The sequence below is a fragment of the uncultured Agrobacterium sp. genome (assembly GCF_913777885.1).
Taxonomy (GTDB): domain Bacteria; phylum Pseudomonadota; class Alphaproteobacteria; order Rhizobiales; family Rhizobiaceae; genus Agrobacterium.
Window position 1 is genome coordinate 286,602 of sequence record NZ_CAJYTV010000017.1, and the last position, 57,671, is coordinate 344,272.

General features: G+C 59.2%; 45 protein-coding genes (2 of these 45 cut by a window edge). 18 read left to right on the plus strand and 27 right to left on the minus strand.

Annotation, left to right across the window (positions count from 1 at the left end; all coding sequences use genetic code 11):
- On the minus strand, positions 1-544 hold the beginning of the coding sequence (locus QZ869_RS16505; protein WP_296105974.1) for a TraB/GumN family protein. Its footprint begins 554 nt before the window's first position; the window shows 544 of its 1,098 coding nt (coding positions 1-544); the start codon lies at positions 542-544; the stop codon falls past the left edge of the window.
- Between the two features lie 91 nt (positions 545-635).
- The gene (locus QZ869_RS16510; protein ID WP_296105975.1) at positions 636-1,571 is read right to left on the minus strand and encodes a tyrosine recombinase XerC; all 936 of its coding nucleotides are present in this window, start codon (positions 1,569-1,571) and stop codon (positions 636-638) included.
- 179 nt (positions 1,572-1,750) lie between these two features.
- On the opposite strand from QZ869_RS16510, the gene QZ869_RS16515 reads away from it, so the two are divergent.
- From QZ869_RS16515 to QZ869_RS16545, 7 genes are all read left to right on the plus strand, one after another.
- The gene (locus tag QZ869_RS16515; protein ID WP_296105978.1) at positions 1,751-3,994 is read left to right on the plus strand and encodes a primosomal protein N'; all 2,244 of its coding nucleotides are present in this window, start codon (positions 1,751-1,753) and stop codon (positions 3,992-3,994) included.
- Positions 3,995-4,076: 82 nt separating this feature from the next.
- Positions 4,077-4,463, plus strand: coding sequence for a DUF4345 domain-containing protein (locus QZ869_RS16520; protein ID WP_296037749.1), 387 nt, complete (start codon positions 4,077-4,079; stop codon positions 4,461-4,463).
- 261 nt (positions 4,464-4,724) lie between these two features.
- Positions 4,725-5,291, plus strand: coding sequence for a F0F1 ATP synthase subunit delta (locus QZ869_RS16525; protein WP_296098834.1), 567 nt, complete (start codon positions 4,725-4,727; stop codon positions 5,289-5,291).
- A complete protein-coding gene (gene atpA, locus QZ869_RS16530; protein WP_296020386.1) occupies positions 5,291-6,820 on the plus strand; it encodes a F0F1 ATP synthase subunit alpha in 1,530 nt (509 codons plus the stop codon). Before QZ869_RS16525 ends, atpA begins: the two co-directional genes overlap by 1 nt.
- A 27-nt stretch (positions 6,821-6,847) precedes the next feature.
- Entirely contained in the window at positions 6,848-7,726 is an 879-nt protein-coding gene (locus QZ869_RS16535) for a F0F1 ATP synthase subunit gamma (protein WP_296020384.1), read from the plus strand.
- Positions 7,727-7,749: 23 nt separating this feature from the next.
- Positions 7,750-9,207, plus strand: a complete 1,458-nt coding sequence (gene atpD / locus QZ869_RS16540) for a F0F1 ATP synthase subunit beta (RefSeq protein ID WP_296020383.1) — start codon at positions 7,750-7,752, stop codon at positions 9,205-9,207.
- Positions 9,208-9,297: 90 nt separating this feature from the next.
- Positions 9,298-9,708, plus strand: coding sequence for a F0F1 ATP synthase subunit epsilon (locus QZ869_RS16545; protein WP_296020380.1), 411 nt, complete (start codon positions 9,298-9,300; stop codon positions 9,706-9,708).
- Positions 9,709-10,447: 739 nt separating this feature from the next.
- Here the strand turns inward: QZ869_RS16545 and QZ869_RS16550 are convergent.
- From QZ869_RS16550 to QZ869_RS16575, 6 genes are all read right to left on the minus strand, one after another.
- Positions 10,448-12,208: a PAS domain-containing methyl-accepting chemotaxis protein gene (locus QZ869_RS16550; protein WP_296105980.1), complete on the minus strand. Its 1,761-nt coding sequence runs from the start codon at positions 12,206-12,208 to the stop codon at positions 10,448-10,450.
- 378 nt (positions 12,209-12,586) lie between these two features.
- Entirely contained in the window at positions 12,587-13,063 is a 477-nt protein-coding gene (locus QZ869_RS16555) for a chemotaxis protein CheW (protein ID WP_296020376.1), read from the minus strand.
- Entirely contained in the window at positions 13,063-14,847 is a 1,785-nt protein-coding gene (locus QZ869_RS16560; protein ID WP_296105982.1) for a PAS domain-containing methyl-accepting chemotaxis protein, read from the minus strand. Before QZ869_RS16560 ends, QZ869_RS16555 begins: the two co-directional genes overlap by 1 nt.
- 205 nt (positions 14,848-15,052) lie before the next feature.
- Positions 15,053-19,213 (minus strand): translocation/assembly module TamB domain-containing protein, encoded by a 4,161-nt coding sequence (locus QZ869_RS16565; protein ID WP_296105985.1) that lies wholly within the window; start codon positions 19,211-19,213, stop codon positions 15,053-15,055.
- 86 nt (positions 19,214-19,299) lie between these two features.
- Positions 19,300-21,228 carry an autotransporter assembly complex family protein gene (locus QZ869_RS16570; protein WP_296105986.1) on the minus strand — a complete coding sequence of 643 codons (1,929 nt, stop codon included), beginning with the start codon at positions 21,226-21,228 and terminating at the stop codon, positions 19,300-19,302.
- Between the two features lie 171 nt (positions 21,229-21,399).
- Positions 21,400-21,651, minus strand: a complete 252-nt coding sequence (locus QZ869_RS16575) for a glycine zipper domain-containing protein (RefSeq protein ID WP_296020367.1) — start codon at positions 21,649-21,651, stop codon at positions 21,400-21,402.
- Positions 21,652-22,019: 368 nt separating this feature from the next.
- On the opposite strand from QZ869_RS16575, the gene hemA reads away from it, so the two are divergent.
- Complete coding sequence (hemA, locus tag QZ869_RS16580) at positions 22,020-23,237, plus strand: 5-aminolevulinate synthase (protein ID WP_296105988.1); 1,218 nt, start codon at positions 22,020-22,022, stop codon at positions 23,235-23,237.
- 59 nt (positions 23,238-23,296) lie between these two features.
- Here hemA and QZ869_RS16585 read toward each other — a convergent pair whose 3' ends face one another.
- From QZ869_RS16585 to dxr, 3 genes are all read right to left on the minus strand, one after another.
- Positions 23,297-23,977 carry a metal-binding protein ZinT gene (locus QZ869_RS16585; RefSeq protein WP_296105990.1) on the minus strand — a complete coding sequence of 227 codons (681 nt, stop codon included), beginning with the start codon at positions 23,975-23,977 and terminating at the stop codon, positions 23,297-23,299.
- A gap of 328 nt (positions 23,978-24,305) precedes the next feature.
- Positions 24,306-25,694, minus strand: coding sequence for a methyl-accepting chemotaxis protein (locus QZ869_RS16590; protein WP_296105992.1), 1,389 nt, complete (start codon positions 25,692-25,694; stop codon positions 24,306-24,308).
- Between the two features lie 159 nt (positions 25,695-25,853).
- A complete protein-coding gene (gene dxr, locus QZ869_RS16595) occupies positions 25,854-27,053 on the minus strand; it encodes a 1-deoxy-D-xylulose-5-phosphate reductoisomerase (protein ID WP_296105994.1) in 1,200 nt (399 codons plus the stop codon).
- Between the two features lie 225 nt (positions 27,054-27,278).
- Here dxr and QZ869_RS16600 point away from each other — a divergent pair, with 225 nt between their 5' ends.
- Both QZ869_RS16600 and QZ869_RS16605 read left to right on the plus strand, forming a co-directional pair.
- On the plus strand, positions 27,279-27,977 hold the full coding sequence (locus QZ869_RS16600) for a phosphatase PAP2 family protein (protein ID WP_296098809.1): 699 nt from the start codon (positions 27,279-27,281) through the stop codon (positions 27,975-27,977).
- A gap of 17 nt (positions 27,978-27,994) precedes the next feature.
- A complete protein-coding gene (locus QZ869_RS16605) occupies positions 27,995-29,227 on the plus strand; it encodes an FAD-dependent oxidoreductase (protein WP_296105996.1) in 1,233 nt (410 codons plus the stop codon).
- An 11-nt stretch (positions 29,228-29,238) separates the two neighbouring features.
- Here QZ869_RS16605 and QZ869_RS16610 read toward each other — a convergent pair whose 3' ends face one another.
- The 7 genes from QZ869_RS16610 to QZ869_RS16640 form a co-directional block, all read right to left on the minus strand.
- Entirely contained in the window at positions 29,239-30,417 is a 1,179-nt protein-coding gene (locus tag QZ869_RS16610) for a glycosyltransferase (protein ID WP_296105998.1), read from the minus strand.
- The gene (locus tag QZ869_RS16615; protein ID WP_296106000.1) at positions 30,414-31,661 is read right to left on the minus strand and encodes a glycosyltransferase; all 1,248 of its coding nucleotides are present in this window, start codon (positions 31,659-31,661) and stop codon (positions 30,414-30,416) included. The genes QZ869_RS16610 and QZ869_RS16615 overlap by 4 nt, the downstream gene beginning before the upstream one ends.
- A gap of 80 nt (positions 31,662-31,741) precedes the next feature.
- Positions 31,742-32,947 (minus strand): glycosyltransferase family protein, encoded by a 1,206-nt coding sequence (locus QZ869_RS16620; protein WP_296037718.1) that lies wholly within the window; start codon positions 32,945-32,947, stop codon positions 31,742-31,744.
- A gap of 124 nt (positions 32,948-33,071) precedes the next feature.
- The gene (locus QZ869_RS16625; protein WP_296020345.1) at positions 33,072-34,247 is read right to left on the minus strand and encodes an ABC transporter permease; all 1,176 of its coding nucleotides are present in this window, start codon (positions 34,245-34,247) and stop codon (positions 33,072-33,074) included.
- Positions 34,244-35,242 (minus strand): ABC transporter permease, encoded by a 999-nt coding sequence (locus QZ869_RS16630; protein ID WP_296020343.1) that lies wholly within the window; start codon positions 35,240-35,242, stop codon positions 34,244-34,246. Before QZ869_RS16630 ends, QZ869_RS16625 begins: the two co-directional genes overlap by 4 nt.
- Before the next feature lies 1 nt (position 35,243).
- Positions 35,244-37,148 carry an ABC transporter substrate-binding protein gene (locus QZ869_RS16635; protein ID WP_296106003.1) on the minus strand — a complete coding sequence of 635 codons (1,905 nt, stop codon included), beginning with the start codon at positions 37,146-37,148 and terminating at the stop codon, positions 35,244-35,246.
- Entirely contained in the window at positions 37,145-39,037 is a 1,893-nt protein-coding gene (locus QZ869_RS16640; RefSeq protein WP_296106004.1) for an ABC transporter ATP-binding protein, read from the minus strand. The genes QZ869_RS16635 and QZ869_RS16640 overlap by 4 nt, the downstream gene beginning before the upstream one ends.
- A 195-nt stretch (positions 39,038-39,232) precedes the next feature.
- Here QZ869_RS16640 and QZ869_RS16645 point away from each other — a divergent pair, with 195 nt between their 5' ends.
- The gene (locus QZ869_RS16645) at positions 39,233-40,195 is read left to right on the plus strand and encodes a glycosyltransferase family 32 protein (RefSeq protein ID WP_296106007.1); all 963 of its coding nucleotides are present in this window, start codon (positions 39,233-39,235) and stop codon (positions 40,193-40,195) included.
- Here QZ869_RS16645 and QZ869_RS16650 read toward each other — a convergent pair.
- The 3 genes from QZ869_RS16650 to QZ869_RS16660 form a co-directional block, all read right to left on the minus strand.
- Positions 40,187-40,417 (minus strand): hypothetical protein, encoded by a 231-nt coding sequence (locus tag QZ869_RS16650; protein ID WP_296106076.1) that lies wholly within the window; start codon positions 40,415-40,417, stop codon positions 40,187-40,189. The two genes, QZ869_RS16645 and QZ869_RS16650, sit on opposite strands and share 9 nt — an antisense overlap.
- Positions 40,418-40,565: 148 nt before the next feature.
- Positions 40,566-41,315: a polysaccharide deacetylase family protein gene (locus tag QZ869_RS16655; protein ID WP_296106009.1), complete on the minus strand. Its 750-nt coding sequence runs from the start codon at positions 41,313-41,315 to the stop codon at positions 40,566-40,568.
- A complete protein-coding gene (locus QZ869_RS16660) occupies positions 41,312-42,409 on the minus strand; it encodes a glycosyltransferase family 4 protein (RefSeq protein ID WP_296106073.1) in 1,098 nt (365 codons plus the stop codon). The genes QZ869_RS16655 and QZ869_RS16660 overlap by 4 nt, the downstream gene beginning before the upstream one ends.
- Positions 42,410-42,537: 128 nt before the next feature.
- Here QZ869_RS16660 and QZ869_RS16665 point away from each other — a divergent pair, with 128 nt between their 5' ends.
- Both QZ869_RS16665 and QZ869_RS16670 read left to right on the plus strand, forming a co-directional pair.
- Complete coding sequence (locus QZ869_RS16665) at positions 42,538-43,878, plus strand: nucleotide sugar dehydrogenase (protein ID WP_296098786.1); 1,341 nt, start codon at positions 42,538-42,540, stop codon at positions 43,876-43,878.
- A gap of 17 nt (positions 43,879-43,895) precedes the next feature.
- On the plus strand, positions 43,896-44,378 hold the full coding sequence (locus QZ869_RS16670; protein WP_113176091.1) for a class I SAM-dependent methyltransferase: 483 nt from the start codon (positions 43,896-43,898) through the stop codon (positions 44,376-44,378).
- 9 nt (positions 44,379-44,387) lie between these two features.
- Here the strand turns inward: QZ869_RS16670 and QZ869_RS16675 are convergent, their stop codons facing one another.
- The gene (locus tag QZ869_RS16675) at positions 44,388-45,713 is read right to left on the minus strand and encodes a PLP-dependent aminotransferase family protein (RefSeq protein WP_296106011.1); all 1,326 of its coding nucleotides are present in this window, start codon (positions 45,711-45,713) and stop codon (positions 44,388-44,390) included.
- A 101-nt stretch (positions 45,714-45,814) separates the two neighbouring features.
- Here QZ869_RS16675 and QZ869_RS16680 point away from each other — a divergent pair, with 101 nt between their 5' ends.
- The 5 genes from QZ869_RS16680 to QZ869_RS16700 all read left to right on the plus strand — a co-directional run bounded on the left by QZ869_RS16680 (position 45,815) and on the right by QZ869_RS16700 (position 50,675).
- Positions 45,815-46,777: an ABC transporter substrate-binding protein gene (locus QZ869_RS16680; RefSeq protein WP_296037691.1), complete on the plus strand. Its 963-nt coding sequence runs from the start codon at positions 45,815-45,817 to the stop codon at positions 46,775-46,777.
- Positions 46,778-46,834: 57 nt separating this feature from the next.
- Complete coding sequence (locus QZ869_RS16685; RefSeq protein WP_296076414.1) at positions 46,835-47,725, plus strand: ABC transporter substrate-binding protein; 891 nt, start codon at positions 46,835-46,837, stop codon at positions 47,723-47,725.
- Positions 47,722-48,645 (plus strand): amino acid ABC transporter permease, encoded by a 924-nt coding sequence (locus QZ869_RS16690; protein WP_296020315.1) that lies wholly within the window; start codon positions 47,722-47,724, stop codon positions 48,643-48,645. The genes QZ869_RS16685 and QZ869_RS16690 overlap by 4 nt, the downstream gene beginning before the upstream one ends.
- Complete coding sequence (locus QZ869_RS16695; protein ID WP_296020310.1) at positions 48,642-49,421, plus strand: amino acid ABC transporter ATP-binding protein; 780 nt, start codon at positions 48,642-48,644, stop codon at positions 49,419-49,421. The genes QZ869_RS16690 and QZ869_RS16695 overlap by 4 nt, the downstream gene beginning before the upstream one ends.
- 72 nt (positions 49,422-49,493) lie before the next feature.
- Positions 49,494-50,675 carry a M20 aminoacylase family protein gene (locus tag QZ869_RS16700; RefSeq protein WP_296106013.1) on the plus strand — a complete coding sequence of 394 codons (1,182 nt, stop codon included), beginning with the start codon at positions 49,494-49,496 and terminating at the stop codon, positions 50,673-50,675.
- 132 nt (positions 50,676-50,807) lie between these two features.
- On the opposite strand, the gene QZ869_RS16705 is transcribed toward QZ869_RS16700, so the two are convergent.
- The 5 genes from QZ869_RS16705 to QZ869_RS16725 form a co-directional block, all read right to left on the minus strand.
- Positions 50,808-52,520, minus strand: coding sequence for an adenylate/guanylate cyclase domain-containing protein (locus QZ869_RS16705; protein ID WP_296106074.1), 1,713 nt, complete (start codon positions 52,518-52,520; stop codon positions 50,808-50,810).
- Between the two features lie 127 nt (positions 52,521-52,647).
- A complete protein-coding gene (locus QZ869_RS16710; protein WP_296079667.1) occupies positions 52,648-53,508 on the minus strand; it encodes an MBL fold metallo-hydrolase in 861 nt (286 codons plus the stop codon).
- A 168-nt stretch (positions 53,509-53,676) separates the two neighbouring features.
- Positions 53,677-54,132, minus strand: a complete 456-nt coding sequence (locus QZ869_RS16715; protein WP_112954666.1) for a cyclic nucleotide-binding domain-containing protein — start codon at positions 54,130-54,132, stop codon at positions 53,677-53,679.
- A 56-nt stretch (positions 54,133-54,188) separates the two neighbouring features.
- Entirely contained in the window at positions 54,189-56,906 is a 2,718-nt protein-coding gene (locus QZ869_RS16720; RefSeq protein ID WP_296106014.1) for an ABC transporter transmembrane domain-containing protein, read from the minus strand.
- Positions 56,907-57,082: 176 nt separating this feature from the next.
- Positions 57,083-57,671, minus strand: the 3' portion of a protein-coding gene (locus QZ869_RS16725) for a glycoside hydrolase family 2 protein (protein WP_296106016.1). The gene runs 1,877 nt beyond the window's last position; the window shows 589 of its 2,466 coding nt (coding positions 1,878-2,466); the start codon falls outside the window, past its right edge; its stop codon occupies positions 57,083-57,085.

Sequence of the window (57,671 nt, forward strand, 5' to 3'; positions counted from 1 at the left end):
CCTTTAGACCGCGTTCAAGCTTTGCCACATCCTCCTTGGGCAACATATCGGTGATCGACTTGCCATCGAGAAACATTGTGAGTTCAGGCTTGGCAAGCAGTGAGCCGGTAGCCTTCTTTTCGTCTGTGATCTCATCGGATTCGACGATGACTGTCTGGGCATTCGAGAAGGCTTCCTTCGCGCCCTTGGGCATCGCAACTACGCGCGAATCCGCAAGATGCATGGTGCCGAGAAGCCAGGAAGGTTGCTTGCCTTCCTTCTCAATCTTCCAGAGAGTGCCTCTGCCGTTCGGCGTCTTTTCCGCCTCGGCAACGATCGCGGCATAGGCAGCCGGATCGGTCTTTTGCATGTCGACAAGAATATCCTTGCCGCCACAGGTCACGTCGCCATTTTCGGCGGCGCCCGCTTCCGATATGGTAAAGAGCGTCATGAGCAGAATGGAAAGCGCAGCCACGTGCAGGGCGGCAAGTAGCCACAGAAGTGCGTTGCCGAACCGGCCCATCAAGAGTGCTGTCAGGCCTTGCGGCCGCAAGAGAACGGTCATCGAATCACCTCCGTCTGCGTGTTATGGCTTATAGGGGAGGGGATTTGCACGGACGGTTAATGCTCATGGTTTCCAATGTGTTAACAAGGTCTCAAGCCCTTGGGTGGGCCTTGTCGTAAATGTCCAGCAGGCGTGCCGTATCGACACCGGTATAGATCTGCGTCGTCGACAGGCTGGCGTGGCCGAGGAGTTCCTGAATGGTGCGGAGATCGCCGCCGCCTGCCAGAAGATGGGTGGCGAAGGAATGGCGCAGCGCATGCGGCGTGGCGTTATCCGGCAGGTTGAAGGCGCTGCGCATCTTTTGCATTTCGCGCTGGATGATGGCTGGCTGGAGCTTGCCGCCGCGTGCGCCGAGAAAGATCGGCTCTTCGTTTGAGAGCGCATAGGGGCAGAGCTTGCGATAGGCCTCCACCGCTTCCAGCACCACGGGCAGCAGCGGCACGAGCCGCATCTTCTTGCCCTTGCCGATGACGCGAAGACTCCTGGCGCCTGCCGGAAAGTCGGAGGGCCTGAGATCGAGTGCTTCGGAGATACGAAGACCGCAGCCATAAAGCAGTGCCAGCACTGCCGCGTTGCGCGCGGCAATCCACGGCTCCTCTGCCAGTTGCCCCTCTTGGGTGGTAATCCTCAGCGCCTGACCATCTGTCAGCGGTTTGGGCAGCGACTTTGGCTGTTTGGGCGCGCGCATGGCGGTGGCACCTGCGGCATTGACCAGCCCGGTCTTCTCCAGAAAGCGCAAGAGGGAGCGTAGACCCGCCAGATTGCGCCCGAGCGAACGTGCGCCTGTGCCCTCTTTGCGCCGCCCAGCCAGAAACGCGCGCAGATCGGTGGCGCGGAGATTTTTGATATCCTTGATGCGGGCGGGATGGCCGTTATAGCCGGTCATGAAGATCAGGAACTGGCGCGTGTCGCGCTCATAGGCATCGAGCGTGTGGCGCGACAAACGGCGCTCGTCTTCCAGACCGGCCAGCCATTTCCGGCGCTTTTCCAGAAGCTCCGGATCGGCAAAAGTGAGAATTTCGTCCACGTCGTGCATCCCGTTTCGATTGGGTATCCATCATAGGCTTATGCGGTCAGTATTTGGTTAAAGGCTCGATAACGGCGTGAGACCTTTGCCCAGTTGCGTGTTCGAAAACCGTTCCGATTTTCCTGCCGATGCTATAGAGGTTCCCTTTTCGTTTCCTAAAGGACAATGTCGCCGCAACCATGGCAGACGATTCGACCGATCTTTTTGGCGCTTTATTTGGCCCTGCATCCGGCGGCATGAAACCGGGTGACGCTTCGCCAACCGTTGCCGTTCCCGTTCTGGTGCCTATGCCGGCGCCGGGGCCCTATAGCTATGGCGTGCCGGAGGATATGGTGGTGGAGCCCGGCTCCATCGTGCAGGTGCCGCTCGGTCCGCGACAGGTCATCGGCGTGGTGTGGGACAAAAGCGACGGGCCGCCCGTCGACCCGAAGAAGCTTCGCCCGATCACGAAAACCTTCGACTGCCCGCCGCTTCGCGAAGAGATGCGCCGCTTCATCGATTGGGTGGCATCCTATACGCTCTCGCCGCCGGGGCTGGTGGCGAAGATGGCATTGCGTGCGCCCGCCGCCTTCGATCCGGAGCCGATGGTCGAAGGATTGCGGCTGACCGAAGCCCGGCCTGAACGGCTCACCCCCGCCCGCGAGCGGGTAATCGAACTTGCCGGTGAAGGTCACGGCTGGACGCGCAGCGGGCTTGCCCATGTCGCGGGTGTCTCCACCAGTGTCGTCGAGGGGCTCGCCAAGCAGGGCGTGTTCGAAACCATCTTTCTGTCGGCACCTCCCGTGGTGGCAGAGCCCGATCCGGAATATGCGCCCTCGCGACTGGAAGGTCCGCAGAAGCAGGCCGCATCCGAAATTCTGGAGGACGTGCGCAAAGGCGGCTTTGCCGTGTCGCTGATCGATGGCGTGACGGGCTCCGGCAAGACGGAAGTCTATTTCGAGGCGGTTGCCGAGACCCTGCGCCAAGGCAAGCAGGTGCTGATCCTGTTGCCAGAAATCGCGCTGACCGCCGCCTTCCTCGATCGCTTCGAGGATCGCTTCGGCTCGCGTCCGGCAGAATGGCATTCCGATATTTCGCCGCGCATGCGCGAGAGAGTTTGGCGCCAGGCGGTGACGGGCGAGGTCCGGGTCGTGGCGGGAGCGCGTTCTGCACTCTTCCTGCCCTTCGACAATCTCGGCCTCATCATCGTCGATGAAGAGCACGACCCAGCCTACAAGCAGGAAGACCGCGTCTTCTATAATGCGCGTGACATGGCGGTGGTGCGCGCGCGCATCGGTGATTTCCCGATCGTGCTGGTGTCCGCCACGCCTTCGGTGGAAAGCCAGGTGAACGGCAATTCCGGTCGCTACAACACCATTCATCTGCACACGCGCTTCGGCGATGCGGCCATGCCCGATCTGCATCTGGTCGATATGCGCCGTCACCCGCCCGAACGTGGGGGCTTTCTCTCGCCCGTCCTGTTGCGCGGTATTGCCAAGACCATCGCGAAGGGAGAGCAGGCGCTGCTCTTCCTCAACCGTCGTGGTTATGCGCCGCTGACGCTCTGCCGTGTGTGCGGTCATCGCTTCCAGTGCCCGCAATGTTCAAGCTGGCTGGTGGAGCACCGGTTCCGCAGTCAGCTGCAATGCCATCAATGTGGACACAGCGAGCCGACGCCGGATCATTGCCCGGAATGCGGCACCTTCGACCATCTGGCCGCCTGCGGTCCAGGGGTGGAGCGTATTGCTGAAGAGGTCGAGAAGCATTTTCCAGAAGCCCGCACGATCGTACTGTCCTCCGACCTGATGGGCGTGAAGCGCCTGCGGCTGGAACTCGAAGCGATTGTCAAGGGCGAGGCGGATATCGTCATCGGCACTCAGCTCGTCGCCAAAGGGCATAACTTCCCGCTGATGACGCTGGTCGGCATTGTCGACGCCGATCTAGGGCTTGCCAATGGTGATCCGCGCGCAGCCGAGCGCACCTTCCAGCTCTTGTCGCAGGTGACGGGCCGTGCCGGTCGAACCGGGCGCAAGAGCCATGGTCTATTGCAGACCTACCAGCCGCAACATCCGGTGATGCAGGCGATCGTGTCGGGTGATGCGGAAGCATTCTATGAGCGCGAAATCATCGAGCGCGAAAAGGCGCTCTTGCCGCCCTTTGGGCGTCTGGCCTCCATCATCGTGTCCGCCGATAGCCGGGCGGAAGCGGAAACCCATGCGCGAGCGCTTCGCGCCTCGGCTCCGCAAGCGCCGGGCATCATGCTGCTCGGTCCGGCGGAAGCGCCACTCGCCTTGATCCGTGGACGCCATCGCTTCCGGCTTCTGGTCCATGGCAAGCGCAATTCCGACATGCAGTCCTTCCTGCGGGCGATGATCACCAATGGCCCGAAGGAGCGCGGCTCCATCCACGTGCAGACCGATATCGATCCGCAAAGCTTCCTGTAAGGGCTGTGGCACGACCATCTTTCGGCCTCGCTCCCGCCGTGGCATAAGGCGGCCCGAGGGATTCGCAATTTGGGGATGATCAATGGAGTTTTACTTTCCGACAGAGCTGGGTGAACAGCTCGCTTTCGGGGCAGCGGTGTTGTCGTCGCTGATAGGCCTGCTGGTGATGTTTGCGCCGATGATCACCTTCCGTCTTTTCGGGCTTCAGGTGACGGGCGAACGCCGCGATGGTCTGGTGTTGATCCGCTCCTCGCTTGCCGGACTTTATCTCGGCCTGGGTGTGTCCGCGCTTCTGCTCGCCCAGCCCATGGTCTATCTGGCATTTGGCGCGGCTTTCGCACTTGCGGTCTTCGGCGCGCTGCTTTCCATCCTGTCGGATGGAGGCGCAACGCTTCGCAATTTATTACTTATGGTTGTGCATGTTGTTCTTGCTGCTTTCCCGCTGATGTATGTTTTCGGCCTCGTTTAACATCGGCTTCAAAGCATTTCCTCCCGCTGGTAGCGTCACAAGCGCGTCATTGGGAAAATTAAACCGCATTACCCCTTGTTCAAAAGAAGGTTTCCGCTATTACGCGTGTTGCGAGTCCCGGCGTCCTATGCTAGACGGACCGCGAAATCGAGATAAGGCAGGGGGGAATTCCAGCCTTTTTCGGGGAAATTGAAACGAATTCAAGAATTTGACGAAGCCGATCTCTCGGCTGCGTTTTCTTGGATGAATAGCAGGGAAAAATTGCCCGTGGCAGATACCTCCCATGGAACATCCGGTGTAGCGGAAAGGTATGCGTCTTCGCTTTTCGAGCTTGCCTTGGAAGCGGGTGTTGTTGAGGCAGTCAGCGCCGATCTCGACAGGTTCCAAGCCTTGCTCGATGAAAGCGACGACTTGAAGCGTCTGGTTGCGAGCCCGGTCTTCTCTTCGGAAGATCAGTCGAAGGCTATTTCGGCCATCGCTGAAAAAGCTGGCATTTCCGGTCTTGCTGCCAATTTCCTCAAGGTCGTGGCCAATAACCGCCGCCTGTTCGCCGTTCCCGGCATGATTGCCTCCTACCGCACTATTGCTGCTGCTCACCGCGGCGAAATTGTTGCCGAAGTTACTTCGGCGCATGCGCTCGACGAAGCGCAGGAAACTGAACTGAAAGCGGCGCTGAAGAGTGTGACCGGCAAGGACGTGGCGATCGCTCTTACGGTCGATCCTTCCATCCTCGGCGGTCTCATCGTCAAGGTCGGTTCACGCCAGATCGATACGTCTCTTCGCACCAAACTTTCCACCCTTAAGCTTGCACTGAAAGAGGTTGGCTGATGGATATCCGCGCCGCGGAAATTTCCGCAATTCTGAAAGATCAAATCAAAAATTTCGGCAACGAGGCGGAAGTCTCCGAAGTCGGCCAGGTTCTGTCCGTTGGTGACGGTATTGCTCGCGTTTACGGCCTCGACAATGTTCAGGCTGGTGAAATGGTCGAGTTCCCCGGCGGCATTCGCGGCATGGCGCTGAACCTTGAAGCCGACAATGTCGGTGTGGTTATTTTCGGTTCCGACCGTGACATCAAGGAAGGCGACACCGTCAAGCGCACAGGCGCAATCGTTGACGTTCCTGTCGGTCCTGAGCTGCTCGGCCGCGTCGTCGACGCTCTCGGCAACCCGATCGACGGCAAGGGCCCGATCAACGCGACGGAACGCCGCCGCGTCGACGTCAAGGCTCCTGGCATCATTCCGCGCAAGTCGGTTCATGAGCCGATGTCGACCGGCCTCAAGGCTATCGACGCTCTGATCCCGGTTGGCCGTGGCCAGCGCGAGCTCGTCATCGGCGACCGCCAGACCGGCAAGACCGCCATCATTCTCGACACGTTCCTGAACCAGAAGCCGATCCACGACAACGGTCCGGACAACGACAAGCTGTACTGCGTCTACGTCGCCGTCGGCCAGAAGCGTTCGACTGTTGCCCAGTTCGTCAAGGTTCTGGAAGAGCGTGGCGCTCTGCAGTATTCCATCGTCATCGCGGCAACCGCTTCGGACGCTGCTCCGATGCAGTTCCTGGCACCGTTTGCCGGCTGCGCCATGGGCGAATACTTCCGTGACAACGGCAAGCATGCCCTGATCGGCTATGACGACCTGTCCAAGCAGGCTGTTGCCTACCGTCAGATGTCGCTTCTTCTGCGTCGTCCTCCGGGCCGCGAAGCTTACCCTGGCGACGTTTTCTATCTGCACTCGCGTCTCCTCGAGCGCGCTGCAAAGATGAGCGACGAAATGGGTGCTGGCTCGCTGACGGCTCTGCCGGTCATCGAAACCCAGGGTAACGACGTTTCCGCCTTTATTCCGACCAACGTGATCTCGATCACCGACGGCCAGATCTTCCTCGAAACCGACCTGTTCTACCAGGGTATCCGTCCGGCTGTTAACGTCGGTCTGTCCGTTTCGCGCGTTGGTTCTGCCGCTCAGATCAAGGCCATGAAGCAGGTTGCCGGCTCGATCAAGGGTGAACTCGCCCAGTATCGCGAAATGGCAGCATTCGCCCAGTTCGGTTCGGACCTCGATGCCTCCACGCAGCGCCTGCTGAACCGTGGTGCGCGTCTGACCGAACTTCTGAAGCAGCCGCAGTTCTCTCCGCTCAAGACGGAAGAGCAGGTTGCGGTGATCTTCGCTGGCGTCAATGGCTACCTCGACAAGGTCGCGGTAAACCAGGTCGGCAAGTTCGAACAGGGTCTGCTGTCCTACCTTCGTTCCGAAGGCAAGGCGATCCTCGACACCATCCGCACGGAAAAGGCTATCAGCGACGATACCAAGGGCAAGCTCAAGGCTGCTCTCGATAACTTCGCCAAGTCTTTCTCCTGATTAGGCTCTGACTGGGACGGATAACGGATGCCTTCACTAAAGGATCTGAAAAACCGCATTGCCTCCGTAAAGGCGACGCAGAAGATAACCAAGGCGATGAAAATGGTCGCCGCGGCGAAGCTTCGGCGCGCCCAGGAAGCTGCGGAGGCCGCCCGCCCATATTCGCAGCGCATGAGCGCCGTGCTGGCCAACATCGCTCAGGCGGTGGAAGCCGATGTCGCTCCGGCGCTGATGACCGGAACCGGCAAGGACGACGTGCATCTGCTCGTCGTCTGCACGGCGGAGCGCGGTCTGTGCGGCGGTTTCAACTCACAGATTTCCCGTTTTGCCCGCGATCATGCCCGCAAGCTGATGGCGCAGGGTAAGACGGTCAAGATCATCACCGTCGGCAAGAAGGGCTACGACAGCCTGCGTCGCGAATTCTCATCCAACATCATCGAGCGCATCGAACTGCGTGACGTGAAGCGGGTGGGCTTTGCCAATGCCGATATGATCGCCAAGAACATCATTGCCCGTTTCAATGCCGGCGAGTTCGATGTCTGCACGCTGATCTACTCGGAATTCAAGTCCGTGATCAGCCAGATCCCGACCGGCCTTCAGTTGATCCCGGCTGCTGTTCCAGCCACCGAGCAGGCAGCGACCAACAATACGGCGATCTACGAATACGAGCCGGATGCGGCCTCCATTCTGGAAGACCTCATTCCGCGCAACATTTCCGTCCAGGTTTTCCGCGCACTGCTGGAAAACGTGGCTGGCGAAATGGGCGCCAAGATGAGCGCGATGGACAACGCAACCCGCAATGCCGGTGAAATGATCCACAAGTTGACGCTGTCCTACAACCGTCAGCGTCAGGCTCAGATCACCAAGGAACTCATCGAAATCATTTCGGGCGCGGAAGCGCTCTGAGGTAAGGAAAGAGGGTAAGGATAATGGCTCAGGCAGCTACCCCCATTAAGACCGCAGCGACCGAGGGCGCTACCGGCAAGGTTACGCAGGTTATCGGCGCTGTTGTGGACGTTGCGTTCGAAGGCGAACTGCCGGCGATCCTGAACGCGCTCGAAACCGACAACAACGGCAACCGCCTCGTTCTCGAAGTTGCGCAGCACCTCGGCGAAAACGTCGTTCGTACCATCGCGATGGACTCCACCGAAGGCCTCGTTCGCGGCCAGCCGGTCGCCAACACCGGCGCGCCGATCTCGGTTCCGGTCGGTCCTGAAACGCTCGGCCGTATCATGAACGTCATCGGCGAGCCGGTTGACGAAGCTGGCCCGCTGAACACTGCGTCCAAGCGCGCCATCCACCAGGAAGCTCCGTCCTACGTCGACCAGTCGACGGAAGCGCAGATCCTCGTCACCGGCATCAAGGTCGTCGACCTGCTCGCACCTTACGCAAAGGGCGGCAAGATCGGCCTGTTCGGCGGCGCGGGCGTTGGCAAGACGGTTCTGATCATGGAACTCATCAACAACGTCGCCAAGGCGCATGGCGGTTACTCCGTCTTCGCAGGTGTGGGTGAGCGCACCCGTGAAGGTAACGACCTTTACCACGAAATGATCGAGTCCGGCGTTAACAAGCACGGCGGCGGCGAAGGCTCCAAGGCTGCTCTCGTTTATGGCCAGATGAACGAGCCGCCAGGCGCCCGTGCCCGCGTTGCTCTGACCGGTCTGACGATCGCTGAAAACTTCCGCGACGAAGGCCAGGACGTTCTGTTCTTCGTGGACAACATCTTCCGCTTCACGCAGGCTGGCTCGGAAGTGTCCGCTCTGCTCGGCCGTATCCCGTCTGCCGTTGGCTATCAGCCGACACTGGCAACGGACATGGGCCAGATGCAGGAACGCATCACGACGACGACCAAGGGTTCGATCACCTCGGTTCAGGCCATTTACGTTCCTGCCGACGACTTGACCGACCCGGCACCTGCGACCTCGTTCGCCCACTTGGACGCAACGACCGTTCTGTCGCGTTCGATCGCCGAAAAGGGTATCTACCCGGCTGTTGACCCGCTCGACTCCACCTCGCGCATGCTCGACCCGCTGATCGTCGGCGAAGAGCACTATGAAGTGGCTCGTAAGGTTCAGTCGACTCTGCAGCGCTACAAGGCTCTACAGGACATCATCGCCATCCTCGGCATGGACGAACTGTCGGAAGAAGACAAGCTGTCGGTTGCCCGCGCCCGCAAGATCGAGCGCTTCCTGTCCCAGCCGTTCTTCGTCGCCGAAGTCTTCACCGGTTCTCCGGGCAAGCTCGTGGCTCTCGAAGACACGATCAAGGGCTTCAAGGGTCTCGTCAACGGCGAGTACGACCACCTGCCGGAAGCGGCTTTCTACATGGTCGGCTCCATGGACGAAGCCATCGAGAAGGCAAAGAAGCTGGCTGGCGAAGCCGCTTGATGTGATTGAACTGGTGCGCGGTTTTTTTGAGCCGCGCGCCGTTGCCCCCCGCGACATCGTCTGTCGCGCAATCAGAAGAAGTGAATAGCCATGGCCGACACTTTCAAATTCGAACTTGTTTCTCCCGAGCGTCTGCTGGTGTCCGAGACGGTCAGCGAAGTCGTTATTCCGGCAACGGAAGGTGAAATGACGGTTCTGGTCAATCACGCGCCGGTCATGACGACGATCAAGCCTGGAATCGTCCGGGTAAAGACGGCATCTGGCGAAACGCACAAGTATGTGGTTTTCGGCGGTTTTGCCGATATCCTGCCGACTGGTTGCACATTGCTCGCCGAATCTGCCGTTTCGGCTGACGACATGACACCGGACGATCTGCAGAAGCGTATCGCTGCTGCCCGTTCGGAGATCGAGGAAGGCAACCACCACCACGATCATCTGACGAAGCTTGAAAAGTACCTTTACGAGTTGACGGACCTGCACGAGGTTCTCGTCGCCGCTTGAAAGGACCGGGCGGGTTAAGTTGAGCAACCGTCCACATATAAGCTCAGACGAAAGCGGCTTTTATGGCCGCTTTTTGTTTTTCTAGCCTCGGCAGGAGGCGCAGAGGATAGCTGGCCGCTCACCATCAAAAACGGCACTCTCCTGCGATGGCAACATCACACGGCGTCTGTGGCCGACGTCCGATGTGTGAGGCTAACGAAGGGCAACAGGCTACGCCCTCGGAACTCAATCCATTTCGGAGCTACCGCTGCAGAGCCATTCTGGCGTCCAGCCAGCGGCGTCACAGAGCGCCTTGCCGCAGACGCGGATTTTGAGGATGCATGGGAAGGCGCGCCTGAAAGGCCCACGTCGAACTGGGTGCAGAGCGTCTGCCTCTCCCCTCGAAAAACAGCGCTCTCCTGCGACGGCATCATCACACGGCGTCTCTGGCCGACGCCTGATGTGTGAGGCCAACGAAGGGCAACATGCTATGCCTTCAGAACTCTGTCCATTTCGGAGCTACCGCAGCAGAGACTTTACGTGGCCAGGCAAGGGCCCCACAGAGTGCGTTGCCGCAGGCGCGGATTGCGACGATGAAGGGAAGGGTGCGTCAGCGAGGCCCACGTCGAACTGGGTGAGTAGCTGGCGCAGTGCGTCTGCTTCTCGCCCATATAAACGCTAATCTGCGATGGCGTCATCACACGGCGTCTCTGGCCGAGGCCTGATTTGTGAGGCCAACGGAGGGCAACATGCTATGCCCTCAGAACTCAGTCCATTTCGGTGCTACCGCTGCAGAGCCATTCCGTCGGCCAGCCAGCGCCGTCACAGAGTGCCTTGCTGCAGACGCTGATTGCGCGGATGCAGGGGGAGGCGCGCCTGCCAGCCCCACGTCGAACTGGGTGAGTAGCTGGTGCAGAGCGTCTGCTTCGCGCGCCAGACCGTGGCTCGCCGCATTCGTCTCCTCGACCATCGCGGCATTTTTTTGCGTGGCCTGGTCCATGAGGTTGACGGCGTGGTTGATTTCGCTGAGCCCATTCGCCTGCTCGCGGGCCGCCTCGACGATGGCCGCAACATTGGTGTCAATCCTGTCCACCTGAGTGGCAATATGTTGGAGGGCTTGCCCCGCCTCGCCAACGAGGTCGACGCCGTGCGCCACATGCTGGCCCGAGGTGTTGATCAGTTGCCGGATCTCCTTGGCTGCACTGGCGGAGCGCTGCGCCAGATCGCGCACCTCCTGTGCCACGACGGCAAAGCCTTTGCCGGATTCACCCGCCCGCGCCGCCTCGACCCCTGCATTCAGGGCCAGGAGATTGGTCTGAAAGGCGATCGTATCGATGACGCCGATGATATTGGTGATTTCGCCGGCGGATTGTGAAATGGCATCCATAGCGGCAATCGCCTTGTCCACAATCGTACCGGAGCGTTCGGCCTGGGCTTTGGTCTCGCTGACGAGCCGTCCTGCCTCATCGGCCCGCCTGCTGGCATCGGCGCCCGTGGTGGTAATCTGCTCGATGGCCGCAGCACTTTCTTCCAGCGAGGCTGCCTGCTGCTCCGTGCGCCTTGCCAGATCATCTGCCGCCGAACGAATTTCGGATGAGCCGGATGCAATGGTCTCGGCATTCTGGGCAACGGTGAGCATCGTCAGACGCAGCTTTTCGATTACCTCGTTGAAGTCGCTCCTGAGCTTTTCCATGCTCGGGACGAAGGGCGTATCGAGGCTTTGCCGCAGATTGCCTTCGGCCAGCGCGCGCAGGGCCTGCCCGAGCGTCGTGATCGCGCTCATGCGCGGGGTGACGTCGGTGGCGAATTTGACGACTTTAACCACCGCTCCCGTGTCATCCAGGATAGGGTTATAGGCAGCCTGTATCCATACTTCCTTGCCGTGTTTGCCGTAGCGCACGAACTCGTCGGAGATGAACTCTCCGGATGCCAGGCGCCGCCAGAAGTTGCTATAGGCATCAGAGGCGACATAGGCTGGATCGCAAAACATCCGGTGATGACGGCCTTCGATTTCTTCCAGAGCGTAGCCCAGCCCGTCGCAGAAATTGCGGTTTGCAGTGAGGATATGGCCGGTCGGCGTGAACTCTATGACCGCCTGGGAGCGTGAGATTGCCTCCAGCTTGCTGTTGTCCTCATTTGCCTTGAGCTTCCTTGCGGTAATGTCGGTTGCTATCTTCACGACCTTATAAGGCTTGCTGCCGCGAAAGACCGGATTGTAGGACGCCTCTATCCAGATCTCGCGGCCATCCTTGCGTAGCCGCTTGAATTCTCCGGTTCGGGCTTTACCCGTCTTGAGGTCTTCCCAGAAGTCGCGGTAGGCTTGAGAGGCACAATGATCGGCATCACAGAATATCCGGTGATGCTGCCCGACGATTTCGGCAAGCTCGTAACCGAGTTCCGAACAGAAATTGGTGTTGGCGTGAAGGACCGTACCGCTTAGATCGAACTCGATGACGGCATGTGATGCGGCAATCGCCCTCACGATATTACTGTTATCTGCACCTTGCCCCAGCAAAAACATCTTGACCCCCAGGACAGCCGAAATCGTGGTGGCAGTTTGGAGGAAAGACGAAAGGTTTCCGAAACTGCTACTTGCGCACTGGCTGATTGATTTCTGCGCTCGCACAGGTTTCATTAGAGCAAATCAATATTAAAAGTTTCTTTCTTAGAATTGATGAAATAATACGATCTCTTTGATACCTGACTAAAGCATCTCTTGTAGAAGTGTACAGCGGTGTTGCCAGAGCGACATGCGGCAGAAGAAGAGCCCAAAGGGCCCAAAGCGAATCTCAGAAATCGCTACCTGCTTTCCACTTACGCGTGGATGGATGCGACGTAAAAAAGCCGCGCGGAGGGCGTCCGCGCGGCTTTTTCGATGACTTCGTATGTCGGGCGCGTATCAGGCGGCCAGTTCTTCCATCTCGCTTCCCTTGAACATCTTGGCGAGGTTCAGGAAGCAGATCATGCCATGTTCGTTGGCGATGATGCCTTCGGAGAAGGACTTGTCGAAGGAGGCGGATACTTCCGGCACGGGCTGAACCTGGTTTGCCGGGATCGTCAGAATATCGGAGACGCGATCGACCAGCATGCCGATGACCATGTTGTGGACTTCAGCCACCACGATGGCGCTGCGCTCATTGGCCACGGTGCTCTTCATGCCAAGCTTGTAAGCCAGGTCGATGATCGGAATAACCGAGCCGCGAAGGTTCATGACGCCGATGACATCCGGCGGCGCGTGCGGGATGGGCGTGGATGGCGCCCAGCCGCGAATTTCGCGGATCGTCGTGGTCTTGACGCAGAATTCCTGATCGTGGAGGCGAAAAGCGATGATTTCCAGTGTCTCACCGCCAAAATTTGTCGAATTGATCGTTGCCATCAGAATTCTTCCCAATCCTTTTGTGTCGGAGCCAAAGCGAGAGAGCCGGACGTCGCATAGAGAGCGGGCTTCGGCTTTCTTTCAGGGGCGCGTGTGACCGGCACCTTCCGTTCAGGCTGCAGTGATTGATTCGTAACAGAAGATTGTTTCCCAAATCTAAATTGCGTGAGCAATTCCTGCAGAAGATAAGCCTCATGCGCCAGCCCGTGGCTGGACGCTGTCGTTTGTTCCACCATTGCGGCGTTCTGCTGGGTGTTGGTATCCATGGCTGCGATGGCGTGGTTGATTTCCTTGATGCCATTGGCCTGATCGTGGGCGGTTTCGACAATGGCTGCGACGTTGGTGTTGATCTCTCCGACCTGGGTGACGATCTTGCCGAGTGCCTTGCCGGTTTCACCCACGAGGTCGACGCCTTCCTCGACTTGGCGCGCGGACGTGTCGATCAGCGTCTTGATCTCCTTTGCGGCCTGTGCGGAGCGTTGCGCCAGTGCGCGCACCTCTTGCGCCACAACGGCAAAGCCTTTGCCTGCTTCACCCGCGCGGGCGGCTTCCACGCCGGCGTTCAGCGCCAGGAGGTTCGTCTGGAAGGCAATCTCATCGATAACGCTGATGATGCTGCCGATTTCATTGGACGATTGCGAGATGCGCCCCATGGCGTCGATGGCCTTGCTGACGATCAGGCCAGACTGTTCCGCATCGTTTTTCGTATTGGTGACCAGACGGCTGGATTGTTCGGCACGCTCCGCGTTCTGCGCCACCGTTCGGGTGATCTCCTGTAAGGCGGCGGAGGTTTCTTCCACAGCTGCCGCCTGCTGCTCGGTACGCCGGGCAAGGTTGTCGGTGGCTTCGCTGATTTCGCGCGCACCCTCGGTAATGCTCTTGGTGCTTTCCGCTACGTTGCGCATGGCGTGCTGGAGTTTATGCAGCGAGGCATTGAGATCGTGCCGTACCTTTTCGAGGGCGGGGGTAAAGGAGACGGAGATCGTACCGGTCAGGTCGCCATTCGAAAGAGCCGTCAGGCTGGAGGCAAGATCGTCCACGGCGGTGACGCGATCGGTCACGTCGGTTGCGAACTTGATAATCTTGAAGACCTTGCCGTTTTCGTCGAAAATCGGATTGTAGGACGCCTGGATCCAGATCGGTTTGCCGCTCTTGGCAATGCGCTTGTACTCTGCTGACATATACTCGCCGGAGCCCAGTCTTCTCCAGAATTCGCTATAGGACGGATCGTTGCGGATGCTGTCTTCGCAGAAAATGCGGTGATGCTTGCCGCGGATTTCCTCAAGGCTATAGCCGACAGCGTTCAGAAAATTCTGGTTTGCTGTAACGATCTCACCGGTCGGGGTGAATTCGATGATGGCCTGCGCGCGGGAAATAGCGTCCAGCTTACCAGCATCTTCAGCCGCCTTGCGCTTCGCATCGGTGATGACGGTGGCGAGCTTGACGACGCTCGTGACCCTGTTGCCCTCCATGACGGGGTTGTAAGAGGCCTCGATCCAGACCTCATTTCCGCCTTTGGCGATCCGCTTGTATTGCTGCTTGTCGAAGCGACCGGCTCTAAGATTCGCCCAGAACTGCTGGTAGGCATCGCTATCGGCATAGGAGGGTTCGCAGAAAATGCGGTGGTGCTTGCCGATCAGCTGATCGGCGGTATAGCCCATCGCTTTGCAAAAATTTTCGTTGGCTGAGAGTATATGTCCGGAAGTGTCGAATTCGATAACGGCCAGCGAGCGGCCTAACGCTGCAAGGACCGCTTTTGCATGGGTCCCGGGAAGAGAGAGCATTCAGTGAACTCCGTCACGGCTCAACCCCTTGGTCGGACCGGTATTGTGGTGCGTGAAGACAAGATCCTAAAGCACAACAGCCGCGGAAGGTTCAAGGCAACAACAATTGTTTAGCTCATCAAATTTAACAATCTCTGAACTCGAAAAAGTTTAACGATTTCCTTAACGACGCGACCTGAATTCTTGTGGTTCACGCATAAGTTGATCAGTACTCCTTTTCATAGAAGATGCCGGCTGCACCTTCGCCGCTGGCTCCCGCTTCGCCGCGCAGCTTGACGCCGCGTCCGACGTCGAGATTGATGACTGCTTTTGCGCCGGAATCGCCGCTCTGCTCGAGCTGGAGATAGGTACGCTCATTGATATATTTGCCTGCCGATACCCGCGCCCGTCCTTCGGAATCGGTGGATATATCGAGATCGTCGATGCCGAGGTTGCTTCGCAGGCTATCGAACAGGGAGGTTGAGCGCCCGCCCGCCAGCTGACTTGCCGCTTCCGCCAGTCTGGCAATCTGCAGAGGTGACAGTTTGGACATGGACTGGCCGAAGATCAGCTGTGCCATCACCTCATCCTGGGGCAGCGCCGGGGACGATGTGAAGGCGAAAGATGGATCGTTGGCGTTGCCGCTGACGGTCACCGTCACGGTGTTGGAGCCGACGCTCGAATCGGCAGAGAGGTTGAGAACTGGGATCAGCCCGCCGCCGAAGGTGATTTCGCCATTGGTGAAATCCAGACGCCGCGTCAGGATTTCGAGACGGCCACGACGCATGGTGAACCCGCCGGAGATCTGAGGGCTAGCGGCCGTGCCGCGTATCGTCAGGTTGCCGGTCAGTTCCGCATCGATGCCGCGTCCGCGCACGAAGATGCCGCTTGGTGCGTTGATCTGGAGATCGAGACCAATTGTTGATGAACTACCGCTGCCACCTTCGTCAGCGCGGATCTCCGCCTCCTGGCGTCTCACCGCCCGTGGCGCGTTCTTGTGCTTGATATCGATTTCCGTCAGCGATGCGGGCAGGCGTTCCGGAATAGTGATCGCGCTTTTATCCAGTGTCAGCGTACCGGCGAGAAGCGGCGACGACAGGACCGGACCCTTCAGCGTCAGCGTGCCGCTTGCCTGCGTGGTGAACAGTGTTCCGTCCGCGTAGGTTGCGCGGTTCAGCGTGATGCTGAGATCTGCCGGAAACCCTGATGCGGGGTTGATGCCGACAGTGCCGGACCCGGAAATGGTTCCACCGCCCGACAGGTTTCCCGTCAGCCTCGATATGGTCGCGACATCGCGGTTGAAGGTAATCGTTGCGGCAAGATTGTTGAGGGTAAGGTTGCGTCGCACATCGGTAACGCGCGTACCCTGGGTGCTGATCGTCCCCGTCACGGAAGGCGCGGCGACGCTGCCTTCGATGCGGATATCAACTGCCGCCGAACCATCGACGACCAGGCCCTGTTCGGATGTTTGGGCCGCAAGCGCGGCAAAGGGCAATTGCCCCTTGAAGCTCATGGCAAGCGGGCGGTTGCCGGAAAGGCCAAGCGTACCGCCGCCGGAAACCGTCAGCCCACCGCCGCCTGTCAGGCTGGTATCGAGTTGGAGCGACTGGTTGGCAAAGCGGCCATTGGCCTTGATCCCCAGTGTGCCGAGCCCTGCGGCGCGCGTCTGGGCAATTGCTGCATCGGCCCAGGTCAGGTTGTAATCGATGGCGGGATCTGCGGCCGAACCCTTGGCAACAACCGTGCCGGAAATAGTGCCTGCCGCATCGAGCCCGGGTGAAAAAGCATTGGCGAGACTGGCCGGAAGGGCGCGTATGGCGGCATTGACGTCGAGCGTCGATCCGGCGCTACCGTTGACTTCGACCCGACCGTTGCCGGTCTGGATGGTCAACCCGGATATGCGCGCATTGCCATTCTCCACCGTGATGACGCTCGGAGCGGCAAGGCGAACGGGGATGCCGCGCGGCGTGGCGGAAAAGCTTTCCAAAGCGACGCGCATGGGCGAAGCGCCGGTGTCTGCCCGGCCTTTCAGCACCAGCGGGGCATTGTCATAGCGGCCATTGAGATCGAATGTCGTGGCATTTGCTGCGTGATCGATATCGAGTTCGAGACCTGAGAGTGCTGCTGCACCGGCATTGATGCTCTGCGCCTTCACCGTGCCGTTGATGGCCAGAGCCAGGAGATCGTCCACCTTGAGGTCGGCAACCAATCCGGAAATTGCTGTCGTGTCCTTGCGGATCGTTGTGCCATTGGCGCGAATGGTGGCGGCAATCTTGCCATCGGCGTTACTGATGGCGATATCGCCCTTCAGATCGCCGCGCGCCTGCTGGGCGGCAAGCGCTGCCAGAAGCGAGATATCGGGAAAATCGAAAGACAGAGCGCCGGACGGCAGGAATTGCGGCGTCAGTTGCAGCTTGCCCGTCATGACGTTGGGGCCGACCTTGACGTTCAGCTCTGGAATGGCGGTGCCTTCGCCCGTCTGCACTAGCGCGGCAGAGGCGTCGATCGGCTGGTTGTCCAGTGTGCCGGTCGCTTGAAACTTGGCCTGCGGCGCGGCCACATCCGCCTTGCCACTCGCCAAAACCTTCAGCGATTGCAGCGAACGTCCCGCAAGCGTGGCGCGCGCCGCAGAGATATCTGCGGTGAAGTCGGCAGCGCTGATCGGACCGTTTGCCTGAAGAGAGAAATCGAGCGAACCGGCGGCCTGCGGCGACAACTTCTCCAATGCCGGCAGCCGACCGGAGAGTTTGGCGGCGATCGCGCCATTGTCGAGCGACACGCCGCCATTGGCTTCGAGCGTGGTGGACTTGATGACGAGGTTCTCTAGACTTGTCGCGCCGCCCATCAGGCTCTCGACATAGCCGTTGATCGCGATCGTGCCGTCGAATTTTTCCGCCAGCGCCGGGGGAAGCACGGACGGCAGAACGAAGAGGCGCAGGTTCGACGAGACTTTTCCAGCCGAAAGATCATAGGCGCCGCTTGCCGTTCCGCCGATGCTGGCGCTTTCGAGCGTCGCGCCTTCGAAGGCGATGGTCTGTGGCGAGACGCGCAGCGGTGCGCTGAGCTTTAACGGAGCCTTGACGATGCGCTCCAGGTCCGGCGAGGTCAGCGCCGACTGATCGACCGACAGCAGGGTACGGATCGTGCCGGTCATGCTCGCCACGTCGAGATCTTCGCTGGCTGCGGTAAGCTTCACGCCCTGAAGGGTACCCTGTGGCACCTTGAGAGAACGAAGCGAGGCGACGGTGTTCAGGCGTGCTGCGTCGGCGTTGCCGCGCAGGCTGAGGTCAATGCCATCCACCAGCGCCTGGAGCTCGCCATCCGCCAGCGGCAGGCGGATATCGACGGGTCCGTTGGTTCCGATCAGATTGGCGGAAAGGTCGTTCTGGCCCTGGGGATCGACGCTGCCGGATGCCGTGAGTATCAGCGCGCCGGTTTCCAGATTGCCGTTCTCGACACTGATACGACCTTCCGGCGACATGGTCGCGGCCAGGTCGATCTTCGTTTCTCCGCTGAAGAGCTGGCGCACCAGCGGCGGCAACAGCCGATCCGGATGACCGCCGCCTTGCAGCGTCACGCGCCGCGTTCCGTCCTGCGCCAGGCTGTGGTGGCCATTGAGCGCGACGACTTCGTTTCCAGAAACGGAACCGGCGAGTTTCCCCGACCAGTTGGAGAGAGGGCCTTCGCCGCTGAGCTTTATGGAGACCGCAGGCGCACCCGGTAGACGCAGAAGGTTTGCAAGCAGGCCACCCTCCGGCTCGTTCAGCAGCGCCTGAAGTTTCAGCACGTTTTCAGCCGGTATATAGGCCAGATCCGCATCGATCGACGCGCGCTGCTCATCCTTGCGGGAGGCTGAGAGCGATGCCGTGATGGTGTCGGAGGTGGCATAACCATGGCCCGATGCCGACAGAGCGAAGGCGCGTCCCGCCAGCTTCTCGCCAAGCTCGATGTTGGGAAGCGACAGATCATCGACGGTCACTTTCAGGGGAAGGGAGAAGCTGCCGGAGCTTGGCTCTGCCTGTTGCGATGCTGGCAGCGGTGCCCGATCGACACGGATATTGGCAGCCGTCAGCCGTTCGGCGTGGAACGTTCCTGTCAGGAGATCGAGCGGCGACCAGTCGAGCTCCACACCATCGAGTGTCGCATAGCTGCCTTCACGATCGGCAATGGTGACGTTATCCAGTCTCAATCTGCCGGTCAGCAGACCCTTCGGTGGCGAGATAGTGATCGTCTGGTCCGTGCTGGAAGCAATGCGAGACACCTCGTTTGCAAGGAATCGCGCGCCGAAGGGGCTCAAGCCAAAAAACAGCAACACGACCACAAGAAGCGCGACGGCCCCGAGTGCGATGCAGGCGAACCACTTCAGCAATCGAATCAGCATGTTCATAAAGGACAATCTACACTTCGCTTGGTCGTCGTGACAGGGTTGGGTTTACTGCGGAGCAAAGCCCGGCGTTTTTGAACGCTCCTTCCTCAGAAGGATTGTCCGATGCCGGCGTAAATGCCGAAACTGCTGCCGCTCGGATATTTTTCCAGCGGCATGGCGACATCAAGACGCAGAGGCCCGAACGGTGTCGCATAGCGAAGACCGATGCCGGCACCTGCGCGAATATCAGAAAAATCCGGTGTGACTTCGGAGGAAACCACGCCCGCATCGATGAAGGGAACAATGCCAATGGTTTCCGTCACCTTCACACGCGCTTCAAGCGAGGTGACGACATAGGACCGGCCGCCGGTGGCCTTGCCATTGACGTCATAGGGCGAAATTTCCTGATAGCTGTAACCGCGCACAGAGCCGCCGCCGCCAGCGAAGAAGCGGCGTGTCGTGGGAATGTCCTCAAGCGAACCGCCGCCGAAGAGAACGCCGCCTGCGATCTTGCCGGCCAGCACCACCTGATCGTCCGAGCCCAGGCCCTTGTAGCCGGTGGTCGATGCCTCGAACGACGAGAAGATGGTGCCGTTTAGCGCTTCATAGCTCGGTTTGGCGGAAATCGATGCGCGGAAACCATCGGTCGGGTTCAGCTTGTCATTGCGCCTGTCTCGCACGAACTCCAACGGCACAGAGGTCGTCAGATAGTCATTGGTGCCGAAAGCGTCTTCGGTGCTCGCCCATTCGACTTCGAGACCGGCTGCTGCTGTATCGTAATCGTTGAAATCATACGCGAATCCGCCATATCCGGTCACCGTCTGCGCATCATAGCTGTCGGGGTGCTCGGTCTTGGCCTTGAGGCTTGCGGTAAAGGTCGTCTGCGGATTGAAGATTCCGGGCTTGGTAAAGATGATGCCGGCGGAATAGTCTATGTCCTGAACGGTCGATGCCTCGCCAAGGCGCGTCACAGCGCCCTCGATGCGAAGCGATTCGGCTTTGCCAAACAGGTTGCGGTGGCCCCAATAGCCCTGCAAGCCTGCTCCTTCCGTCGTCGAATATTGCGCGCCCACGCCAAAATAGCGAAATTTGCCTTCGGAAACCTCGATGGTCAAAGGAAGGCTGCCATTGGGGGCAAGCGTATTGGCTTCCTTGATTGCGACGCTGGAAAACACGCCGAGTTTGCGCAGCCTGTCGGAGGCCTTGCGCAGCTTGTCCGGCGAATAGGGCTCTCCGCTGTTGAGGCGCGAGTAACGACGGATGAAGTCCGGATCGACGGCCTTGTCGCCCTTGACCGCCACGTCTCCCAGCGGCGCCACCGGGCCACCTTCGGCCACCATGGTCAGATCCACCGTGTTGTTGGCGTGGTTTGCCACCGCCTCGCGCTTGGTGAGCTTTGCCAGCGGGCGACCTTCCGCCTTCAGGTCGTCTATCAGTTTGTTGCCTGCGCGGATGATGGCAAGCGAGCCCGCGTCGCCGCCGGTTACCAGACCGTAATCTGCGGGGTCGTGCCCCGTGATATCGCCTTGCAGCCTGACCGTTCCGAGCTTGAAGACCGGGCCCGGCGTCACATCGATTACAACCGGCACGGGGCCTGCTCTGTTGAACGTCGGATTGGGCGGAATGGAATCAATATCCTGCCCGGCGATCTTGACCGTAACGATACCGCCATAGCGGGCATTCTCGTAAAGTGCGGCAATCAACCTGTCGCGGTCGTCCTTAGCGCGAATGAGCAGGCCGAGATCGCCCGATGCCGGCTTTTCCGGCTCGGTCACCATCAGGGAGCTGTTTTCCAGACTGTCTCTCAGTTTGCTGTCCGCTCCCGGCGTATTGAGCGTCACGGTAAAGCGGACGGGATCGAGAACTTCGTTTGCCTCGTCCTTGTCCGAGCCCCATAGCTGGATGCCGAAGATCTTCAAAGCGAAGGCTTCGCGAACGAAGACGGGATAAACGCTCATGGCTGCCGCCACCGCCAATGCAGTGCCTGCCCTCCAGTACGCTATACTCTTCCGTTGGTCAGTCCGTTTTTTCGGCATGCGGTGCTTTATGGTTGAGCATTTATTATTGCTCCTGCCCGTTTATCCTTCGTTAATGCGCAAATTTAATCATAATTAGACAAGGAGGGGCACCCCAAAAAAGGGCCAATGCGGGGAAACAAAAAAAGCCCCGACGATTGCCGGGGCTTCTGATGCAATTCTGTCACGCTGTTAGCGGCAACGTGCCGTGTAGCGCTGGCCGTACTGGTCACGGTAGTAGCAGTAGCCAGGCTCGGAAGCGCGGCCGATCAGGTAACCGGTTGCGCCGCCGATGAGGCCGCCAACCGCTGCGCCACGGACGTTACCGGTAATTGCGCCGCCAGCCAGTGCGCCGATCACCGCGCCGCCGCCGGTGGTCTTTTCAGTCTGCGTGCAGCTTGCCAGCGCCAGACCCATAACAGCAAAAATAACAGCCTTTTTCATGAACTCTCTCCACGTTACATTTGAGCTCGATGGCTCTCGGTAGGCGTCCCAATAAGTCTGCGGCGACTGCTACCTCCGACCGCCGCAGATATCTAACAAGTCGAATGTTTCTTTGGAAGCCCCCTTGTAAGGCTGCGCTCCCCGGGCCAATCGATTGTGCCCTACTCAACGGCGGCTGAATTAAAAGGTTCCAAATTTTTTAGCGGTTTGACATGAATCAAGTTTGTCATTCCTCAAGACTCTTATAAGTATATTGGAACGGTTCAAAAGTGGAGGCGAATTGACGCATCGGTTCGATATCGGCGTCGAGGGGGTTGACGGTTCAAGGAGGTGGGCCGAAAACGCTTGCACGTATTCTGGAGCATGGAATGGACTTCGAGGCATTTTTCAAGACCGAGCTGGATGGCTTGCATTCGGAAGGTCGCTACCGCGTTTTTGCCGATCTCGAGCGACAACAGGGACACTTTCCGAAAGCAACCCGTTACACCGCCGACGGTGAACAGCGCGATGTCACGGTCTGGTGCTCCAACGACTATCTCGGTATGGGCCAGAACCCAAAGGTCATCGAGGCAATGAAGACCGCCATCGATCACTGTGGCGCGGGTGCGGGAGGCACCCGGAATATTTCTGGCACAAACCACCACCACGTCAAGCTCGAGCGCGAACTGGCCGATCTGCACGGCAAGGAATCGGCGCTGATCTTCACCTCCGGCTATATTTCCAACTGGGCGACCCTAGGTACGCTCGGTCAGAAGATCCCCGGCCTCATCATCTTTTCGGATGCGCTGAACCATGCCTCGATGATCGAAGGCATTCGCTATGGTCGCTGCGAGAAGGTCATCTGGAAGCATAACGATCTGGACGATCTGGAAGCCAAGCTGAAGGCCGCCGATCCCGCAGCGCCGAAGATGATCGCTTTCGAATCTGTCTATTCGATGGATGGCGATATTTCGCCGATCAAGGAAATCTGTGATCTCGCCGATAAATACGGCGCCATGACCTATCTCGACGAAGTGCATGCGGTCGGCATGTATGGTCCTCGTGGCGGCGGCATTGCCGAGCGTGAAGGACTGATGGATCGCCTGACGATCATCGAAGGAACGCTTGGTAAGGCTTTCGGCGTGATGGGCGGCTACATCGCGGCTTCGGAAGCGCTCTGCGATTTCATCCGTTCGTTTGCGTCCGGCTTCATCTTCACCACCGCACTTCCGCCGTCTCTGGCAGCTGGAGCGGTCGCGTCGATTCAGCATTTGAAGGCGAGCCCCTTCGAGCGCGCCCGTCACCAGGAGCGCGTGCGCACGCTACGCTCCATGCTGGACGCTGCCGGTATTCCCCACATGACCAATCCCAGCCATATCGTTCCGGTGATGGTGGGCGACGCCGCCAAGTGCAAATGGATTTCCGATATCCTGCTCGACGACCACGGTGTCTATGTGCAGCCGATCAATTATCCGACGGTGCCGCGCAAGACCGAGCGTCTGCGCATCACGCCGACGCCGCTTCATACCGATGCGGATATGGAACGGCTCGTCGGAGCGCTTCATCAGCTCTGGTCGCGTTGCGCGCTTGCACGCGCCGTCGCCTGATCAGCAAGACGCGGAATGAAAAAAGGGGCGCAGCTTATTCGGCTGCGCCCCTTTTGCATTTAATGCTCAAGCATCTCCTGGACGATTTCCTTGCCGGAAAGCGACGATGGGTAGTAGGTCGGCCAATTGGTGAGTTCCTTCAACACCGTGGCGCGGTCATCACCCCAGTAGAGGTGGTAGTGGCCAGCCTTTTGCGGTGCGATGGTGTGGTCGCTGAACTGGATATATTGCGGTGCGGCTGCATCGCCACCGGTCTTCTTGAAGATGTAGCGAACGCCGCGATTGCCCTTCTTGTAGGTCAGGATCTCGTAGCCGTCGCTCGCATATTTTCCTTCGGTGGCCTTTCCGTCACGGTAGAAGGTTACGTCTTCACCCTTGATGGTGATGCGGTTGACGTCGGTCTTGTAGCCGACATCATATTCCTCACGAAACTCCTTGGCGCTCTTCTTGCCGTGCTCGGCCTTGTGCTGCATCACCGGATCGAGCGTGCCATCCTTGAGATAAGGATAAACCGACTGCCAATCGCCTTCCCAATCAGAGAGCGGGCGTTCCTTAATGGCGCTGTCTTCAAAGTAGCCCTTATAGACGTCGCTGGAACCATGTGAATGCCCATGGGAATGGTTATGGGCGTGATTGTGGGTTTCGGACTTCGATGGTGCCGATTTCTCCTGCGCCACCGCAGCGGCGGACAGAAGCAGCAGCGAGCTAACGGAAAGGGCGAGGGCTTGCGTGAGTTTCATCGTGTTTCCTCATTGTGATGTAATAACGTAACAAAAGGCGACATAACGGGAAAGCATGGAGGTGGCAAGTCCGTTTCCGGAACTTTGAATAATAGGAAGGGTGTTGAAAAAGGGATGACAGCACGGCGTCCCGCAGATCTTGATTTTAGCCACCAAGCCATCAGCGATGGCCCTCGCTTCTGAAGCCTTCAGGCGTCTTTCTCATTTCGCGCTGACTGTCAGTCATAATAAGAAGGGCGGAGATGCCAAAATCGGACACTCCACCCTTAAACCAGTGCATGTTTTAAACAGTCTGCGCGACGTGGCCGAGCATGTGGCCGTTCAACCGTCAGGCCGCCCAGCGGCGAGAGCTTTGCTCGGCACCGGCGGTGCGGAAACTTTGCAGCTTGCGCGCGATCTCCACCATTTCGTCGATCATGGCATTGGATGCCGCAGCCGTTTCCTCCACCATTTCAGCATTCTTCTGCGTGACCTGATCAACCTGTCCAATAACGCTATCGATTTCGCGAATGGCGGCTTCCTGGTCACTGGCGGAGCGTTCGATGGTTTCGACGGAGCCGCCGACCTGCGCAATGTGGGCAGAGATGCGACCAAGGGCCGATCCCGTTTCGTTGACGAGGCCGACGCCATTTTCCACCAATTGGTTCGACGTGGTGATCAGCGCGCGGATTTCCCGGGCCGCTGTCGCAGAGCGTTGGGCAAGCTCGCGCACTTCCTGCGCCACCACGGCAAACCCCTTGCCCGCTTCACCCGCACGGGCGGCTTCCACGCCGGCGTTCAGGGCCAGCAAATTGGTCTGGAAGGCGATCTCATCGATGACGCCGATGATCTTGGCGATTTCGCCGGAGGATCGGTCGATGGCTTCCATGGCAGCGATTGCCTTCTCGACAATCACATGGCCTTCGCCGCTGTCATTGCTGGCGAGTGCGATCGTCTTTTTGGCGGACCGAGAGGCGCTCGCCGCATCGCTCACGGTATTGACGATCTGTGAAAGTGCTCCGGACGCTTCTTCGATGCTTGCAGCCTGGCGCTCGGTGCGACCTGCCAGTTCCGAGGAAGCGGAGCCAATCTCCCGACAGCGATGCAGCACCGAGGTCACGGCGTTCGACACCTCACTGACGAGCGCGCGCAATTGCTCTGTGGCAACGTTGAAATTCTGTCGGAGGCTATCAGTCTTTGGGGAGAAGGCGCGGTCGATCTGTTGTGTCAGATTTCCATCGGCCAACTGACGAAGAGCTGCTGCCAGCTGCTCGATTGCCGCGCGGTCTTCCTCTGCCTCACGTGCGGCCTGTTCCTGGCGCTGGCGTTCGGCAGTGCGCAGCCGGATCATTTCTTCAATGTCCTGCCAGACGACGATCAGCAGTGTTTCATCGTTTCGCTTCCAGGAAATGAGCGTGACCTGAACCTGGAAAAGGCTGCCGTCGCGGCGCTGTCCTTCCCATTCGAAGCGGGAAAATCCTTCCTTCATGGCCTGACCGATATGCACGCTTGCCTTCTGGTCGGAGCGTTCTCCGTCCGGCTGACGTTCCGGCGAAAAATCCGGAGGTGTCAGGCCATTGATCGTGTCGGCCGGCTGACGAAGGGCTTTCTGGAACGCGTCGTTGAAGGCGACGACCCTGCCTTCGCGCAGAACGCAGTAAGCATCCGGCGAGCTCTCGAAAAGAAACGATGCAAGCTCACGGCGAAAATCTTCTTTCGGGCGGGCAAAACCGAACATTGCAATATCTCCAACGACTATGTCGTCGGAATTATCATTAATAATTTAATCTCATATTAATTCAGCTCTATACTATTTCCACTATAAAACAGGATTTCCAGCTGCAGCCTGCGGGTCTCGCAGGTCTTCTCTTGTAAGCGTCATCTTCGGCTATTGTGCCTAAGCGGCCTTCTGCTTTTGCGAAATGACATCCTCGGCGTAGGCGCGCGCCTCGGCATCGGCGGCCAAGATGGCATCGATCGTGTCAGCTGACCTGCCTTCATTCATTTTCTCCATCACCGTCTCGACGGTATCGGCCATATGCAGAAAGCCGATCTTTCCGTCGACGAAGGCGTGGAAGGCTGTTTCTTCCGCCGCGTTCAGCACCGCACCTTGCACACCGCCGCGCTCCAGCGCCAGACGTGCGAGCCTGATCGAGGGAAAGCGTTCCTCGTCGGGCGCTTCGAAATCAAGCCGTGCCAGCTTGGCGAAATCGAGCCGCTCGACATCGAGCGTGCCGCGGCTGGGATAGGTCAGCGCATAGCCAATCGCCGTGCGCATATCCGGGCAACCAAGCTGGGCGATGACCGATCCGTCGGTATAGGCCACCATGGAGTGGATGATGGATTGCGGGTGGACGATCACCTCGATCTGCGATGGTTCAAGATCGAAGAGATACTTTGCCTCGATCATTTCCAACGCCTTGTTGAACATCGAGGCGCTGCCGATGGAGACTTTCAAGCCCATGGACCAGTTGGGGTGGGCACGGGCGATCTCGGCGGTGACGCCGTCCATCTGTTCGCGGCTCCAGGTGCGAAAGGGGCCGCCGGATGCAGTGAGAACGATGCGCTCGACCTTGTCGCGGTTGTGGGGCTCTAGGCACTGGAAGATGGCGCTGTGTTCGCTATCGACCGGGATCAGCGTGCCGCCGCCCTCGCGCATGGTGGAGATGAAGACGTCGCCACCGGTGACGAGGCACTCCTTGTTGGCGAGCGCGATATTGGCGCCGCGACGCGCGGCCGTCAGCGTCGGCTCGAGCCCGGGCGTGCCGGCAATCGCCGCCATCACCCAATCAGCCTCCAGGCTTGCAGCTTCCTGCAAGCCGCTTTTGCCAGAGGCGACGGTAATGCCGCTTCCGGAAAGTGCATCCTTCAACTCGGCATATTTCTCGTCGTCGGCGGTGACTGCCAGCGTCACGCCGAACTCGCGCGCCTGTTCAGCCAGCAACGCCACATTGCCTGCACCCGTAAGGCCTAGAACCTCGAAGCGGTCACGCCCACCGAGCTGGCGAATGACATCCAGCGTGTTCTTACCGATCGAGCCGGTGGCGCCAAGGACGGTGAGTTTTTCAGGCGGGTTGCTGCCCTTTTGGCGTGTCATATGAAATCCGGCTTTCGTGGAAACTCTCCCTCAAGGCTCTACAAGCGAAACAGGGGCAGAACAAGATCAAAGCCTGTCAGCAATTTTTCGCCACACTGCGTCCTTCTCCTCATCGATGACATCTGCGTGCGCCGCTTGCTAATGGCAGCGCGAGCATGCAGTTTGAGTGGCTGATGCGACGCGGTGCTGAAGTGCTGATACGGCATTGATAAATAGAGGATTTTCATGAAGCGATTTTTGATCTCGAGCGGCTGGATTTTTGTCATCACTCTTCTGCTGGTGCTCGTCTTCATCCCTTTCGATCCGCGCATTTCGCAGCGCGCGCAGGCCCTTCCGGGCGCGATCGTCGGATTCAACAAGGCGATCACCGATTTCGGCACCTTCCGCTGGATGCTCTACAGCACCGGGCTTTTTGCCATCCTCGCCTATATTGCCGGGCGCTTTCTGCTGGCGAGCCCCTATTCGGCAAGGATCGGGACGGCGATGCGGCTCTTTGCCTATTTCTTCCTGACCATCGGCAGTGCCAGCATCTTCGTGCATCTCCTGAAATTCCTCATCGGTCGCGGACGGCCTGAGCTTTATGGCGATATTGGCGCCTATAGCCTGACGCCGTTTACCGGCGACAATCTCTACGAGAGCTTCCCGTCCGGTCATTCGACGGCGGCGGGCGCGTTCTTCGGTGCCTTTGCCATGCTGATCCCGCGTTTTCGTTACGTCTTCATGGCGCTCGCGCTCGTCATCGGCATTTCGCGGGTGATCGTCGGCGCGCATTATCCAAGCGATGTGGCCGCTGGCCTTCTGCTCGGTATCTGGACGTCCATGCTCTTCGCCTTTATCTTCGCCCGCAAGGAATGGTTGTTCCGTTTGGTCAAGGGTTGGCCCTATCCGAAGAACAAGCCGCTTCCGCCTGCAGATCAGGCATGATGACACAGGATATTGCCATGCCAAGCGACCACCGCGACGATGTTCAGGCAATAGAGACCACGGTTGCCATCGTCGGCGGCGGGCCCGCCGGCATGATGCTCGGCCTGCTTCTGGCGCGCGCGGGCATCGACGTGACGGTCATCGAGAAGCATGGCGATTTCTTGCGCGATTTCCGCGGTGATACGATTCATCCCTCGACGATTGCGCTGATCGAACAACTCGGTTTTGCAGAGGAGTTTCTGGCGCTGCCGCACACCAAGGCGGAAAAGCTGCATGCGGAGATTGGCGGCGAGAAGCGCACCATCGCGGATTTTTCCTGGCTGCCGGTCAAAAACAAGTTCATCGCCTTTATGCCGCAATGGGACTTCCTCAATTTCCTGGCAGGCAAGGCCGGGCAGTTCGACAGTTTCCGTTTGCTGCACAACGCCGCTGTCAGCGATCTCATAGAGACGAAGGGGCGCGTCAGCGGCGTGGTCCTCTCCACCCCATCCGGTACACTCACCGTGAAGGCCGATCTGGTGGTCGGTGCCGATGGCCGCAATTCCACGGTGCGCGAAAAGGCCGGTCTCCATATCGAACGCTTCGGCGTACCGACCGAGGTTCTATGGATGCGGCTGTCGAAACAGCCAGGCGATCCTCACGAAACCATGGGTCATGCCGGTCCGCAGCAGGGCTTCGTGCTGATCGATCGCGGCGATTACTGGCAGTGCGGTTATGTGGTGCGCCGGGGCGTCTATGCGGAGATCAGCGAGAAAGGCATTGAGGCTTTTCGCAATAGGGTTGCCGAGGTCTGCCCGCTGCCTGCTGATCGACTGCAGGAGATCAAGAGCTTCGATGATGTCTATCTTCTCACCGTGCGTATCGACCGGCTGACGCAATGGTGGAAGCCGGGCCTCATCTGCATCGGTGATGCCGCCCACGCCATGTCGCCGATCGGCGGCGTCGGCGTCAATCTCGCCATTCAGGATGCGGTGGCGGCCGCCAATATTCTGGTGCCCGCCCTGCGTGACAGAGGAGTCATCTCCGACGACGATCTGACCGCCATCCAACAGCGCCGCACCTTTCCGACCAAAGCCACGCAGAAGCTGCAATTGATGATGCGCAGCAAGAACCGTAAGGATCACGAAGCGGCACCCAAGTCCAAAGGCCCGCCCGCCTTCGTTCGCGCTATCCTGCGCTTCCCACTTCTAGCCCATCTCGCTGGCCGTCTGATCGGGCTCGGCTTCAGGCGCGAGAAGATTACCTATTGAAGGGCTGAGACCTACTCGTCATCCATCTGATGTTCGGCATAGAGCCTGCGCAGTATCTGCGCCGTGCCGTTTGCGCCATCCAGATTGAGGGTGATCTCACCAGGCTCCGGTAGCGCCAATGCTGCACGAATCGCCTCGGCCATGGACTGCGGCGCGATGGCATGTTCTTCCAGCACCTGAGCAAGGCCGAGCTTTGCCAGCCGTGAGGCGCGGGCGCCTTGTTCGGTTTCGCCGCCTGCGGCAAAGGGGATGAGCAGCGAGCGGCATTTGGCTTGCAGAATGTCGCAGACGGTGTTGTAGCCGGCTTGCGAGATGGAGAGCTTCGCACCGGAGAGAAGGCTGGCGAAATCCTTGCGGAAGCGGAAGACGGAGATGGCGTCGCCGGCTTCAGCCGAGATCGCATCGAAATCCGCCTGCGGCATGTTCGGGCCGGTGATCAGGCACCATGTCTTCAGTTCCGGAATGTGTGGTGCGGCTGCGAGCGCTGCTTTCAGAAGCGCGCCGCCGACGGCACCGCCGCCTGCCGAGACCACCACGTCGAAGCGCTCCTGCGGCGGAGTCGGTTTGCTGGGTGCCACCAGGCCGGTATAGACAATGCGCTGGCGGATTTGTTCGGCCAGCGGAAAGGTTTCTTCCAGCCGCACGAAATTCGGATCGCCATGGACCAGCACAGTATCGAAGTGCTTCTTGACGAGATCGATCGTTTCTTCGTCACGACCGGGCTTGGCGCGTTCCTGCAGGATGTCGCGCAGCGAGGTCATGACCAGCGGGCGCTTGAGACTTTTCTCGATCGCCGCCAGCAGCGGCAAGAGTTCGAATCGCACTTGTCGACGGCCAAAGGGGAAGGCCTCGATGATGACGATATCCGGTTTTGCGCCGTGATAAGCACCGAGCAGCATGCTGGTGCGGTTATCCTTGAAGGCATCGTCCACCGGCGCGCCATTGGCATCGACAAGGCCGGAGAAATTGCCATCGGCAACGGCGACCGGCGGCAGTTCGACATGGCGAATGCCCTCACCGGGGAAGCCCGGCACCGGCGTTCCGCCCGTCACCATCGTCACGTCAAAGCCGTCTGCCACCAGCGCGTGAGCGACGCGGCTGGCGCGGGCAATATGTCCGATGCCGAGCAGATGCTGGACATAGAAGAAAACGCTGGGAGCCTTGCTGGCAGGGGCGGAGGCGATTGTCACGAGGTCTTCTCCCATTCCTGTTCGAAGAGATTTTTCAGGTCGGTGATGCTGGTGCGGTGATCGAAGGCGGTGCGCACGCGATGCTCAGCGGCAGCGCCCAGTCTTGATCTGAGCGCTGGATCGGAGATTGCGCGCTCCAGGGCTTTCGAGAACGCGGCTTCATTTTCCGGCTCGGTCAGCAGGCCGTTTTCGCCATCGACGAAGAATTCGGGAATGCCGGAGATGTTGGTGGACACGCAGGTTAGCGCCTGGCTTGAGGCTTCCACCAGGACGTTGGGCAGGCCATCGCGGTCGCCATCGGCGGTGATGCGGCAGGCAAGCGCGAAGAGATCGGCCTTGCGATAGTGCTCCAGCACCTGCTTCTGGTCCATCGCACCCGTCCAGGTGATCTTGTCGGCGATGCGCAACTGCTCGGCAAGCGCTTTCAGCGTCGCCAGCTCATCGCCGCCGCCAATATGGGTGAAGCGCCAGTGCAGTGACGCTGGCAGGGTGGCGAGCGCCTTCAGCAGAATGTCGATGCCCTTCTTCTTCACCGCGCGGCCAACACTGAGGATCTGCACCGGATCGGCGGGGTCCGAACCATCGCGTGGCGGGCGCATACCCTCCATCGGGGGGAAGCGTGTGAGGTCGAGGCCGTGATAGCTCAAATGGACCGTTGCTGGATTGGGCGAGAGGTCTTGCAGATGGCGATAACCGCTGGCGGTGCAGGTTACCGCCCAGCGGGCGCTGCCGAGCTTGTAGGAGAGATCGGCGTCCGTGGAGGTCCAGATGTCCTTGGCATGCGCCGAGATCGTCCAGGGAATGCCGGTGATCAGATGGGTGTAGGCGGCAACCGACGCTGGCGTGTGGATGAAGTGAACATGCAGCCAGCCGGCGTCCTGTGGCCATTCATGGGACAGCACTGCGGCTTGACCGAAACGACGGAAGCGGTTGCGAGAAAAGTCTTGGCCGAGATCGTGGAAGAACCGGCGCAACGCACTTCCGAAGCCGGGCTTATTCCGGCAGGCCCACAGCGCTTTCAGCACACGCAGTGGCTCCTCATGAAGGTATTCCGGCAGATAGCTGACGGGTGCGCGGATTTCGTCATGCACCGGATGGCGCTTCTTGTCGGTCGGGCGGCGCATCGACATGAGTTCGAGTGTCAAGCCAGCTTTTTCGAGGCCGAGCAATTCCTGCGCTATAAATGTTTCGGAGAGGCGCGGATAGCCTTTCAGCAGCACCACGATTTTCTTGTCTGCGGTCACGTCTTCGTGCCTTCTTTCATTTGCGGCAGCTCACGGCAAGCCGGGATGTTCGGCTCCACCGTTTTACACATCCCCTGCGGTCAGGCAGTCGCGGAGATTGCGCTCTGCGTATCATCCGGTTGCAGCCATTCGGCGACGCGGCGGGAAATGTTCTCAAGCCCGTCGAGCTTCAGGTTGCGGCCGTTGGCAGACGGTGGCGGGCGCTGCATCAGTGCCTTCAGCGCTTTCGCCATCAGTTCGGGGTTCTCCGCATCTTCCGGCGACAGCATGTCGAACAGGCCAAGCTCGGACGCGCGGCTGGCGCGAATCAACTGCTCCTCACGCGGCACGATGCGCGGCACGACAAGGGCTGGCTTGTCGAAGGAGAGGATTTCGCAGACAGTGTTATAGCCGCCCATCGACACGACAGCCTGAGCACCAGCAACCAGATCTTCCATGCGGTTGTCGAAGTCGATGATTTCCATCTGGGGAATATCGGCGACATTGGCCGCAAACTTCTGCCGCTGCTCGGTCGGCATGTAAGGCCCAAGCACCACCAATGCTTTCTGGGTCAGGCTGCGATCGAACTTGTAGGCGCGGATCACGTCGTCGATCAGTTCGCTGCCATCGCCGCCGCCGCCCGTGGTCACCAGGATATAGTCGCCCTCATGCCGGCTCGGGTTGTCGCCGCGGGTCTTGGACCGCTGCAGAAAGCCGACGAATTCGGTCTTCTCGTGGACGCCGGGTGGGACAGCGAGACCTGCCAGAGGGTCGTGGAAGTCCGGCGGGCCGTAGACCCAGACATGGTCGTAGAAGCGTTCGATCTTGTTCAGCACGTCGTTGCGCTTCCACTCGGCTTCAAGCAGTTGCGGCGCATCCATGACGTCGCGCAAGCCGATGACCAGCTTCGTGCCGCGCGATTTCAGATAGGTGAGGGTTTCCTCCACTTCGCCCCGTAGACCCATCGGCTCCTTGTCGACGATGAAGATGTCCGGCTGGAAGCTTTCGGCGGTGTGGTAGATGATCGAGCGGCGCATCTTCAGCGTTTCCTGAAGATCGATATGCTGGTCGAGCGAGGTGTATTCGCCGTTTCTGAGCTTGATCACACTCGGGATTTTTACAAAGTCGACGCGGGCGCGATAATCGAAGGCGCCTGCAATGGTTGCTCCTGAGATGATCAGGACATTCAGGCCGCGATAATCCTCCACCAGCGCATGGGCAATGGTGCGGCATCGACGCAAATGTCCAAGCCCGAAAGAATCGTGGCTGTACATCAGAATGCGTGCATCGTTTAAACGAACTGTCACGAGCAGAACCTCTTCTTACCGCTAAAGCGTGCGGCGCGTGTCTTTATGCGGAAGGCGCCGAAGCGCCTCGTCTTGTCACATGCCCTGATCGGAAAACCGCAAAACATGCTGGCAGCAAATCCGGTCATTTAAACGGATCTGCTGCATCACGTAGTCCATCGCCAAGGAAATTAAAGGCGAGCACGACCAGAACGACCGGAAGGATCGGGATCAAAAGCCAGGGATAAAGCGCAATCACGCTGACGCTTCTCGCTTCCGTGAGCAGAATGCCCCAACTTGTGATCGGCGGACGCAGGCCGAGCCCCAAGAAGCTGAGCGCCGTTTCGCCCAGAATCATGCCTGGAATGGTGAGTGTCGCCGACGCGATCAGGTGTGACATGAAGCCGGGGATCAGATGCCGTCCGATGATGCGGCTGGTGCTGGCTCCCATCAACTGGGCAGAGAGCACGTAATCCTCCTCGCGTAGCGCCAAAAGCTTGGAGCGCACGGCGCGCGCGAGCCCCGTCCAGTCCAATAGACCGAGGATGACGGTAATGCCCAGATAGACGAGGATCGGGCTCCAGGTTACCGGCATGATCGCGGCAAGCGCCAGCCACAGCGGAATGCTGGGGATCGATTGCAATACCTCGATGATGCGCTGGACGATCAGATCGAAGACGCCGCCGCGATAGCCTGCAAGACCGCCGATCACGATGCCGAGAACGAAGCTCATGGCCACACCGAAGAGGCCGATGGTGAGCGAAATGCGTGCGCCATAGATGATGCGCGAAAGCACGTCGCGGCCAAGACGGTCGGTGCCGAGCAAGAACATCTGGCCGTCTTTCGCCGGGCAGACGAGGTGGACGTTGGAATCGAACAGTCCCCAGAAGCGGTAGCTGTCACCTCGGCAGAAGAAGCGAATCTTCTGCACGTCCGTCGGTACGTCAGTGTAGACGCGGCGCAGATTGTCCATGTCGAGGCTCATGGTGCGGCCATAGACGAAGGGGCCGACAAATTTGCCGTCATGGAAGAGATGGATGCTCTGCGGCGGGGCGTAGATGTTTTCCACGTCGCGGGTGTGGAGATTATACGGTGCTAGAAACTCGCATATGAAGATCGAGAGATAAAGCACCAGCAGGAAGATGCCGGAGTAGAGCGCAAGCTTGTGCTGCCGGAACTGCCACCACATCAGCTTCCATTGCGATGCGCGACCCACCATGGCAAGCGCGCTGGTAGCGGGCTCGACCAGATAGGGATCGAAGGGCGCTGTGGAGACGTAGTGCGGCAAGGGCTCGCCGGGCTTCGGAATCGATGAAGTCATTTGACGCTCCCACCTCCCAATCGAATGCGAGGATCGAGAATGGCGAGCGCAATATCGGAAACGAGGACGCCAATGACGGTCAGGAAGGCGAGGAACATCAGGAAGGAGCCGGCCAGATACATGTCTTGGCTTTGCAGCGCGCGGATCAGCATCGGGCCGGTGGTTTCCAGCGACAGGACGACCGCGGTGATTTCAGCACCCGAAATAATGGCGGGCAGGATCGAGCCGATATCGGAAATGAAGAAGTTCAGCGCCATGCGCAACGGGTACTTGGTCAGTACCTTGAAGGGGTGAAGCCCCTTGGCGCGCGCCGTCACCACATATTGCTTCTGCAATTCATCCAATAGGTTGGCGCGCAGGCGTCTGATCATGCCCGCCGTTCCGGCCGTGCTGATGATCAGGACCGGGATCCACAGATGCTCGAGGATCGACTTGAACTTGTCCCAGCTCATCGGCTGATTCAGATACTCGCGGTCCATCAGGTGGCCGATGGACGTGCCGAACCAGATATTGGCGAAATACATCAGGATCAGCGCCAGCATGAAGTTGGGAATGGCAATGCCAAGCAGGCCGAAAAAGGTCAGGCCGTAATCGCCCCAGCTGTATTTGTGAGTGGCAGAGTAGATGCCGATCGGGAAGGCGACGAGCCAGGTCACGATGATGGTGACGAAGGAGACCAGAACCGTCAGCCACAGACGTTCGCCAACTACTTCGCTGACGGGAAGCTGGTACTCGAAGGAATAGCCGAAATCGCCGACCAGCATGCCGGTCGCCCACTTGAAGTAGCGCACGGGGGCAGGCTGGTCGAAACCGTAGCGCGTGCGCAGTTCCTCGATTTCCGCCATGTTGGCAGTCTCGCCCATGGCGCGCATTTCGGCGACGTAGCTTTCGAAATAGTCGCCTGGCGGCAGTTCGATGATGGTGAAGACCAGCATCGAGATCAGGATCAATGTCGGGATCATGACGAGAATGCGCCCGATAATATATCTGAGCATGTCAGGCGCTCCCGTCGTACCAGAACGTATCTGGCATGTAGATGCCGAGATAAGCGGTCGGCTCGAAGCCAAATAGCGCTTTCTCCGGCACGTTCTTCAGTCGGGCTCTATGAACGATCGGCTGCAGCGCGCCGTTCACCGTGCCGATGGAGAAGACTTGCTGAGTGTATATCGACAGCATTTCCAGCCAGATCTCCTTGCGCTCCTGCGCGGTGACGCTGCGGCGCCATTTCTTGAGGAGATCGAGCAGTTGCACGGCTTCCGGCAGATCCGGCGGTTTGCCTTCACGCCCGCCGGAGAGGTAATGGATACCCCAGACCGGCCATTGCAGCTGATCGTCGCCGGTGGGTGCGAGACCCGATGGCAGCATGTCGGCGTTGGGAATGGCGTTATCCATGCCGAACCAGACCGACATCATCACCTCGCCGCCCATGGCACGCTTGCGGAACACGTCGCGCTGTGTCGGGCGGCTGGAGAGGGAGATACCGATCTTACGCCAGTGATCGGTGATCAGTTCCAGCACGTCGGTTTCGAGCGTGCTTTCGCCAGCGGTCTCGACGATCACGTGCGCGGGCCTGCCATCTGGCAGAAGGCGAATGCCGCGATCGTTGCGCTCCGTCAGGCCAACCTCGTCCAGAAGCCGATTGGCAAGTTCGGGATCGAATTGCGCCCAGGCGGTAGCGAATTCCGGCCGGAAGAGCGGGCTTTCCGGCAGCACGGTATCGGCGCTTTCCTTGGCGAGGCCGTAGAAGCAGACCATGTTGATCTCGTGCCGGTTGATCGCCACCGAGAGCGCACGGCGCATGCGCACATCGCGAAACAGTGTGCGCCAGGTGTCGTCTGCACAGTTGAGGTTTGGCAGCAGACAGACGCGCGAACCCTGGCTTCGCTTCCACAAATTGACCTTCAACGGATAACGCGCTTCGGCGTCTTTCAAGAAGGTGTAGTCGTTGAAATCGAGGTTCATGAACTGCAGGTCGCTGTCACCAGACGCGGTCTTTGCCGCGATGATTTCCGACGATGTGACGTTCAGCAGATAGCGGTCGATGTAAGGAAGCTGGCGACCATTCTCATCGACGCGGTGATAGTAGGGATTGCGCTCGAAGATGAACTGTTCGGCAGGCGGTGCGGTGATAACGCGCCAGGCGTCGAGCGTAGGAAGATCGGGATTTTCCGGACGGAGCTGTCGCGACATCTTGACGTGCAGGCTGCTCCAGTCGTCCACCTTGTTCTTCTTCATCAGCTTGGCGAGCTTTTCCGGCGTCTGATATTTGACGTGGAACTGCTTCATATAGGCGGCGGGAAGGAACAGACGTGCGGGCGACGCACCGGCAAGTTTGGCCAGAAAATCTGGATTCGGCCCGTCCCAGGTGTAGCGCACCGTCAACGGATCGAGAACCTCGATCGAAGGTGGCTTCTTGTTGACCAGAAGCTCGATGGGTGGGCCGCCCTTGTGGATTTCCAGATTGAGCGCCACGTCTTCCCAGAAGTAGCGGAAATCTTCGGCGGTAAAATCGCTGCCATCCGACCACTTGTGGCCCTCGCGCAGTTTCAGTGTGAAGACGCGCTCCTCATCCACGGTGTAGGATTCGAGGATGTCGGGAACGAAGTTCAGCTTTTCGTCATAGCCTACGAGGCGGGCGTAACTGTCGATCGGCATCAGCCGGATGTCGCGCTGGCCGCCAATCAGCATGCGGATATTGCCGCCATGCTGACCTGTCTCGCGGCCCATGGCTTTCAGATCGATGACGCGGGGGTTTTTCGGCAGGCGCTGATCGAGCGGCGGCAACTCGCCCTTGTCGAGCTTCTCCTTGAAGAAATCGGCGTCGATATAGTTGGCGGCGGAGGCTTTCCATGGAACGAAAACGGAGGCGAGCAGGGCAAGGGTGGTGCGGCGCGTAATCAAGACCGTAGCTCCCGAACATCCGCATTGGCATTGGCAAGCACGAGATGCCCCCCGCCAAGATCGGCCGTTATCATCTGTCCGTTGTCTTCGTCTCGAAACTGCTTGCCCCAGTCGAACTTGCCGGTGGCACTGATCTTGCCGATCGTCTTGAAATCCAGTGGCCGGTCGAGATCGGGGAAGGGAACGGCGGCGAGAAGCGACTTTGTGTAGGGATGAACCGGATTGCGCATTAGCGTCTCGCGTGGCGCAAGCTCAACGATCTTGCCCTCGCACATCACCGCGACGCGGTCGGCCATATAATCGACGACCGCCAGATTGTGCGAGATGAAGAGATAGGTGAGCCCGAGATCCTTCTGCAAATCCTTGAGCAGATTGAGGATCTGCGCCTGTACCGAAACGTCCAGCGCGGAGACGGGCTCGTCGCAGATCAAGAGTTCCGGCCCCAGCATCAGCGCGCGCGCAATTCCGATGCGCTGGCGCTGACCGCCTGAGAAGCTGTGCGGATATCGGTTCAGCGCGTTATCGCCAAGGCCAATGGCGCGCAGCAAATTCTTGACGCGCTCCTGCCGGTATTTCGAGTCGCCACGCCCGTGGATTTCCAAGGGTTCGCTGAGGATATTGCCGACCGTCATGCGTGGCGACAGCGAGGAGACCGGGTCCTGAAACACCATCTGGATGCGGGTGCGCAGCTCACGCAGATCGCCATCTACGGCATTCAGCACGTCGATGTCGCCGTTCTTGCTATGGAAGGTGATCGAGCCTTCTTCAGGCTTTACCGCGCGCATCAGGATCTTGCTGACGGTGGTCTTGCCGCTGCCGCTTTCGCCGACAAGGCCCAGACATTCGCCGCGCATGATATCGAAGCTGACGCCATCCACCGCCTTGGTGCTGTTCGCATTGCCGGCGGTAAACCATGTGGACTTGCGGGTGGTGTAGGTCTTGGAGATATCCTTAACGCTGAGAATGACGCCCGGCGCCTTGTCGACGCTGTCGGTTTTTTTGCCGATCAGGCTTTCCTTGTCGAGGGTGACATCGCGTAGCGCTTTAAGCCTTTCGCCGGGCTTCATATCGAAATGTGGGACAGCCGCCATCAGGCCTTTCAGATAGGGATGCGAGGGTGCGCGGAAGATGTCGTCTACCGTGCCCGCTTCCATGATTTCGCCTTGATAGATGACGGCGACCTCATCGGCGATGTTGGCGACGACGCCAAGATCGTGGGTGATGAGCAGCATGCTCATATTGAGCCGGCTCTGAAGGTCACGCAGAAGCTTGAGAATCTGCGCCTGGATCGTCACATCGAGTGCCGTGGTCGGCTCGTCGGCGATCAACAACGCCGGGCGGCAGATCAGCGCCATGGCGATCATGGCGCGCTGGCGCATGCCGCCGGAAAGCTCGAAAGGATACATCTGACAGATCTTGGCGGGGTTGGAAAAGCCGACGAGATCAAGCGTTTCCTCCATCTTTTCCTGCCGCTCCTTCGGTGTCAGAACCGAATGGATGCGCAGCGCCTCGTCGATCTGGTTGCCGACGGTGTGGAGAGGCGAAAAAGAGGTCATCGGCTCCTGGAAGATCAGGCCGATGCGGTTGCCGCGAATGGCGCGCATCGGCTTGCCGTCCTGCTCCAGTTGGAGGAGGTCGATGGGACGATCGTCTGGTCTCGAAGGGTCGGAAAAAAGAACGCGACCTCTGACGTGGGCCGTGCGCGGCTGGATTCCCATGATCGTCTGGCCGATGACTGATTTACCGGAGCCGGATTCGCCGACGAGCGCGGTGACCTTTCCTGGCAGGATGCGCAGGCTTGCGCCCCGGACCGCTTCGATCTTTCCGCCCATAATGGAAAAAGAGACCTGCAGATTTTCAATGCGAAGCAAATCTGCGCCTGCAGTCATGCCATAGGTTCCCTTGCCGTCTTGTTGTTTGCCTGTGGCATTATCACGCGGCCCTTATATTCACGTTATCGCACAGTATAAGCTCTGTCCATGCTCTTGAAACCGTGAAAAATTTCCGGCTTTCTGCATGGTCTCGGGCTCTTGGGAAACGTCTATTCCGAAGATATGTCGGGGTTATTAAGCTCAGGAGCGAACATGTCGGACAAAGCCATTTTTGATGCAACGCTTGCAGACATCAGGCGGTTGCTGGCGGAAAAAGATTTCGCTGCGGCAGAAGATCGACTCCTCGAGCTATCGAATGCGCACGACCAGCATCTGATGGGGGAGGTGACAGCACTCGGCCTGCCGCGCCGCCTGCATTCGGCCTATCTCAGGCTAGCAAAGGCCAAGGGAGATGCGGTTGCCAAAGCCGGCTACCAATATCTTCTCGTGCCGCCGCCCGAAGTCTTTGCGCCCTATGGCCGCTTCTCTGCGGATGAGAGACGAGCGATTGCACAGAAGAACCGTGAAGCGGTGCCACCGAAGATCCACCAGATCTGGATCGGCAACAAACCAGTGCCACCCTCGACCGATGCCTGGCGCAGACATGCGCAGGCGAATGGTTATGCCTATCGGCTGTGGCGGGAGGCCGATCTGGAGGCACAAGGCATAGATGCCGATCCGATCTTCAGGCGGATGCGGGAAGATGGAGATTTCCCCGGTGCTGTGGATGTGGCGCGCTATTTCATCCTGTCGCGCATTGGTGGCATCTATCTCGACTGTGATTTTTATCCGGCCCGCTACGACATCAGCTTTGGCGATATCCTCCCCATGGTGGGGCTCACCGCCTTTGCCGAGGAAACGCCGCGCATGACGGGGAAGGGAAGCGTGCTACTCGCCAATTCCTTTATCGCCACACCGCCCGGCCATCCCGTCTTCGAGCGCATCTTGGAGGCGCTGCCTGAGATTGCCGAGCGCCTGCCGCGTGCGCCCGCATGGTGGGGCACGGGTCCGCTGATCTTTAGCGTGGTGGCTCGTGCGGGATCGGTGACGCTGGCGGGGGCCGATTTCGTTGCGGCGGTGCTGGCAGACCGGGCGGATTTCAGTGCAGTGGAAGAGGCGCGTGCCGAAGCCAGCGCCAAGGGCGATGGGCTGCTGATCGCGTGGAAATCATGGTGAAGGTTGAGGGAGTTCTGCCGATGCGATCTCGCGGTCCTCGGCAGCCTTCGCGGCGGCTGCCATCTGGTGCTTGCGCTTCTCGTCTTCCGCGCGCTTCAGCTTGCCTTGATCGTAATGCCATTTGATCGAATAATACATGCCGATGCCGACGACGAGCAGCTTCAGCGGCAACATTACAATCGGAAAATACTCGAACCATTCCATCTTCGTCACACTTTCCAAACAGAGCCTGCAGCATCGGCGATGCGGAAACGCAAAACCAAAACGTCCTTTGTGCGCCCAACAGGACGCAAGGCGCTTTAGTGGCTCTTCGTTCGTGTGCTTACGCCTGAGTAGTCCGACTTGATACTCGACATATTGTCGCGCCATGTCAGGCCGTCGAAGCGGCCTTTTCGACCAGCGATCCGGCGCTGCGCCAACGGCAGCCAGGATGATTGGCGGTCAGTGCGAATAGGCGGTCGAGAAAAGCCCATGCCGCCTCATCATGATCGAGATGGTGGGTAAGGACGCCAGTGGTTCTTGCCTCTTGCTCTGCTACCACAATGCGCTCGGCGGTTTCGGCAAAGAGCAGATCGTGGTCCTTGCCGCCTCTCGTTCCCCGCCAGTCGATAATGTCGACATGGGTGTTCAAGAGGTGAATGGGCGCTGCCTTTTCAGGTCCATAAACCGATAGCGCCTGATAGCCGAGCGATGGTAGAGCGTCGACGATCTCCGGATCGATGCGGTTCCACGGCGGCACCAGCATCGGCACGAAGCGGCCCGGATAGAGGTTCTGCAGCTTTTCAAATCCGCTTTGCAGCTCTGCGAGCACGGTATCTTTCGGGCGATGTAAGCCAAGCTCTCGCTTCTTCTCGTTCGGCCCGGCATGGTTTCGATGCGCCCAGCCATGCACCGCGACGTCGATTTTTTCGGCGCTGTCCAGCCGACGTGCCAAGGCATCACCGGTCGGCTTGGGAATGACGGCCAGCGTCATCGGCACGGCATAGCGATCGGAGAGCGTCAGCAGTTGATCGAGCGCCGATGTCGGTTCCGTCGCGTCGTCGTCTCGCAGCCAGAGGTCGGCGGCAACGCCGCGATGGGCGAAGCTGTCGAGCGTTTCCAGAAGTTTCTTTTCCGTCATGGTTCGTACCCTCTGGCGTCTTGCAAAATCCGGTCGAGCGTCGACGCTGCGTTCTGCAAGGAGCGCTCCTGACTGACGAATGCTCTCGCGCTTTGCGCCATGGACTGTCTCTTTTCCTGATCGGTCAGCAGCTTTTCTATGGCATTCGCATAGCTCTGCGTATTCCCCGGCTCCGTCAGAATGCCGGTCTTTCCATCGATCACCACTTCCGGCACGCCGGCAATCCGCTCGGCGATGACCGGCAGGCCTGCGGCTTGTGCCTCCAGATAGGCAAGTCCGTAGGCTTCGCCATGGCCGGGCCAGAGATAGAGCGAGGCATGCGACAGGATGTCTGCGATCTCATGAGGGGTCTTCTCGCCATGCCAGGCGAGGCGATGCGGTGAGATGTCTTTGAAGATCTTTTGGACAGTATCGCGCTCCGGCCCGTCGCCAATGATGGCCAGCGTCCAGTCGAGATTGGGGGAAAGGCGATTCAACGCAGCCGCCAAGGCTTCATAGCTGCTGAGCTTGTCGCCAGGACGCATCATCGCGACAGTTGCCATGCGGCTCGCTTGCGGGGCAGGGTCCAGCGCGCAGAACAGGGACGTGTCCAGAAAGGGCGGCAGCATCTGTGTGCGCATCGCAGGATTGGCCTTCATAAGGCCGTCTCGGTCGCGATGGGTGAAGCAGATGTTGACGGCAGCAGAGCTTAGATCGTCCAGAAGCCGGGCCTGGATCTGAGCCCAGCCGGTGGCATTGCGTTTCGGGGAGTAAGAGGCTTCCGCTGTCACATAGGGCACGGCGAATGAGCGGCTGAGCTCAGGTCCCAAAAGGTCGAGCGCCTTGTAATAGGGGTGATAGCAGAACCAGAGATCGGGCGGGCTCGTTTCCTGCCAGAGCGTCGATATGCGCTGCCGTTCCTGCTCCGCGTCCCGCGCCAGCGCTTCTGCCTCTTCGCCATCCGGCTGGCGCAGGAAGGATCGCAGTTCCGACACCACCTCGACCTCGTAGCCGGCAAGCTGCATCGCCTGCATCAACAGCCGCGCCATCAGCCTGTCGCCGGAGGGGACCGGATGGTTTGGAGACTTCATCGGGCAGTAGAACGCGATCTTCATGGCTGCAGTCATGCGTTTTCAGCCGCGTCTTCGTCAACTGTATTTTAGACCGTCGCAGCCTTGACACCATGGGTCTTCTTGCCCAACTGAAAGGCCAAGTTTTCCTCGCGCGCAGGACGCAAAACGCTTTGACCTCTTCTCCAAATGCACAGCGACTTCTCGACCTCATTCAATCGAAAGAGGCGCGGGCGGGTGTCATCGGCCTTGGCTATGTGGGCCTGCCGCTTGCCATGACGATCGCCACATCCGGCTTCAAGGTGACAGGTTTCGATATCGATCCGGGCAAGATCAAGGCCGTCGAAGCGCGCAAGAGCTATATCGAGGCCGTGCCGGATGAGATTTTGGCGGGTACCTGCGAGAACGGCACGTTCGAAGCCACCAGCGATTTTTCCAAGCTCGGCGAATGCGATGTGATTGCCATTTGCGTTCCCACCCCGCTGACGAAATATCGCGATCCCGATCTCTCCTATGTGGAGAACACCTGCCGCGAGATTGCCGAGACGCTGCGTCCCGGCCAGCTTGTTGTGCTGGAATCGACCACCTATCCCGGGACGACAGATGGCATCGTCAAGACGATCCTGGAAAAGACCGGGCTAAAGTCGGCTCAGGATTTCTTCCTCGGCTTTTCCCCGGAGCGCGAAGACCCCGGCAACCGCGACTTCCACACCTCCACCATTCCGAAGGTCGTGGCCGGTGACGGACCGGATGCTGCTGAGCTGATGACGGCCTTCTACGGCTCCGTGGTCAAGACCGTCATCCCGGTCTCTACTACAGCGACGGCAGAAGCGGTGAAGATCACCGAGAACGTCTTTCGCGCGGTCAATATCGCGCTCGTCAACGAGTTGAAGGTCGTCTACGAGGCGATGGGTATCGACATCTGGGAAGTGGTGGATGCGGCCAAGACCAAGCCCTTCGGCTACATGCCCTTCTATCCAGGGCCCGGCCTTGGCGGCCACTGCATTCCGATCGATCCGTTCTATCTGACGTGGAAGTCGAAGGAATACGAACTGCCCACCCGCTTCATCGAACTCGCAGGCCAGATCAACACGGCCATGCCGCGCCATGTCGTCGGGCGACTGGCGGAAGCGCTGGACGTGCATCAGGGCAAGGCGCTCAGCCGTTCGAAGGTGCTAGTTCTGGGGCTGGCGTACAAAAAGAACGTACCGGACATTCGCGAAAGCCCGTCCTTGAAACTGATCGAGCTCATACTCGAGCGCGGCGGCGATGTTGCCTTCCATGACCCTTACGTGGCGGAAATCCCGAAGACCCGCGAATATAGCGATCTGATGGGCATGAAGTCTGCAGATTGGACCAAGGACAGCATTGGCGGTTTCGACGCGGTGCTGGTCGCCACCGACCATGACAACGTCGATTACCAGCAGCTTGCCGGCTGGTCGCCGCTGATCATCGATACGCGCAACGCTTTTGCCCGTCGCGGCATCAGCGCCAGCCACATTATCAAAGCCTGATTGGAAACCCTTCTCCCATGAGCAGACTGGACAGTTTCATCCGCCGCCTCAGCGCCCAGCGCGATATCTTGAACCATGTGCATGGCGATCTCGATCTGCCGGCTGACGGTCCGATCATGGAAATCGGCCTTGGCAATGGGCGCACCTTCAACCATCTGCGCGAGCTGTTTGCCGATCGCCGCATCGTCGCCTTCGACCGGGCCATGGGCGCACACGCATCTTCCGTGCCGGAAGAGGGCAATCTGGTTCTCGGCGAAATCGACCAGACGGCGAAAGACTGGGTCGGCATCGGGGCGGCACTTGTGCATGCCGATATCGGCACCGGTTACGACGAGAAGGATGCGGTGACGCTCACGTGGCTGCCGCAAATCGTGTCTGGCATGCTGGCCAAGGGCGGTATCGCGGTGAGCGGACTGCCATTGAAGGAACCTAGCCTCGATCCACTGCCGGTGCCTGACACCGTGCCGACGGATCGTTACTTCCTGTACCGGAAGATCTAGCGCGCCACCCTATCTCAGATGCGCAAGCGCTATCGCCTCGGCTACCTGCGCGTGGCCTGACGAGAGCTTGCTGGTGGCCACGCGAATATGGGCACTCGGCAGGATGGAGAATTTATTGCCGGGTACAACGGCGATGTTCCTGGCCGCAAGGGTCACCATCGCGAAGGGCTCGGATTCTACCGGCACCCAGAGACACATGCCGCTGCCGGGCATGGTTTCGACGCCCCGTTCCAGCAGTTCACGCGCCAGCGCATCGCGCCGTTCCTGATAGGTCGCGCGCGCTCTCGCGACGATCCGGGACGTTTCCTCGTCCCTGATCAGCCAGGCAACAGCCGCTTGCAGCACGCGGCTGGTCCATCCCGCGCTGAAGGCACGGTAGGATTGGATCTGTTCGACAATAGGGGCAGAACCCGAAAGCACCGCCAGTCGTAAGTCGGGACCCAAGGTCTTCGAAAAGGAGACGATGCGCACGGTTCGGTCCGGGAAGCGCTTGCCAAGAGAGACCGGTCTCTCCGCCGAAATATCTGCCAGGCCGTCATCTTCGATGATCAGCGTATCGGTTTCGGCAAGAACATCTCCAAGCGCCTGCATCCTTTTCGGGGTTACGGTCTGTCCCGTGACCGAGTGCAGCCGGGGCTGGAAGAGAAAGGCTGCGGGTCGCTCGGCGAGTGCCTGCCTCAAGGATGCGGGCAGGGGGCCTTCGCGATCCGACAGGATGGGCACGATCTTCACGCCGAGATCTTCGAGAATATCCAGAAGCCGCATGGCGGTGGGATGTTCGACGGCAACGACCGATCCCGGCCGTACGAGCGCACGCAGCGTGGTATAGACACCGTTATAACCGCCGTTGATCGCGAGAAAGGCTTCGGGCTCGTAAGGCCAGTCTTCCGCTATCGCGTCTCGCAGTTCGGGAACGATCCGGCTGCGGGCGTAACTGTTCAGGTCGCCGACCGAAGTGGCGTAGACCATTGCCTTCTCGAGCGGCGGCAGCAACGCCTGATCCGGTACCGCCATCGAGAGATCGAGAACATTGGCGCCATAGTGACCGGCGCTCGCCAGACGCTCCGGCTTTGCGACGAAGCGTTCCGCACAGACCCACGTTCCATTGCGTCCACGACCGCTGATGATCTTCTGCTGGCGTAGCTCGCTCCAGGCTTCGGATATGGTCGCGGGACTGACGCCGAGTTCGTAGGCCAGATCGCGCATGGCGGGCAGGCGCGTGCCGACCGGCAAAACGCCAGCCCGCACGAGTGCGCTCGTTTCCAGTGCGATGCCCCGGATCGTCTTATCGGTTATTCTGTCGGCGAGCCAGCGGGCCTCGCAAATATCGCTCACGTGGAACTCTCACTTTAAATGTTCAATAACGTAATAACATTTGTGCGCTTACGAGTGTACATTTATTCTTTCGGCATTGGAAAATAAATGAGACCTAAATCATGCCGTTGAAACTTCGCCTGGCTCTTCGCGACTGGGACTATATGACGCCGCTTGTTCTGGGAGACGTTTCGTCTCCGAGGCTTCAGATCGAGGTCGATCGCGTCGGTACGCTTGTTGCCAATGTCGCCGAAGACGATGCGCATGACGCTGCCGAAACCTCTTTCAGCCGCTATGCGCAGATGCGCCATGATGGCGATGAGCGCGTCATCGGTATGCCAAACTTCATCATGCGCGGTTTTCGTCATCGCTGCATTATCACCACCAAGGATAGCCCGATCCGCACGCTTGCCGATCTTGCCGGCAAGAAGATCGGTGTGACTGGCTGGCGCGATTCCGGCAATACCTGGACCCGTGCGGCGTGCCGTCGCGAGGGCGTGGGCGTGGAAGACGCCATGTGGTATGCTGGTCGTCTGACGGACGCCCATCCCATCACCGACCGTCTGGATGGTTTCGGACGTCCGGGCCGGATCGAGGCGGCACCTGGCGAACGCCCGATGGTGGATCTGTTGAAAGAGGGCGGGCTGGATGCTGTCTTCACACCCTTCATGCCCAAGGGTTTCTTCGATCAGGACTCGCCGTTCCGTCAGGTTCTGCCGGATTACCGGGCGTCCGAAGTCGCCTATTTCAACGATGTCGGCTACGTGCCTGGCATGCATCTGATCGGTTTCAAGGCGCAGTTCGTGCGCGACAATCCGTGGGTTATGGACGAGCTCAGCGCGCTCATCGATGCCTCACAGCGCATGTGGCTGGAAAAGCGAGAGAAATATGCCGATACCACGCCCTGGATGATCGATGAGTTGCGCCGTTGCGCCGCAGATCTGCCGCCGAACTGGAATGTCAGCGGCTTGAAGGAGAACGACGCCATGATCTCCGATTTCGCTCAAGAGCTTCACGCTCAAGGCATTCTGCCGCGCCTCTTGACGCCCGCGGAGCTGTTTCCGCTGCAAGCCGGGGTCAACTGACGACGATAGTCAGGCCTTGGCACTTTCAATCGCTGCAAACAAAAAGGGGAATACCAAATGCATCCGAAACTCATTGCCTCCGCCGCGCTCGCCGGGCTTCTTCTCGCCGGAACCGCTTTTGCCGAAACGGCTGCCATTCCCAAGCAGAGCGTGAATGAGGAACTTCGCGCCCGGCTGCCGGAAAAAATTCGCTCCGAGGGCAAGATGATTTCCGTCAACAACGGATCCTTCCCTCCCTATGAAATCGTGACCGGCACCAAGATGGAAGGCGCAAGCGCCGACCTGACCGATGCGCTCGGCGAAGTGCTGGGGATCAAGATCGAACATGCGACCGTGGGTGGCCTGCCAGCGCTTCTGGCGGGCGTGAATTCCGGGCGCTATCAGTTTGCCTTCGGGCCTGTGGGTGATTTCAAGAGCCGCGAAGAATCGAATGATTTTGTCGATTGGGTGCAGGAATTCGTGGTCTTTGCCGTTCAGAAGGGCAATCCCAAGGGCATCGTTTCGCTCGACACGTCCTGCGGCCAGCGCATCGCCGTCATGGCCGGCGGCTCGGCGGAGCGCGTCATCCAGGCTCAGGCGGAAAAGTGTAAGACGGATGGCAAGGCGGCGATCGAGGTGCAGTCCTATACCGATCAGCCAAGCTCGATCCTTGCGGTTCGCTCCAAACGCGCCGATGCCTTCTTCTCCTCGCAGGCACCGCTGACCTATTTCGTTTCCCAGGCCAATGGCCAGCTGGAACTGACCGGAGTTGGCCAGAAGAACGGCTTTGACGATCTCTACCAAGGCGCAGTCGTTCCCAAGGGGTCGGAGCTAGGCCCGGTTCTTCTCGATGCTATCAAGGTTCTCATGGCCAACGGAACTTACGAAACGATCATGAAGAAGTGGGGTCTTGAGAACAATATCCTCAAGCAGCCGGGCATCAACCTCGGGGGCCAGTTGCCAAAATGACGAGCCCTGTTGAAACCAAAGTGCCACCCATGGGTGGCACCGACCTGCGGGATGTGGCGACTGCCCACACCCCGTTTCGCACGGGCCGTCTCGTGCTTTGGCTGGTCATTGCGCTCTTCGTCGTCAACTTCGCCTGGATCGTTGCCAACAACGAAAACTTCGGCTGGCCCGTCGTCGCCCACTACTTCTTCGATCCGGTCGTCATCAGCGGTCTGTATGTAAGCCTCGGGCTGACGGTCATCGCCATGATCCTCGGCACCATTCTCGGTCTGATCATCGCGATCGCCAGAATGTCGCAGGATGGGCTGGCAAGCTCCTTTGCCTCCCTGTTCATCTGGTTCTTCCGCGGCACGCCGCTGCTCGTCCAGCTGATCTTCTGGTACAACATGTCTACCCTGTTTCCGCAGCTTTCCATTTCGATCCCCTTCGGACCGACGCTTGCAAGCTGGGACACCAACTCCGTCATCACACCAATGACCGCGGCAATCGTCGGGCTGGCGCTCAACGAAGCGGCTTACATGGCGGAAATCATTCGCGGAGGCCTTCTCTCGGTCGATCGCGGGCAAGCGGAAACCGCAGAGGCTTTTGGCATGACCAAGGCGCGTGCGCTGTGGCGCATCATTATTCCGCAAGCCATGCGCTCCATCGTTCCGCCAACCGGCAACCAGCTGATCAGCATGATCAAGGCAACCTCGCTTGTCAGCGTCATTGCGATGGCAGACCTGCTATATTCGGTGCAGTCCATTTACAACCGGACTTTCGAGATCATTCCGATGCTTCTCGTAGCCGTCATCTGGTACCTGTTGATTACGTCGGTCCTCAATATCGGCCAAAGCTACATCGAAGCCTATTACGGTCGCAGCGACCGCCGCAATGCCGGCGTCGCCAAGCCTGCTCAGGACGTGGAGGCAAGCCATTGACCGCGATTGCAGACACAAAGCCTCTCGTGGAGGCGCGCAACGTTCACAAATCCTTCGATCATCTGGAGGTTTTGAAAGGCATCAACCTGGATGTGATGCCGGGTGAGGTCGTGGTCATTCTTGGGCCCTCGGGTTCCGGCAAATCCACCTTCCTGCGCTGCATCAACCATCTGGAGACGATCCAGCAGGGCGCGATTGCGGTGGACGGCGAACAGATCGGATACCGGGTGAAGAACAACCGGCTGGAGAAGCTCTCGGCCAACGGCATTGCGCGCCAACGCCGCAAGATCGGCATGGTGTTCCAGCAGTTCAACCTCTATCCGCATATGACGGTGTTGCAAAACATCATCGAAGCACCCGTCGGCGTTCATGGGGAGAGCCGCAAGAACGCGACCGAAAATGCCATGCGTCTTTTGGAGCGCGTCGGCCTGTCGGAAAAAGCCTCCGCCTATCCGCGTCAGCTCTCCGGTGGACAACAACAGCGTGTCGCGATCGCGCGTGCGCTCGCCATCAAGCCGAAGCTCATGCTGTTCGATGAGCCAACGTCCGCACTCGACCCAGAACTTGTCGGTGAAGTGCTTGCCACGATGAAGGATCTTGCAAGGCAGGGCCTGACGATGATCGTCGTCACGCACGAAATCGGCTTTGCCAAAGAGGCTGCGGATCGTGTGGTCTTTATGGATGGCGGACATATTGTGGAGATGGGCAAGCCGGAAGAGGTGATCGGCAATCCGCAACATCCACGCACGCAGGCCTTCCTCTCACGCTTCCTGTAAGCGTGCGATTTTTCCCCAACTTGGCGCCAGCCTCACGGCTGGCGTCCTTTTTCCAAGACCCCGGTGGACCCAATGCTGAACGACAATCACTATGCCCGCGTTTCCGATTTCGAGCCGATGGAGGCAGAGCTCAAGGCCACGCGCCAATATCTGCATGCCAACCCTGAGCTTTCGCTGGAAGAGGCCGAAACCGCCCGCTATGTGGCGGAGAAGCTTGAAGCTTGGGGCTACGAGGTGGCGCGCAATGTCGGCGGTCACGGCGTCGTGGCTCGTCTGAAAAACGGCACTGGAACCAAAAGCATCGGCATTCGCGCCGATATGGACGCGCTTCCGATCCTGGAGGAAACCGGACTACCCTATGCTAGCAAGACGCCCGGCAAGATGCATGCCTGTGGCCATGACGGGCACACGACCGTTCTGCTTGGTGCAGCGGAATATCTCGCTCGCACTCGCCGTTTCGATGGTACGGTGACCCTGATCTTCCAACCGGCGGAAGAGAATGGAAAGCCATCCGGCGCCCAGAAAATGATCGAGGATGGCCTTTTCGAGCGCTTCCCGATCGACGCGATCTTCGGCCTGCATAATCATCCTGGCGCACCGGAAGGCACGATTTTAACGCGCTCCGGGCCGATGATGGCATCATCCGATACGGTCAACATCACCATCAAGGGCAAGGGCGGCCATGCCTCGCGTCCTCACCTCACCATCGACCCCATCGTGGTTGCCTGCAACCTCGTCGTCTCGCTTCAGACGGTCGTTTCGCGCAACATCGATCCCACACAGACAGCCGTCGTCACCGTCGGCACCATCCATGCGGGAGAAGCGGTAAACGTCATCCCCGAATATGCAAAGCTGGCGCTGAGCGTGCGCTGCTTCGAGCCGAAGATCCGCGAACTTCTGGAGCGGCGCATCACCAAGCTCGCCCGATCCATGGCAGAGGCTTATGATGCTACAATCGAGGTTGATTACGAGCACGGCTACCCGGTGGTCGCCAACTCCGAGGCAGAGACGGACTTTGCGCGGCTCGTGGCGCAAGAGTTGATCGGCTCAGACAAGGTCGCTACCTGCCCGCTCATTCCCGGCAGCGAGGACTTTTCCTACTTCCTCGAAAAAAAACCAGGCAGCTTCCTGCGCTTGGGCAACGGTCTGGACTCCGCTATTCTGCACAGCCCCAAATATGATTTTGCCGATGGCAGCCTGACCGTGGGTGCGGCTCTGTGGGCGCGCCTGGCGGAACGATTTCTTGCGGAGTAATTGATGCAGAGCCCCGCCGGAGGACATTCGGCGGGGCAATGTGCCCTTGGGTGCCGGGGTGGATTTCTAAGCGCTGTTGATGGCGACATGGCTGGTTCGATCAGATGACGCAGGCACCGTGCCGCGTTCGTGTTACGACAAAAGGCCATAGCTTTCGTCTTCCGACAGCAGGAAGACCCGCATCTCGGAACTGCGCCCGCGAATGGGAATGGTGCGATTTCGAAGCGTATCGCGCTTGAGGCCCGACTGGACCATGACCGGTTCGGAAACGACCATGGCGGCCCCGAACTCCTTTGCCGCCGTCTCCAGGCGGCTTGCGACATTGACAGTATCGCCAATGGCCGTCAGCGTTTTTGCTGCGCCATAGCCCATGATGCCGACAACCGACGGACCGGCATGAATGCCGATCGCAACGCGCAGGCGCACGGCAAATTGCTGCTCCAGTTCCTCGTTCAGCTTCTCGACATTGCGCAGGATCAGACAGGCCGCTTTCAGCGCATCGGCCGAGGCAGTCTCTTGGTTGCCGTCGAGGCCGAAAAGCGCCATGGCGCCGTCGCCGATGAATTTGTCGATGCGCCCGCCTGCCTGCTCCACCGATTGACCGACCACGGTGAAATAGCGGTTCAGCAGAAACACCATGTCATAGGGCAGGCGCGCTTCGGAGAGCGAGGTGAAGTTTCTGAGATCGCAGAAGAGAACCGCAATCTCCTCCTCGCGACCCGGACGAATGGGCTCGTCATTCGCCGGGCTGTCGTCCTTTTGCCGCGTGGACAGAAGCAGTGCGACCTTGACCCGCCCCGTCGGGCGAAGCTGGCAACCTAGCCTCACATCGGAATCGGCGTGGATGCGCTGCAAGGTGGCGCGTTCCAGATCGCTCGGTTCCGGTAGTGGGCCGTCGGATTCCAGTATCTTCACCCGGCAGGTGGAGCAGCGGCCCTTGCCGCCACAGGCGGAGAAATGCGAAACGCCCTCAAGCCTGCTCGCCTCCAGAATGCTGAAGCCTGCCGGTGCGCGCACCGCATGTCCGTCTTCATAGAGAACTTCGAAACCATTCGATCGCTGCCGCCACCCTCGGACGGCACGGGCGGCAAAGGTGAGAATGACGGCTGCACCAAAGGCGAGGCGAAGACCGAAGGTGATGTGCTGAATGGTCTCCTGGCGCGCGGATGAGCCCGGTGGGCGTACAGGTGGCAGAGGCGGATCGGAGGGCGAGCGCATGCCCGCTTCCGAATGGGGGTGATCAGCAGGCAGATCCATCTCCATCTGCCGCCCGGCATCGCTGAACCCCAGAAGCGCCATGATTGGCAATAGAACGGCGATCATCAACAGATAGGGCGCCACCTGCCGGTACCAGCTTCGGTAGCGTAGCCAGAAGAACACGCCGAAACAGCCATGCGCCCAGATCAGCACCAGTGCGATGCTCTGGCGCAGGCCGAGATAGGGTGACGTGATCCAGAACCGTCTGATGACAACGTCATAACCTTCATCGATACCGAACAGCATGCGTGAGAAGCGGATGCCTGCAGCATGGTCGATGATGAGAAACGGGATCGCCAAGCCAAGCAAAATCTGCATCGCCTCGCGCCAGGGCATTTGCAAGGAGCGCAGCAAATAGATGGAGCGCAGCACGAGCGTGAGGTGGACGAGGACCGAGCTATAGAGGATGATGCTGCTGACCGGGTTCAGCCAGATGATGCTGAACCACATCCTTCCATATTCAGCAGTGTCGATGGAGATCAGCGCCAGCGCGTGGTTGAAAAGGTGGCAGGCCACGAAGGTCAGCATGACGAGACCCGAGAGCAATCGCGCTCGCCGCAAAGAGGTCTCCGTCACATACTGCGCCAATCCCGACCTCAAATTTCTCTCAATGGAAAATGAATATTCAAATGCTGAATCGCCGGGTTTAGATCGAGCGATTGATCGGCCTTACGAAGATAATGCTTTTTGGTCTTATTCGAGGCGGCGGCCTATTTCAAAGCTCGATTGTCTGTCCGTCGAAGGCTGAGAAGGCACCGGCAAATTCCTTCTTCGCATCCTCGTCGATCTGGTCGAGTTCGCCATCGGTGCGGAAGGGCGCGTGGTGGATGAAGCCCACCGATTTGGCATTTGCGGCCTTCGCCAGCCTGATCCCCTGTTGCCAGGAGGAGTGGCCATAGCCCTTGTAAAGCTCCATCTCCGCATCGGTGAAGCTTGCGTCATAGAGGAACAGATCGACATCGTCGATCAGCTTCAGCACTGCCTTGTCCAGCTTGCCCGGTTCGTGCTCGGTATCGGTGATGATGGCGAGACTCTTGCCCTGCCAGTCGATCCGGTAGCCGATGGCGTTGCCGGGGTGGGTCAGCATGCCGGTGCGGATCGTCAGATCCGGCTTGACCTGGAGCGTGTCCTCAGCCGCGAAATCGCGCGTCTCCAGATGGGCGCAGCAAATATCGAGTGGTGCCGGAAACCAAGGCGGGCTCATGAATTCGCGCAGCATCTCGCGCGTGGTCTTCTGCCCTGCCAGATGGCCGGACCAGATGCGAATATCGTTTTCGCGCTTGAAGAAGGGTTTGAAATAGGGAAATCCGACAATGTGGTCGTAGTGGCAATGCGAGAAGAACATATCCACATTGGTTGCGCCTTCGGCTTTCAGCGCCATGCCAGCGGGGTGCAGACCAGAGCCTGCATCGAAGAGCAGGATATGGTCGCCGCACCGAACCTCGATGCAGATGGTGTTACCGCCGTATTTGTGGAATTTTTCTCCCGACACAGGAAGCGTTCCTCGCGCTCCCCAGATCTTGACCTGCAATTCCTGTCTATTGCCCCGACGGTCTCCGTCGGAATTCAACGCCATCATACACCCCAACTTGCCACGGCCACCGTCTCAACGCTCCTCCGCCAGGTGCCGTTGTCTCTTCGCCATTCAATGGCGCGTGCCTACTCCATGCAGCATTTCAGTTTTATGACTGCAGCACCACTTTTATTTTTCTCTTAAAATATCGTGGTGCGGAAGAATATATTATCAAACGCTTGAATGCGCACGTGCCTTGCTCAGTTCCGTCGTCGTCTGCGTCAGACGCTCGGCAAGAACCCGCATGACCTTGATGGTGATCTCCGGGAAGTCCGACATCAGCTTGAAGAACTGCTCCTTGCCGATGCGCAGCGCCTCAACCGGCGTCGAGGCCTTCACGGTTGCCGTTCGCACGCTGTCGCACAGGATGGCGATCTCGCCGACGATGGCGTTGCCGCTCATTTCCGTCAGCTTGATTTGGCCCGATGGCGAGTCGATCAGGACATCGACCTTGCCGGTCAGAAGCACATAGGCGCTATCACCAAGATCGCCCTGCCGGAATAGCTCGTCTCCTGCAAGATAGGAAACGCGGTCCGAAGCAAAAGCAAGTAGCTTGAGTTTCGACGGCTCCATCTCACTGAAGAAGGGGACGCGCTTCAGCATCTGAATTTCATCTTTGAAAAGCATAGCCCTGTCCTGGTTGGTATTACCGATTCACGTTGCTGTCGTGTGCCCGCGACATGTCAGGCAGCGATCATTTCCTTGAATGTACCGTTTTCTTCCACAAGAGTCTCGTATGATCCGTCTGCGACAATTGTACCGTGGTTAACGACGATAACTCTATCGAACATCTTGGAAAGCGACGGATTTGACAAGACCCACAGAACTGCAGGATTTGCGCCGTCTCTCCTCAGGAAGGCGATGACGTTATCGACGATTTCCTGCTGCAGGCGATGGTCGAGACCCGGTAGCGGACGGTTGAGCACGTAATAATCCGAGCGTCGCATCAAAGCCCGCGCGAGATTGAGCTTCTGGCGCTGCAATGGCCCAAGACGCTTGCCGCCGGCACCGAGATTGAAGTCAAGCCCCACGGCGAGAACCCGCTCATAGACACCCTGCTTGCGCATGGCATCGGCCACAAGCCGGGTGATACGGCGCGAGGCGTCGGTGTAACGATGGCTGACCTTGCCGAAGAGGATGTTGTCGAGCAGGCTGGTCGATGCGGCATACTGATCGGGATCGTAAGGCTCGATGACGTCGCGCAGTTCTTCGGGCAGGTTCTCGTGGAACATGTGGCGCACTTCGACGATGCGGTTCATCACTTCCGGTGTCAGAAGGCCGAAACGCTGTCTTGGTTCGACATAGAAGAAGCTGAGGCGGATCATGGCACGGCGGTCTGCCTCGTTCGCATCATCGTAATGCTTGCCCTGCAGGCGCTGCAGGATCTGCTGATAGTTTGGAATGTCATCCGCGGTCATGAAGGTCAGCTGCTGGTAGAGCGGATGATCAGGCGGCAGATCGGAGAAGATTTCGACGATGTTCTCGGCGATCGTATAACCCATGTCGAAGAGCGTTTTGGAAAGGCCCGTTCCGCGCATGAGCGACAGGAAATACTTGCTTTCGATGATTTTGCTGCTGCCGGTCTGCGCATCGCGCATCGTGCCGAACAGGATGTTTTCGCCGACGGTCGCTTCGGTGTTGTAGCTGTCCGGCTCGAAGGGAACGATGAGACCAGAGAGGTTTTCCCGCTCCAATTCGCTGCGCAGCGTCCGGCGCAGTTCGACGATGCGGGCTGCCAGATGCAGGTCGCTCATTGGATCGATGGAGGAGCGGAGCGCAAATTCCAGAATGTCCGGCGAAAGCTGAACCGTGTCCAAAACGGCGAGCATGGATTTGAGAAATTGCTCCGGATCCTCGCGGCCTGCCGGGCTCGACTCGTAATCGATCCAGTCGCCGTTGAGATCCATGTCCGGGTTCTCGGCAAGCTTGGCCTCGCGGACTTCCCATTTTCGGTGCTCGAGTTCAGTCCCTTCATACTGCTTGGGTTTGAGGGGCGCATGCTTCAGCCCGTAGAGAAGATTGTCCTTCAGGCTTGCGTGGAAGAAGTAGCTGTCGGCCGAGACGTATGAAATGCGCCGTCCGGTGACGGATTCGGGCAGATCGTGGAAATCTGTATCGCCGATGGAAATCTTGCCCGATGTTGGCCAGAGCGTGCGTCCCAGGGCATCTGCCAGGGCTTCGCCGCCGGCACTGCCGACGATCGCCACGGTTTCTCCGGGATTGATGGTAAGTGTTGCCTGATCGAGGAGGCGCGTGCCGCTGTCATCATCAAGCGAAAGTGCGGAAATGACGATCGGGCCTGTGATCGCGGCAGCTGCCGCCGGAGACAGATCCTGGATTTTGGGGTCGATCATGCTTGGAGAATCGAACTGCTCGAAGACCTGTTCGTATTTCACCTGCACGTCCTGGCGGGCCTGATCCCAATCGATCAGCTCTTTCAGTGGTCCTGGCAGTTCCTTGTAGGCGTTGATCACGGCAACGAGCTGACCGACATCGAGGCTGCCGCGCAGCGTCAGGTAACCGCCGACTGCATAGAAGAAGAAGGGCGTCAGCTGCGCCAGGAAGTTGTTGATGAACTTGACCAGAAATTTCCACTGATAAAGGTCGTATCGGATCTTGAAGATCTGGCCTAGACGCTGGCCGGCATCGGCGCGTTCGTAGTTCGAGGTGTCATAGGCGTGGATGGTGCCGATGCCATCGACCATTTCGCCGATGCGTCCGGCAAGCTCGCGCGCAGTCAGCTGTCTCTGGCGTCCAAGATCGATCAGGCGGCGGCGCATTTTCGGGATGATGCCCACCTGAATGGCGGCCATGAAAGCGGCAATCATGCCGAGCCAGAAATTCTGCACCAGAATGAAGAACAGCGCCGACAATGCCTGGCCGCCGAGCAAAGCAGGCTGGACGAAGGCGTCGCCGGTAAAGCCGCCGAGTGGCTCCACCTCGTCCTTGATCATGCTGGAGATTTCCGCGCCCTTGACGCGCTTGAAATGCGTGGGCGGAAAGCGCAGGACCCGGTCGATCAGATGGAAGCGGATGCGGCGCAGCAGGCGCTCGCCAAGTCGGCCCTTGTAGGTGTTGATGTAATATTTGAAGAGGCCGTTGATGATGACCAGCGCCAGGAAGGTGAGGCTGAGGCCCATCAGGGTGGCCATGCGGTTCAGCTCGATACCCGGAAAAAGTGTGACCGTGCCGAAGTAAGGCAGGTTAAGCGTCAGATGCATGAAAAGCTGCGTGGCGTTCGCGCCTTCAAAGCCATCGCCCTGGATCGGCCCGTTGACGATCTGCTTGGGCAGATCGAAGGCCAGGAAGTACGGGATCATCGACAGCGCCACGATCAGCAGAATGAAAAGCTGCTGCTTCTTGGTATGCGTCCAGATGTAACGCGTCAGACTTTTTTCCATCGAGGACTTCTATGCCGTGCCGGATAAAGTGGAAGGTAATGGATGTTCATGCTGGCGTCAAAGCGGCTCTGGAGGGGGAAGGAGAGCGCTGAAACGGGGATAGGATATGGTGGTTCACATAGTGGTGAAACAAGCCGCTTCCCTACAATATCGCGTAGGGAAGCGAAACTTTTTTATTAGAAGCCAAAATGCAGGCGTGAGCCGAGCGACCGGATTTCGCCATGGGGCTCGGCAGGGGCATTCTCCTCAGCGATCAGTGCGATGGTCTTGGCCTCACCGGGAGCCAGATGGAACCAGTCATCGGCTGGGCGGAAGCCATCGGCACTGGTACTGACCGACTGGGCCAGCCGATCCGTCGTCAGCGTCAGGAACCATTGCCCGTTCTTTTGCTCTGTCGCTGCAGTCAGGTTTGCGGCATGCAACGCCGCGCTGCGGCCGCGTGGAAAGTGGAAGGCTTCGGCAATCAGCTCTCCCGTCACAGCGTTCTTCAGCCTTGCAACCGTCACATCGTGGGCAGGTGGGCCGAAGCGATAGGCATAGGTCGTGTCGAAGAATGCGCCAAAGCAATCGGTGGCGGCAAGGCTTGTCTTGGATCGCGGTGCGAGATCGAGTTGCTTCTGGCCGCGGACGACGGGTTGCAGGCCATCGCGCAGGCAGGCGAGTTCGACGGTGAGCTTGCGGCTTTCCGCCGTCTCGTTGACGAGATGGACGGCAAGCCCGTTGGTCCCTTCATCGGTCAGGATCAGCTGTACCGGGCGAAATGCC

Bases quoted from the DNA above. Each gene is read 5' to 3' on its own strand.
- QZ869_RS16545 (WP_296020380.1), top strand. From the start codon at position 9,298: ATGGCCGACACTTTCAAATTCGAACTTGTTTCTCCCGAGCGTCTGCTG.
- QZ869_RS16660 (WP_296106073.1), bottom strand. From the start codon at position 42,409: ATGAAGATCGCGTTCTACTGCCCGATGAAGTCTCCAAACCATCCGGTC.
- QZ869_RS16520 (WP_296037749.1), top strand. From the start codon at position 4,077: ATGGAGTTTTACTTTCCGACAGAGCTGGGTGAACAGCTCGCTTTCGGG.
- QZ869_RS16560 (WP_296105982.1), bottom strand. From the start codon at position 14,847: ATGCTCTCTCTTCCCGGGACCCATGCAAAAGCGGTCCTTGCAGCGTTA.
- QZ869_RS16645 (WP_296106007.1), top strand. From the start codon at position 39,233: ATGTCGGACAAAGCCATTTTTGATGCAACGCTTGCAGACATCAGGCGG.
- QZ869_RS16720 (WP_296106014.1), bottom strand. From the start codon at position 56,906: ATGGAAAAAAGTCTGACGCGTTACATCTGGACGCATACCAAGAAGCAG.
- QZ869_RS16700 (WP_296106013.1), top strand. From the start codon at position 49,494: ATGCTGAACGACAATCACTATGCCCGCGTTTCCGATTTCGAGCCGATG.
- atpD (WP_296020383.1), top strand. From the start codon at position 7,750: ATGGCTCAGGCAGCTACCCCCATTAAGACCGCAGCGACCGAGGGCGCT.
- QZ869_RS16680 (WP_296037691.1), top strand. From the start codon at position 45,815: ATGCCGTTGAAACTTCGCCTGGCTCTTCGCGACTGGGACTATATGACG.
- QZ869_RS16515 (WP_296105978.1), top strand. From the start codon at position 1,751: ATGGCAGACGATTCGACCGATCTTTTTGGCGCTTTATTTGGCCCTGCA.
- QZ869_RS16590 (WP_296105992.1), bottom strand. From the start codon at position 25,694: ATGTTCGGTTTTGCCCGCCCGAAAGAAGATTTTCGCCGTGAGCTTGCA.
- QZ869_RS16710 (WP_296079667.1), bottom strand. From the start codon at position 53,508: ATGGCGTTGAATTCCGACGGAGACCGTCGGGGCAATAGACAGGAATTG.
- QZ869_RS16655 (WP_296106009.1), bottom strand. From the start codon at position 41,315: ATGACGGAAAAGAAACTTCTGGAAACGCTCGACAGCTTCGCCCATCGC.
- atpA (WP_296020386.1), top strand. From the start codon at position 5,291: ATGGATATCCGCGCCGCGGAAATTTCCGCAATTCTGAAAGATCAAATC.
- QZ869_RS16585 (WP_296105990.1), bottom strand. From the start codon at position 23,977: ATGAAACTCACGCAAGCCCTCGCCCTTTCCGTTAGCTCGCTGCTGCTT.
- QZ869_RS16630 (WP_296020343.1), bottom strand. From the start codon at position 35,242: ATGCTCAGATATATTATCGGGCGCATTCTCGTCATGATCCCGACATTG.
- QZ869_RS16690 (WP_296020315.1), top strand. From the start codon at position 47,722: ATGACGAGCCCTGTTGAAACCAAAGTGCCACCCATGGGTGGCACCGAC.
- QZ869_RS16640 (WP_296106004.1), bottom strand. From the start codon at position 39,037: ATGACTGCAGGCGCAGATTTGCTTCGCATTGAAAATCTGCAGGTCTCT.
- QZ869_RS16715 (WP_112954666.1), bottom strand. From the start codon at position 54,132: ATGCTTTTCAAAGATGAAATTCAGATGCTGAAGCGCGTCCCCTTCTTC.
- QZ869_RS16570 (WP_296105986.1), bottom strand. From the start codon at position 21,228: ATGCCGAAAAAACGGACTGACCAACGGAAGAGTATAGCGTACTGGAGG.
- hemA (WP_296105988.1), top strand. From the start codon at position 22,020: ATGGACTTCGAGGCATTTTTCAAGACCGAGCTGGATGGCTTGCATTCG.
- QZ869_RS16625 (WP_296020345.1), bottom strand. From the start codon at position 34,247: ATGACTTCATCGATTCCGAAGCCCGGCGAGCCCTTGCCGCACTACGTC.
- QZ869_RS16550 (WP_296105980.1), bottom strand. From the start codon at position 12,208: ATGTTTTTGCTGGGGCAAGGTGCAGATAACAGTAATATCGTGAGGGCG.
- QZ869_RS16605 (WP_296105996.1), top strand. From the start codon at position 27,995: ATGCCAAGCGACCACCGCGACGATGTTCAGGCAATAGAGACCACGGTT.
- QZ869_RS16685 (WP_296076414.1), top strand. From the start codon at position 46,835: ATGCATCCGAAACTCATTGCCTCCGCCGCGCTCGCCGGGCTTCTTCTC.
- dxr (WP_296105994.1), bottom strand. From the start codon at position 27,053: ATGACACGCCAAAAGGGCAGCAACCCGCCTGAAAAACTCACCGTCCTT.
- QZ869_RS16670 (WP_113176091.1), top strand. From the start codon at position 43,896: ATGAGCAGACTGGACAGTTTCATCCGCCGCCTCAGCGCCCAGCGCGAT.
- QZ869_RS16600 (WP_296098809.1), top strand. From the start codon at position 27,279: ATGAAGCGATTTTTGATCTCGAGCGGCTGGATTTTTGTCATCACTCTT.
- QZ869_RS16555 (WP_296020376.1), bottom strand. From the start codon at position 13,063: ATGGCAACGATCAATTCGACAAATTTTGGCGGTGAGACACTGGAAATC.
- QZ869_RS16565 (WP_296105985.1), bottom strand. From the start codon at position 19,213: ATGAACATGCTGATTCGATTGCTGAAGTGGTTCGCCTGCATCGCACTC.
- QZ869_RS16575 (WP_296020367.1), bottom strand. From the start codon at position 21,651: ATGAAAAAGGCTGTTATTTTTGCTGTTATGGGTCTGGCGCTGGCAAGC.
- QZ869_RS16535 (WP_296020384.1), top strand. From the start codon at position 6,848: ATGCCTTCACTAAAGGATCTGAAAAACCGCATTGCCTCCGTAAAGGCG.